Raw genomic sequence first — 56,597 nt, forward strand, 5'->3', positions numbered from 1 at the left:
ATGACCACCCCAACCTTGGTTGGGGTACGACAAACATAAAAATAAATGGCACACTATTGAGTTCTCAAACAACATTCGCACACCTGAAACACAAACCGTTTTACGGTGGTTGGTGCTCGTTGGCAGCTTGATCGACAGTACATTGTTGGCAACCAGGAGTCAAAAACTCACTGACACTCTTTACTGTCTCACCGCCTGGCAACCTCGCGGCTGCCTTGCTGGTGTGCTCATTAATTTACCCATGGTTCACCTTTCTGCCAAATCCCCAGCTAGAAGCGCTTTCCGGGCCACTTCTCCACCGCCTGCAACCCCAAGACGGGCAGAGGCGGGCGGGGGTTTCGTCGCAAAGCGCACAAAACCCCGGGAACCAATCAGGTTCCCGGGGTATACGGCTAGTGGTAGCAGGCGATCTTGCCGTGGGGGCCGTCGATCACTTGGATCTCCGTGTTGAAGATGTCGGTGAGGATGTCATCCTGCATGATCTCCTCCGGAGTTCCCTCCTTTTCGATCTGCCCATGCTTGACCGCCACGATGTAATCGGCGTAGCGGGCGGCGAAGTTGATGTCGTGCAGCACCACGATGATGGTGCGGCCGAATTCCCCGGCGGCGTTTCGCAGGTGCTTCATCATCTCCACCGAGTGCGCGATGTCGAGGTTGTTCAGCGGCTCATCAAGGAGGACATAGTCAGTCTCCTGGCAGAGCACCATCGCCACGTAGGCGCGCTGGCGCTGACCGCCGGAGAGCTGATCCAGGTAACGGTCCTCCAGCTCGGTGAGGTTGAGGAAGTCGATATAGCGGGAGATGATCACCTCATCCTCCTCGGTCAGCCGGCCCTTGGAGTACGGGAAGCGTCCGAAACCGACGAGCTGACGCACGGTCAGCTTGGTCACGAAGTGGTTCTCCTGGCGCAGGATCGAGATGATCTTGGCCAGATCCTTCGAGGCGGTGGAGGACACGTCGTACTGCGCGACGCGGATGTCACCCTCATCAATGCCGAGGAGACGACCGACCATGGTCAGCAGCGTCGACTTGCCGGCGCCGTTGGGGCCGACGAGCGCGGTGATGCCGCCGGCTGGGATTTCGAGGTTGACCGGTCCGATGGCAACTGCATCGGAATACTGCTTCCGGACGTTGGTTAACGTGATCACAGTCTGCCCTTTCTGAGGATGACGATGAGGAATACGGTGCCACCGACCAGCTCGATGATGATCGAGACCACGCCCTGCGCGCGGAACACGTGGTTCATGATGAAGTACGCACCGGTGAGAACGAGGTAACCGATGAGGGTGGCCATCGGGAAGATATAACGGTGGTCGTAGGTGTCGGCGAACTGGTAGGCCAGGGTGGCCACGAGGAACCCGAGGAAGGTCATCGGTCCGACCAACGCGGTGGACACCGCCATGAGGACCGAGACGAGGATGAGGGTGTAGATCGAGGCCGCGCGGTGGTTGATGCCCAGGTTGGTGGCCGCATCCCTGCCGAGGGCGACCACGTTGAGCTTCCGGGAGAACCCGACCAAGAGGACAGCCGCCACGACGATCAGGGGAACCGCGATCGGGAAGTACTCGGTCTCGGCGTTGTTGACTGATCCGAAGAGCCGCGCAGACAGGATGTCGAATTCGGATGGGGTGAGCATGCGCTGCATGAACGTGGACACCGAGCCCAGGCCACCACCGATGACGATGCCGACCAACAGCATGGCGTGCATATTGCCCCGCTTGCCGGTGAGCAACCAGGTGTAGAGGACCAGCGTCAGCAGGATCATCACCACCAGCTGGCCCACGAACATCTCCAGGTTCCGGGTTGCCAGCAGCGCGGTGGTGCCGAAGAGGAACACTGTGGCGGTGTGGATCACGGTGTAGAGGGACTCAAAGCCCATGATCGACGGGGTGATGATGCGGTTGTTGGTCACCGTCTGGAAGGCCACGGTGGCCAGGGCGTGACACACCGCCACGATGAGCATGACAAATACGCTCTCCATGCGTCGTTCGGCGATGACCGTAAACGACGGGTGCCCGACCGGCATGGGGTTCTTGTACCAGATCAGACCCCAGGTGAATGCCAGCGCGGCGATGAGCAGCGCGGCCATGATGATCCAGTATTTGCGCCTGGCCATTGCGGTCTGGAAGGTCCCGGAGGTGCGGCTGGCCCCCACGGGGTTCGCCAGGTTGGTGTCCACATGCCCCTCGACATCCGCGGATTCATGCAGTGTCTCCAGGCGGGCGAGGTGGGTTGGTTCGGTTCCGATGTGCCTATCCACGGTTACGCTTCCTCACAATCAGGTACACGAAGACGACGGCACCGATGATGCCGAGGACAACCGACACGGGGATCTCGAACGGCGCGATGATGGTGCGACTGATCAGATCACAGATGGTCACCACGGCCACGCCGACGAGGCAGACCCACGGCAGGTTCGACCGCAGATCATCGCCGCGGAACATGGAGACGATATTCGGCACGATCAGGCCCAGGAACGGCAGGCTGCCCACCACCACGGTGACCACACCGGTGGCCACCGCGATGAGTCCGGTTCCGATGAGGATCATGCGGTTGTAGTTGAGGCCGACGTTGGTGGCGATCTCCTCACCCAGGCCGGCGACGGTGAGGCGGTCGGCGAAGAAGAACACCGCGATGACGATGAACACGATGATCCACAGCACCTCATACTGTCCGCGGTACACCGTATTGAAGGAGCCGGCGAACCAGATGCCCAACTGCTGGAGCATGTCGGTCTGCAGGGCGAAGAAGGTGGAGACGGAACTGACCACGGCACCGAGCATGATGCCGATGATCGGCACGATCAGGGAGGACCGCAGCGTCACCCGCTTGAGGAACATGAAGAACACCATGGTGCCGATGAAGGAGAACAGCACGGCACCGACCATGCGGTCGAGAATGGTGGCCGCCGGGATGAAGTACATGACGGCCAGCAAGCCCAGACCGGCCCATTCGGTGGTTCCCGTGGTGGTGGGTTCCACGAATTTGTTCTGGGTGAGCAGCTGCATCACCAGACCCGACATGGCCATGGCGGCACCGGCGAGCACGAGGGAGACGGTACGTGGAATGCGGACCGCCTCGAACATGAGCGTGCCGTCGTCACCGCCGAAGATGTCGTACTGGCCGGTGAACAGCGACAGCACCACCAGCGCACTGACGGCGATGAAACCGAGGAGCAGTTTCCAGTCGAAGAGTTTGGCGCGGGTGCGTTTCCTGCGCCCGTCGGTGCGTGGTGTCCCGGTGGTAGCGGATGAGGATGTGTTGATGGCACTGGACATCAGTGTCGTCCTCTCCTTCCGCGTTGTGCACTGGCTGGTGCGTTCAACATGGGTGGTTACCTGATTTCTAGCGGGGTCTGGTGTACAGCTCAAACTCTCCGGGAAGACAACAAGGGTGGGTGCCGGGGTCTTCCATCAAATCCGAACCGGTATATATGGGCGGTTAATAGGGATAAAGGCTGCCCTGTTTCTACAAGACAGCCTGTCATATTCAAGGCTAACCTAAGAAATCCATTCCCGGTTTCTCCCCCGGGTTCCTGATTCCGGTTCCAGGCTGGGGTTTGTGGTGCGGATTTCCGGTTACCTCCTGTGCGGTGGGGGTGGCGTCTGGCACGTGTCCGGGGGCTGATGCCCCACGCTTGTCGACGCCTCCCTCACCCACCTGTGGTGCGAGCCTCCCCCTACTTCTGGGCGGCTTCCTCAAAGAGATCGGCCATGCCGTTGAGGATCTCGGTGTAGGTGATGATGTTTTCGTTGGTGTAGGTGTCAGCCGGTGCGATGAAGACCTTGCCGTCCTTGATGGCGGTGACGTTGGCCATGACCTCGCTGTTGGTGATGACCTGCTCAGCCGGGGTGAAGTCAGCCTCGTTGCGGGTTTCGGTGCCGGCATCGCGGTCCATCACCAGGATGATGTCCGGGTTCGCCTGGGCAATTGCCTCGACGTTGATGTCATCGCCCTCGTGATCGTTGGAGGCGTTTGCCACCTCGAGTGCCGGGGTCATGCCGACCAGGTCGAAGATCGGGCCGAAGGTACGACCGACGGATGGGGCGATGTAGCCGATGTTGCCACCGGAGACGTTGACAGCCATGACGCTCTGATCGGAGATTTCGGCATAGGCGGTCTTGGCGCGCTCGAGGGCCTTGTTGAAGTCCTCCACCAGGGTGGCTGCATCCTCTTCCTCACCGAAGATCTGGCCGAGGGTCTCCGCCTGACGGATCAGTTCCTGGTCGAGTGGCTCGCCGTCACGTGGGTCGAGCTCGACCACGGTGGCGTCCGGTGCCAGCGAGACGATGTCGTCGTAGTACTGGGCGAAGCGCTGTCCGTTGATCACCAGGTCAGGCTGGGCTGCGGCGAGTGCCTCGAGATTCGGTTCGCGGTGGGTTCCCAGGTCCGCGATCTCGGGGTTCTCCTTGTAGTTGGTCACGGTGAACGGAACCAGGGCGACCGGTGCGGCAGCCAGCTCCACACCCCAGCGGTCAAGCAGTTCGAATGCGCGGTTATCGGTGGCAACGACGGTCTCGGTGGAGGCGATCTCCTGGGTGCCGTGGTTATCCTCGATGGTGATGACCTCAGCGGCGGCGGCCGCGGTGGTCTCCCCGGTGGTCTCCTCAGCGGAGGAGGAACAGCCAACCAGTGCCAGTGCTGCGACGGTGGCGATGGAGACGAGCTTGAAACGAGAGTTGACCATGACGTCCTTTTCGGGTTTTACATGCGCGGGCCATCAGTTCGATGACCTGAACGGTGTGAAGTAAAGGGCCGGTTGAGGCCCGCAGTTTGTTATAGGCATTCCCCTGACATGCCACCCCGGGCTCCCACCGCACCGCGGAACACTCCACGGAACAATAGGCTGCCCTTAGTGAGGTTAGGGTACCTAAAGAAGAAAGCTAACATAGCTATTTAACTTAGCCAAACCTTTGCGAAATACATCACACCAACACTTTAAAATGAGCACGTCACACCCCTGGCGGGGCACACCCGCCCCCACGGTGTGACCCACACTGCTGCTTTCCCGGTCATTGTTTCCGCCGTAAGCTTGCTTGCTGATAAAACGTCGCCATGTGGCTGTGACATTGCCCCTACCCCACCGCCACACCGACCCGGGGGCCTAAACTGATCCTCCGAAAGCTCGCATCACCGGATGGCGACAGAAGTTTCCCCGAACCTTTCCTGTCCCCGTCTTTTCATCACGTCGGAAGGTCCCCATCCGTGTCCACACCAGCGCCCGTCGCCGAGTCCGCCACCGAAACTCGTGAGAGCCAGTTACCCAAGCCCCCCACATGGCTGGGCTGGGTGCTGCTGATCGGTGGCATCATCGGCCTGATCTGCTCGGTGATCATCATGGCGGAGAAGCTCACCCTGCTGGAAAACCCCAACTATGTCACCAGCTGTGACATCAATGAGGTCATCTCCTGCGGCAGCGTGATGAAGTCAGGTCAGGCCTCCGCCTTCGGCATCCCGAACCCGTTGTTCGGCATCGCCGGTTTCGCCGCGGTGGCCGCCATCGGGGCCGGCATCCTGGCCGGTGCCCGTTTCCGTGGCTGGTTCTGGTTCCTCGCCGAGATCGGCCTGCTCCTGGCCACCCTGTTCGTCCACTGGCTCGCATACCAGTCCATGTTCGTTATCCGCGCACTGTGCCCGTACTGCATGGTGGTCTGGGCCGTCACCATCATCATGTTCGTCACCGTGACCGCGTGGAATGTGAAAACCTACAGCGGTTATGACAACGGCGCGGTCCGCGGCCTCTACAAATCCCAGGCCGCCATCGCCGTGGGTTGGCTGCTGGTCATCGCCGCCATCGCCGCCTGGCAGTTCCGCTTCTACTTCTAGGCGCTTATCGACGCCCCACCCCTCCCCCACTCCCCGTCACCAGCGGGCCTCACGGCCCCCGGGTGGCGGGGAGCTCGTGTTATGAGGCTTTCGGGCGGGGACGGCTAAGGTGGTTCGGGACGCCGTCGCCAAGCCTGCCTGGCGACGTGTTCGATGAAGGAAGAGGAAACCATGACCAACCAACTGCTCACCCCCGCGGAATATGCCGCCGGTGATGTATTCCCCATTGAGGGCATCAACTGGGATCACATCCCCGACCAGGTCGACATGGACATCTGGAACCGCCTGACCACCAACTTCTGGCTCCCGGAGAAGATCCCGGTGTCCAATGACATTCAGAAGTGGAACAGCATGTCCGAGGCGGAGCACCTGGCCACCCTGCGGGTGTTCACCGGCCTGACCCTCCTGGACACCATCCAGGGAACCGTCGGTGCGGTCTCCATGATCCCGGATGCCACCACCCACCATGAGGAGGCGGTGCTGACCAACATCTCCTTCATGGAGTCGGTCCACGCCAAGTCCTACTCCAATATCTTCATGACCCTGGCCTCCACCCCGGAGATCAACGAGGCCTTCCGGTGGTCCAGGCACAACGAGCACCTGCAGTACAAGGCCAAGCGGATCCTCGACTACTACCAGCAGAATTCCACCCCGGCGCGCAAGAAGATCGCCAGCGTCATGTTGGAATCACTGCTGTTCTACAGTGGTTTCTACCTGCCGCTGCGCATGGCGTCGATCGGCAAACTCACCAACACCGCCGATGTCATCCGTCTGATCATCCGCGATGAGGCGATCCACGGTTACTACATCGGGTACAAGTACCAGAAGCACATCGCCACCCTCTCCCCCGAGGAGCAGGCCACCAACCACGATGAGGCGGTGGAACTGCTGCTGGACCTGTACGACAACGAGCTGGAGTACACCCGCCACGTCTACGATGACCTGGGCTGGAGCGAGGACGTCTCCGCGTTCCTGCGCTACAACGCCAACAAGGCCATGCAGAACCTCGGGTATGAATCCATCTTCCCGGTCGACCAGTGCAAGTTCGACCCGGGTGTCATGACCTCCCTCGACCCCTCCAGCAATGAGAACCACGACTTCTTCAGTGGTTCCGGCTCCTCCTACGTCATCGGTGACGTGGAGGCGACCAGCGACGAGGACTGGGACTTCTAACCTCCCACAGCTAGACAACACCCCCGACTGCGTCCTCCTTCATGGGAAGGCTGCGGTCGGGGGTGTTTGCTCTTTTCGTGGATCTTATGGTCAGCGCTGGATGGTCTCCCACAGCCCGCGCACTCGCTCATCGACCTCGTCAACAATGGCACGCACCCGCTCAGGGGTTTCATCCTTGGGGTCAGCCAGGTCCCAGTCCAGGTAGTGCTTACCGGGGTAGATGGGACATACGTCCCCGCAGCCCATGGTGATGACGTAATCCGCGCCGCGGACCACATCATCGGTCAGTGGTTTGGGGAAGGCACCGGCGAGATCAATGCCTCGTTCGGCGAGGACATCGACCACAACATCTGGAATCTCGGAGCTGGGCAGGGAGCCTGCGGAACGGACCTCAACCGCATCACCGGCATAGGACGACAGCAGAGCCGCGGCGATCTGAGATCGTCCGGCGTTGTGGACACACACGAAGAGGACCTGGGGAGCCGGGGTGGCGATCTTCCCCTCGGCCAGCGCCAGTGCCCGGAGTCGGTCCTTGGCGAAACGTTCCGCCAGCACCGGGAGGTAATCATGCACCTTCGCGGTACGTGCCAGGCTGGTGTAGGACTCGAAGATATAGCGTTCGATGGTCTCCGGGGAGAACACCCCCTGGTAGGTCTGGGCGAGTTCGCCGGAGATGCGCTTCAGGAGGTTGGTGTGCAGGGGTGGGGTCTGGGTTGTCATGACGGGGCGTTCCTTTCGGGGAATGCAGAAACCGGATCGTAGGGGGATCAGGAAGGGAGGAGCTCGTCGACAAGCACGGTGATCCGGTGCTTGATGTCGTCGCGGATGCGGCGGACGTCGTCGATGCCCTTCCCCGCCGGATCCTCTAGCTCCCAGTCCTCATAGCGCTTGCCGGGGAAGATCGGGCAGGTGTCCCCGCAGCCCATGGTGATCACCACGTCGGAAGCCTGGACCGCCTCGGTGGTGAGGATCTTCGGGGTGGCGGAGGTCATGTCGATGCCCTCCTCTGCCATGGCCGCCACGGCGACGGGGTTGAGCTGATCGCGGGGCTCCGATCCTGCTGAACGGACGGTGATACGTCCGCCGGAGAGTTCAGTGAGGTAGGCGGCGGCCATCTGGGAGCGGCCTGCGTTGTGGACGCAGACGAACAACACGCTGGGCTGGGTGTCAGAAGAGGTGGTCATGATGTCGAATGCCTATGAGTGGGTCAGTTCGTCGACAAGCTTCTGCACGCGGGCATCGATGTCGTCGCGCACCAGGCGCATGCGCTCGACACCTTCGATGCCGCGTTCCGACGGTTCGTCGGTGACCCACCGCTCGAGGGAGCCGCGGGCGTCGTCGGGCATCTCCAGCTCGGCGTCGGCGCCGAGGATCACGACGCGGTCCACCTCGCGCAGCAGCTGCGGGTCGATGCCCTTGGGGTGGCCCTTCGACATGTCGGCACCCACCTCGGCGATCGCCTCGACGGACTGCACGTTGAGTTTGCTGCCCGGCTTGGTGCCGGCGGAATGGATGGTGAGCTGGTCACCAGCATGCTTCTCGGCGAGCGCTGCGGCCATCTGGGACTTGCCGCCGTTGCCGACGCAGACAAATAGGACGGAAGGGGTGGTGCTCATGATTGGATGGTCTCCTTGTCAGATGCGAGGTGCTGAGTGGTGGGGCGGGTGGTGGCGGGCAGGGTCGGATCACCGGGGAAGAGCTTCGGGCCCAGCCACAGCATGGTGTAGACCAGGCCGACCAGCACGGGGATCTCGATCATCGGTCCGATGGTGCCGGCCAGCGCCTGGGCGGAGGTCGCACCGAAGGTACCGATCGAGACGGCGATGGCCAGTTCGAAGTTGTTGCCCGCGGCGGTGAATGACACGGCTGCGGACTGTGCGTAGTTCATACCGGATGCCTTGGAGGCGGCCAGGGAGATGAAGAACATACCGATGAAGTAGATCAGCAGCGGCACGGCCATGCGGGCGACGGTCAGCGGCTGTGAGGTGATCGCCTCGCCCTGCAGGGAGAACAGCAGGACGATGGTGTACAGCAGACCGATCAGCGCCAGCGGGGAGATGGCGGGGATGAACTTGTTCTCATACCACTCGCGGCCCTTGACCTTCTCGCCGATGATCCGGGATGCCGCACCGGCCAGCAGTGGGATGCCGAGGAAGACGAGCACGGAGCTGACGATCGCCCAGAAGGAGAACTCAGCGGAGGTGGTCTCCAGACCCAGCCAGGACGGGAGAACCTGCAGGTAGAACCAGCCGAGGACACCGAACATGAAGACCTGGAAGATCGAGTTGATGGCCACGAGCACGGCGGTGGCCTCGCGGTCGGCGCAGGACATATCCGACCAGACCAGCACCATGGCGATACAACGCGCCAGGCCGACGATGATCAAACCGGTACGCAGTTCCGGCTGGTCGGGCAGGAAGATCCAGGCCAGGGCGAACATGAACGCCGGCCCGACCACCCAGTTGAGGAGCAGGGAGACCGTCATGAGGCGTTTGTCGGCGGCGATCTCCTTGGTCTTGTCATAACGGACCTTGGCCAGCGGTGGGTACATCATCACCAACAGGCCGAGGGCGATCGGCAGGGATATCCCGCCGACCTCAAGGGAGTTAAGGAAGGGTGCCAGCCCGGGCAGGGACCTGCCCAGGATCAGGCCGGCGACCATGGCCAGGATGATCCAGATGGGGAGGAATCGGTCGAGGAAGGAGATCCGGGCGGGTACGGCCCGGGTCTGGGTGGGTGCAGTCATGCGTCACCTTCGCGTCGTATTGATTGTTATCGATATTGACGGTACTTTCAATATTGATGACTGTCAATATAGGATGGGACACATGACCGCCGCGCAGATACTCCCCCTCACCGACCTCTCCGACTGCTGTTCACTGGGCACCGGTCCGCTCGATGACGACGAGGCCGACCGCTACGCCACCCTGTTCAAGGTGCTGGCCGAACCGATGCGCCTGCGGATCCTCTCCCAGCTGGCCGCCGGGGGCTGCGGGCCAGTCAGCGTCAACGAGCTCACCGAGATGATGGGTCTGAGCCAGCCGACCATCTCTCACCACCTGAAGAAGATGACCGAGGCCGGCCTGCTGGAACGCACCCGTGAGGGACGCAGTGTCATCCACCGCGTCAAACCGGAACTGTTCGCCGAGCTGCGTACCGTCCTGCAGATCGGTTAGGCAACCGGCATGATGGAGGAAACGATGGGAGAAGGTATGAGCAGCGACCACGAGGCGATCATCATCGGCGGTTGCCAGTCCGGACTGGCCACCGCCTACTACCTGCTCAGGGCAAGTGTGGACACGCTGGTCCTCGATGATCAGCCAGCCCCCGGCGGCGCCTGGCTGCACGTCTGGCCCTCGATGACGCTGTTCTCCACCGCGGAATTCTCCAACCTTCCAGGTTGGCCCATGCCGCTTTCCGACGGTTTCCCCCCAGCCCAACACGTGGTGGATTACCTCACCGCCTACGAGCAGCGCTACAAGATCCCGGTGGAACGCCCCGTCCGGGTGGATCGCATCGAGCACGCGGAGGGGATCTTCCGCGTCCGCGCGGGTGAGAAGGTCTGGTCAACCCCGAATGTGGTTGCTGCGACCGGCACCTGGTCTGCCCCCTTCGTCCCGAACTACCCGGGCACCTTCCGCGGTACCCACTGGCATTCGGCCAACTATCCGGGCATCGAAACCTTCCGGGGCACACGCGTCGCGGTGGTCGGCGGTGCGAACTCCGGTGCCCAGATCGCTGCGGAACTCACCAACGTTGCCGAGGTCACCTGGTACACCCGCCGACCCCCACGCTGGATGCCGGATGAAGTGGATGGCCGCGTGCTGTTCCGACGCAACCGCCTGCGCGCCCTTGCGATCCAACGTGGGGAACCCGACCCCGGCGCGGACTCCGACCTGGGCGATATCGTCGTGCTCCCCGAAGTGCGCGCTGCCCGCGACACCGGACGCCTGCAGGCCACACCGATGTTCACCTCACTTGATGAAGTCGATGCCGATCACCTGATCTGGTGCACCGGGTTCCGCCCGGCCCTGGGCCCGGTGCGCCGGCTTCTCGACGGCACCACCCCCCGCTATTCAGCCCTCCACCTGGTTGGTTACGGCGACTGGACAGGCCCCGGCGCGGCCACCATCACCGGAGTGGGCCCCTACGCCAAGCAGGCTGCCCGGGAGATCGCGGAGTCGGTGGGCAAGGTGGTGAAATAACTTCTCGAATCCTGGTCACTCACGGATGGAAAATGCCACGGGTTTCTCATGGGCAATCCACTTCAGGGAGCGCTCTGCAGGAACTGTGACCTGCCAGAAGCCCCTTTACTAGTCCTGCGATAGCTGTCCTCGTTTTCGGTTGTCCATAAAAGGTTTCCAGGCAAGGAACACCCCCGAGAGAATAAGCAGAAGATTGGAGACGATTCCGAGGGTGGAGGTTACTCCCAGAATGAGTCGCAGCACCAGGAGCAGGGATCCTGCCAGGACGATGAACACCCCGAATTTGAACAATCCCGAACTGAAACTGCCGGTTTTCCCAGGTTCATCCCTTTTATCCATAGGCTTTACCGTACCTCTGGAGTCCAAGAACTGCTACCGGGAAATCTGCGAAGAACAGCAGTATAGGCTGCGGTTCCGCCAATCTCCCCCGCGGTATCGAACCCTAGAATTCGGGATTGGTAGGGACAAGGAGAAACCCCTTCACCTGCCGTAACAGGTGAAGGGGTTCTTGGTGGAGCTGCCGGGAATTGAACCCGGGTCCTACGCTACTTTGCCAGGGCTTCTCCGTGCGCAGTTCGTGCAGCGATCTCTGCTTGGCCCTCCGGCTAGGACGAACACATCCGGATGATGGGCCCAGTCAGCGGTAGAAGTCCCATCCAACCCCGCTGACGCGGTTGGATAGCAAGTCCCTTAGTCGATGCCAGCATCCGGGGCAGGGACATCCCCGGGCTGACAGACACGCGGTCGCTACTTAGGCAGCGAGGGCGTAGTCGCGCTGAGTCTTCTCGGCGCTTATTGGTTTGCTGCGACGCTCACGGTGGTCTCCAGCCTTCACCGGCACGCTTCCCCTGGCTCAATCAACGTAGTCGAAACCATGTCAGCCCCGTTGGTTGCCTGCGGTGGGCTCGTGCGAGTCCCGCAGGAAGGTCCACTCTACTGCACACTCCCCTATTTTGGCAAGCATGTTTCAATAAGCCAGTCACGTAGAACCACGGCGTGGTTGTGTTGCCGGTCTTTGGCGGCGTAGAGGAGGGTGATGGGGCCGGGGGTTGCTGCGTCGATAAGCTTATCGACGCGCGCCCCGCCCAGCTCAGCCCGGTAGCGGCGCGCGAACTCGTCAAAACGCGCTGGGTCGTGGCCGAACCACCGCCGCAGCTCGGTCGACGGAGCCACCTCCTTCAGCCAGAGATCGGGCTGGAGGTCGTCTTTGCTCACACCGCGGGGCCACAACCGGTCCACCAGGACCGTTGTGCCGTGGGTCTGCTCCCCTACCAGCACGTCGTGGACCTTCGCGATGTGGATGTCCATCAGGCGTTGATGCCCTTGATGCGGCGGCCGAGTTCGCGGGTGACCTCGCGTTCCTCGGTGCGGCGCTTGATGTCCTGGCGCTTGTCGTAGTCCTGCTTACCCTGCGCCAGCCCCAGTTCCAGCTTGACCCGGCCGTTGACCAGGTACAGCTTCAGCGGCACGAGGGTGCGGTTGCCGTCGCGGACCTTGCCCATCAGGGAGTCGATCTCCCGGCGGTGCAGGAGGAGTTTGCGGGTGCGCTTGGGACTGTGGTTGGTCCAACTGCCCATCGAATAGGTCGGGATGTGCAGGTTGTGGAGCCAGACTTCACCATTGTCGATGATGGCGAAGGCATCCACCAGGGATGCCTTGCCCTCACGCAGGGATTTGATCTCGGTGCCCAGCAGCACCACGCCCGCCTCCCAGGTATCGAGGATCTGGTAGTCATGGCGGGCCTTGCGGTTAGTTGCGAGAACCTGGTTGTTCTCATCAACTTTCTTCTTTTTCTTGGCCATAGCCTTATCAGTGTACGGCAGGGCCAAGCGACGGGGTTATTTACGTACGTAGAACCGCAGCGTCAGCTGCGCGATCAGGCCGGCCACCACCACACCGATGACAGAGACAAACGGTGCCACCGTCCAGATATCGGCATTGGTGATCGGGGCGATCAGCTGGGATTCATAGAGTCCGCGCAGCGCCTTGTCGATGACCAGCTCCTTGCCCAGGAACAATCCGACGACCGCCAGCACCGCACCGATCAGCGTGGACAGCACCGCCTCCAGGACAAACGGCGCCTCGGAGTACCAGCGGGAAGCACCGACGATACGCATGATCTCGGTTTCCTCCCGCCGGGAATAGGCCGCGATCTGCACCATGTTGGCGATGAGGAAGATGGAGGCGAGGATCTGCACCGCGGCGATGAGGAAGGTGGCATTGCGGATGGAATCCAGGTTCTCGGTAGCACCGCGGAGATCATCGACCTGGTCGATCACAGCCGCGACCTGCGGGAGTTCACGGATCGGATCGAGGATGTCCACGGCCAGGGGATCAGCCAGTCGCACATGGAAGGCCGCCGGCAGGGCATCCGGTGAGGTTTCAGCCACCAACACCGGGTCGGTGTACTCGAAGACCTCCACAAAGCGCTCATAGGACTGTTCCCGGGAGCGGTAGGTGATGGAATCCACACCGTCGATGGCCTCCAGTTCCGAGCGGACCTCGGCGCAGGCCTCCTCCACGCAGTCGGGATCATTGGCGGAGGTGTCCTCATCCAGCTGGATCATCACCTCCACGCGGTCGAGGTAGATGTCCTTGGTGCGCTCGGTCATGTTCGCCACCAGGAAACCGGTGGCCAACAGGGCCAGGGAGATGGAGGTGGTGATCACCAGCGCGAGCGTCATGGTGAGGTTGCGGGCCATTCCGCGCAGGGATTCGCGGAGAACATAGGTAACAGACATGGTGTGCTTACTCCCCTAGCGCATCTCGCCGTAGACGCCGTGGGCATCATCGCGGACCAGTTTGCCCAGCCGCAGCTCCACCACGCGCCGGCGCATGTCATCAACGGTGCGGGCATTGTGGGTGGACATGACCACGGTGGTGCCCAGACGGTTGATCCGGTTGAGCAGGATCATCACCTCATCTGAGGTGTCGGGGTCGAGGTTGCCGGTGGGTTCGTCGGCAAGCAGCACCAGCGGCCGGTTGACGAACGCGCGCGCGATGGCCACCCGCTGCTGCTCACCACCGGAGAGTTCATTGGGCATGCGGTTGGCTTTGCCTGCCAGCCCGACCATCTCCAGTGTCTCCGGCACCAGTTCGGAGATCTTGTCCTTCTTCTTGCCGATCACCTCGAGCGCGAAGGCGACATTGTCATAGACATTCTTGTTCTTCAGCAGGCGGAAATCCTGGAAGACGTACCCGATGCGCTGGCGCAGTTTATTCACCTGCGCACCTTTGAGTGTGTTCACGTGGAAATCAGAGAGGTGGATGTTACCGGATGTGACGTTCTCCTCCCGGGTCAGCAGCCGCAGGAACGTGGACTTGCCGGAACCGGAGGGGCCGATGAGGAAGACGAACTCACCCTTGTCGATGGTCAGGGACACATCATCGAGCGCGGGGCGGGTCGAGGTCTTATAACTCTTGGTGACATTCTCAAACGTGATCACCCGTCACACTCTAGCCAACCCCGCATGCCGGGTGAAACGACTCCGACCACTCCAACCATATTGGCCGGGTATTGGTAGGAACCTGTAGTTAGCTCTCCTGCTGCTGCGCCATCCGCCAGCGGATGCCGGCCTCCAGCAGGCCGTCGATATCACCGTCGAGCACCTTGGAGGGATCGTTGACCTCGTAGTTGGTGCGCAGATCCTTGACCATCTGGTACGGGTGCAGGACATAGGAGCGCATCTGGTTACCCCAGGAGGCGTTGCCGCCGGCACCCAGGGCGTCCATCTCGGCGCGTTCCTCCTGGCGCTTTTTCTCCAGCAGTTTCGCCTGGAGCACACGCATGGCCGAGGCCTTGTTCTGGATCTGGGATTTCTCATTCTGACAGGTCACGACGATGCCGGTCGGGATGTGGGTCAGGCGCACCGCGGAGTCGGTGGTGTTCACCGACTGGCCACCCGGGCCGGAGGACCGGTAGACATCCACGCGGACCTCCGAATCGGGGATGTCGATGGAGTCGACCTGTTCCACCACCGGCAGCACCTCCACCTCGGCGAACGAGGTCTGGCGACGTCCCTGGTTGTCGAAGGGACTGATGCGCACCAGGCGGTGGGCGCCCTGCTCCACGGAGAGCTGACCATACATATAGTCACCGTGGACCACGAAGGTCGCGGATTTGATGCCGGCCTCCTCGGCGTAGGAGATGTCATAGACATCCACCTTGTGCCCGTGCTTCTCCGCCCAGCGGACGTACATGCGCATGAGCATCTCGGCCCAGTCGGCGGCGTCCACACCACCGGCACCGGAGCGGATGTTGATCACGGCCTCGCGCGCATCGTATTCACCGGAGAGCATGGTCTTGACCTCCAGTGCCTCGATGCCGGCGCGCAGGTCCGCCAGTTCCTCATCCACCAGGGAGGTGTCATCGCCCTCCTCCTCTGACAGTTCATACATGATCGGCAGATCATCCAGGCGCTGGCGCAGTTCGGTGACCTTGCGCAGTTCCGCCTGCACGTGGGAGAGCTCGGAGGTGACCTGCTGGGCGTGATCGGGGTTGTCCCACAGCCCCGGGTCGGCGGCCTGGGCCTCCAGCTCGCGAACACGGTCGGACAGCTCCTCCGGATTGAGAATCTTCTCAATGGTGGTGAGGGTGCTGTCGAGCTCGGAAAGTTCTGCAGAGATTTCGGGACGCATGGTGAACTATGTTACCTGGTGCTGCACGCACCCAAAGTCAGCAACCCGGGCAGCCACCATGCACAATGGAGCACATGAGTAATACTGAGCAGTCGCATCCCGCCGCCACAATCGATGACATGATCGCCACGATCACCAAGACCTTCGTCATCGCCCACGACCAGGACTCCGACGAGCACCTGGCGCAGGCCCTGGTCTACAACGCCGGCCGTCTGGCCTGGCGCATGCGTGAGAACGGTCTGAGCACCGATTACAAGACCTCGGTGTCCGATGTGGTCACCGACGCCGACCATGCCGCGGAGGCGTTTGTCGCAGGTGCGTTGGAGGCGCTGCGCCCCGAGGACGGTGTCGTGGGCGAGGAGGGTGCCAACCGGGCGTCGCAAAGCGGTCGTTTCTGGGTGGTCGACCCGGTCGACGGGACCTACAACTTCACCCGCGGCTCGGATTACTGGTGCAGCGCGCTCGCGCTGGTCGAGGGGGATCCGTCCAACCCGGAGCGGCTGCGGTTCGGCGCGGTGCACCGCCCCGCGATGGGCTACACGTGGTTCGGCGGGCCCGGGATCCGCACCACCCGCGACGGGGTTGAGCTGCCCATGCTTGTCGACGAACCCCTCTCCCGCACCGCCCTGGCCACCTATATCCACCCCACCTGGCTGGCGAACCCGCAGGTCAGCAAGGCCTGGCAGACCGTGGCCACCCGCGCGGCTGCCCTGCGCATGCTCGGCGCCGGCTCCGTTGATCTCGGTGGCGTGGCCGACGGCACCAGTGGGGTGTGGATGCAGCACACCGTCGCCGACTGGGACTGGCTGCCCGGCCGCGCACTCGTCGAGGGTGTCGGTGGCGCGGCGATCAAGGTGGAGGCCGGCGGCGTCGAATGGTGCGTGGCGGGCAACGTTCAGTCGGTATCCGAGGTCGCCGATCTGCTCGGCGAACTAGGATAGGTTCCCATGAGCAACTACGCAGACGATTTAGCCCTCGCCCTCGAACTGGCGGAACTGGCCGACGCCATCACCCTCGACCGTTTCGAGGCCACCGATTTAGATGTCTCCTCCAAGCCGGACATGACCCCGGTCAGCGACGCCGACCTGGCCGTGGAAACCGCGCTGCGCGAGAAACTCGCCACCGCGCGCCCCTCCGATGCCATCCTCGGTGAGGAATTCGGCGGCGAGACGGAATTAACCGGACGCCAGTGGGTCATCGACCCCATCGACGGCACCAAGAACTTCGTCCGCGGCGTGCCCGTGTGGGCCACCCTCATCGCCCTGCTTGACGACGGCCGCCCCGTCGCCGGTGTCATCTCCGCCCCGGCCCTCGTCCGTCGCTGGTGGGCCTCAGAAGGGTCCGGTGCCTGGAGAACCTTCAACGGCAGCTCCCCCCGCAAACTGTGTGTGTCCTCCGTGACCGAGCTTGCGGATGCGTCAGTGTCCTTCTCCTCCCTGGAGGGCTGGAAGGCGCGTGACCTGCGCAAGAACTTCGTCAAACTGACCGACGACACCTGGCGACTGCGCGGCTACGGCGATTTCTTCTCCTACTGCCTGGTCGCAGAGGGTGCCGTGGACATCGCCGCCGAACCCGAGGTGTCCCTCTGGGACCTCGCCCCCCTGTCCATCCTGGTCACCGAGGCCGGCGGACGTTTCAGCTCCCTGGCCGGTGAGGATGGCCCCCACGGCGGCGACGCTGTGGCCACCAACGGAGTCCTCCACGATGAGGTGCTGAAGCGCCTGCGGGGCTAACAGCACTCCCCCCACCCCATTAACCCAGAGATCCTGTTCCCAGAAAGCACCCTGCTTAACCCAGAGACCACTGTTGCTTTCTGGAGACAGGATCTCTGGGTTAACTCATGGTTGCCGTCGGTTACTGCCCGGCGAGGGTGAATCCGCGACCCGGACCACCACTGGCATCCATCTCCGCCACGATGCGATCCATGTTCACCGACAGCGACGGCATATGCAGCGGCCCCTGGATCGGGGTGCGGCATGACAGGTCGTGATTCGCGATGAGACCACCGGAGATCAATCCCACAACCCGGCCGTTGGCGATCACCGGCGCACCGGAATCACCCTGCATGGCACACAGCTGAGACATGGTCAGACGCTCGTCCGCGGTCCACACCAGCCCACAGGTGAATCCGGTGGCCACACCGGTCTTGCACACCTCCTGCAGGTTGGTGGTCCGCCCGCCGATACCGTTGACCGTCACCCCGTTGTAGGAGTTGGAGATCTCCGCATTCGACCCGAACTCGATGACGGAGTAATCGTCATTGGATCCGTCGGCGACGATCGTGCCGGCCTCCCCCACCCAGAAGGAATCGGCGGATCGCACAGCATCGCCGACGTCACCACAGTGGCCGGCGGTAATGCCGATCTTGCGCCCCTCGGCATCCACACCGGTGACCGCGAGGGTGCACATCGAGTCCTGGCCCAGGTAGATGGGCGTGCCGGGTCCGAAGAGGGACTTGCCCTGGTCCTCTGTCACCTGGGATTCCACCGGGACGGCCGGCTGGTTGAACCAGGATCCGGGCACGCGGTGCAGCACCTCACCCGGGGTCAGGGCCATAACCTGCGCGGGGAGGTCCGTGCGCATCGTGTAGTTGGGCAGCGGTGGGCGGACGTGTGTTCCCGCCGGTGCCAGCAGGGGTGTCTCGACGATGACGGCCTGGGGTGCCTGCGCTGTCTGGTCCGCGGTGGTGGCGTACGGGGTGGTGGCCTGGGGGATCCGGGCGTCGACAGGCAGGACACCGGCCGTGATTCCGGCGGTGATACCCGCATCGATGTGCGCATTCGCGGTGGCATCGAACTGCTCCGCCGCCGTGCGGTCCAGGGTGATCCCCAGGGGTGAAAGTGTGGCATTGGCCTGATCCACTGCGCCTGCGGTGTCCACCCACCGGGGGGCCACGGTGGTCTGGGTGGTCACCGGTTCGGTGACGGGTGGTGCCGGTGTTGCCTGCGCTGACGGCGCCAGTAGGGTCACCCCGGCTGCCAGAATGGAGGTTGTTACAACTGTACGGCGTGAAACCGGGAGGCGCATGTGTATCTTGAGTTCACTTTCACAACGAAAAACGGGCGATGGCATATATATTGCCACGCCCGTGATGTTTTTCGGCGGGTAAACGCGAAGTGTGGCCCAATCGTTGATGGGCGCGCGGACTAATCGATCTCGATGAGCGACTGACCGCCCTGGACAGCCTCCCCCTCCTTGACGTTGATGGCCCCGACGACACCTGCGGATGGCGCGGTGATCTCGGTTTCCATCTTCATCGCCTCCAGGACGAGGAGCACCTGACCTGCTTCGATGGTGTCCCCCTCCGCCACGAGGATCTTGAACACCGAACCGGCCAGGGGTGCGACCACCGCGTTGGCGGCGACACCCTGGATGGAGGCGGTGGTGGGGGCAGCGGGGGTGTTTGTGCGTGCCGAGCCGATGATGATCGGGCCGAGCTGCCTCTGCTCCTCCTCCACCTCGACTTCGACGTTGTAGGAGATTCCGTTGACGGTTACGTTGAGTTTCATTGTTTCTTCACGGCCCTTTACAAATGTTTGGAGTGGTCCTGGACGCGCTGCCTGCCCTGCGCCGCCCACGTGCGGTGGCGGCTGAGGCGAACGGCCTTGACCTTGCCGCGGTTGCCCAGATATGCGGACACCGCCGCGGAGATCGCCATGAGGGTGTCCTCCGGGATGTCAGCATCGGAGCGGGCGCGGAGTTCCTGCAGCTCGGCCTCCACGGCGTCGAGACGCTGCGATAGCTTGTCGACGAGTTCTTCCAACTGATGTTGTTCCATATCGACCTGTCCTTATGCCGGTCCCAGACCGTGTTTCTTATTCGGCCGGTGGGTTCGTTTGTTGGCCAGCACCATGAGGGCGTCAGCGATCTGGAGGCGGGTCTCCGCCGGGTCGATGATGTCATCCACCAGGCCGCGGGAGGCGGCCATGAACGGTGAGGAGAAGGTGTCCTTGTACTCCTGGATCAGTTCCTCACGACGGGTCTCCTGGTCCTCGGCCTCGGCGATCTCGCGGCGGAAGACGACGTTGACGGCACCGTCGGCACCCATGACGGCGATCTCCGCGGTCGGCCAGGCGAACACGCGGTCGGCGCCGAGATCCTTCGAGCACATCGCCAGGTGCGCGCCGCCGTAGGACTTGCGCAGCACCACGGTGATCTTCGGGACGGTTGCCGCGGAGTAGGCGTAGAGCATCTTCGCACCGTGGCGGATGATACCGCCGTGTTCCTGCGCCACACCCGGCATGAAGCCCGGCACGTCCACGAGGGTGACCAGTGGGATGTTGAAGGCGTTGCAGAAACGGATGAAGGAGCTGGCCTTGTCGGAGGAGTTGATGTCCAGGACACCGGACATCACCTGTGGCTGGTTGGCCACGAAGCCGACGGTGTGACCGACCACGCGGCCGAAACCGATGACGATGTTGCGGGCGAACCCCTCCTGGACCTCCAGGAAGTCGGCATTGTCGACGATGCGGGCGATGATCTCGCGCACGTCGTAACCCTTCTTGCCGTCCACCGGCACGATGTCGCGCAGGGTCGGGTCGGGTTCCACCACCGGGTCGGGATTGACCACCGGTGGTTCCTCGGTGTTGTTCTGGGGCAGGAAGCTCAGCAGCTTCTGCGCGATGAGGATGGCCTGCTCATCATTGTCAGCCTCGAAGTGGATGTTGCCGGCCTTGGCCATGTGCGCATCCACGCCACCGAGCTGCTCGGCGGTGACATCCTCGCCAGTGACGGATTTGATCACGCCGGGGCCGGTGATGAACATCTGGGCACCGCGGACCTGGATGATGAAGTCGGTCAGCGCCGGGGAGTAGGCGGCACCTCCGGCGCAGGGGCCGGCGATGATGGAGACCTGCGGCACCAGACCCGAGAGCAGCACATTGTGGTAGAACACCTTGCCGTAACCGGAGAGGGAATCGATACCCTCCTGGACACGGGCACCACCGGAATCGTTGATGAACACGAACGGGGTGCCGGTGGTGGCGGAGGCGGCCATCGTGGCCGCAACCTTCTCGGACTGTGTCTCACCGGCGGATCCACCCATGACGGTGAAGTCCTGGCTGGCGATGTGCACGGGGCGTGAGAAGACAGCACCGGTGCCGGTGACCACACCGTCGGCCGGGGCGTCGGCCTTGTCCATGCCGAAGTGGGTGGTGCGGTGGGTGGCGAACATCCCGGTCTCCCGGAAGGTGCCCTCATCCACCAGGCGTGCCACGCGCTCGCGGGCGGTCAGCCGACCCTTGTCATGCTGCTTGTCGATCTTGGCCTGTCCCCCACCGAGGCTGACCCGTTCGCGTTCCGCAGCCAGCACCTCAAGGCGCTCCTGCATGCTTTTTTCCTTGCTAGCCATGTGTTTCTATTCTCCCGGCTCTACCTTGACGGTCTGGCTGCGGCCACCGACGGTGACCTTGTATGTGATCGGCTCGCGCAGGGCGTTTGCCTGCCCCTTTGCTGCGGCCTTTTCCTTCTTCAGCTGCTCGGCGGTCTTACCCACGTTCTTCGGTCCCTCATGGCGGGTGGCAAAGAATCCCGGCGCGACACCGGGGAACAGTGCGTTGGTGAGTACGTCCTCATCGGATCCGTCGAAGCCCTCGAGCCCCTCGGCCTGGGTGCGCAGGTCGTCCCATTCCGGTTCCAGCAGGTCTGCCGGGCGGACTGTGATCGGTTCCTTCTTCGCCTGCTGCTGCGCGATCTGGATCAGCTCGGGGTTGCGTTCGCCGATGCATTCGCCGTAGTAGCCGAGCATGAGGTCGGCGAATTCTGCCGTCATGACCTTGTAGCGGCCCATGAGGACGTTGAACACGGCCTGGGTGCCCACGATCTGGGAGGACGGGGTGACCAGCGGTGGGTAGCCGGCATCCTTGCGCACCAGCGGCACCTCCAGCATGACCTCCTCCATCCGGTCCTCCGCGCCCTGGGCGCGCAGCTGACCCTCCATGTTGGAGAGCATGCCGCCGGGGATCTGGGACTGGAAGATGTTGGTGTTGATCAGGGTCTTGGACTCGAACTCGGCGTACTTCGGGCGTACCGCCTTGAAGTGATCACGGATGTTGAGCAGGCGGTCCATGTCCAGGCCGGTGTCATAATCGGTGCCCTCGAGCATCTCGACGAGTGCCTCGGTCGGGTTGTGTCCCGGCCCCAGGGACATTGAGGAGATCGCGGTGTCAACCACATCGGCACCGGCTTCGATGGCCTTCTGGAGGGTGACCATGGTGACGCCGGTGGTGGAGTGTGCGTGGACGTTGATCTGGGTGTCCTCGCCGTAGGTCTCCTTGATACCCCGGATGATGTCGAAGGCAGGCTGGGGTTTGAGCAGGGCTGCCATGTCCTTCAGGGCGATGGAATCAGCACCCATGTCCAGCAGGCGGCCGGCCTGTTTGATGTACCCGTCCACGTCATGCAGTGGTGAGGTGGTGTAACAGATGGTGCCCTGGGCATGTCCGTTCACCTTCTTCACCGCCTTCATGGCGTGTTCGAGGTTGCGGGGATCATTGAGGGCATCGAAGACACGGAAGATGTCCATGCCGTTCTCCTTGGACTTCTCCACGAACTTGTCCACCACCATGTCCTCGTAGTGGCGGTAGCCGAGGAGGTTCTGTCCGCGCAGCAGCATCTGCAGCTGGGAGTTCGGCATCAGCTTGCGGAAGGTGCGCAGACGCTCCCAGGGATCCTCGTTGAGGAATCGGATGCAGGCGTCGAACGTGGCCCCACCCCAGCACTCCACACTCCAGAAGCCGGCATTGTCAATGTCCTCGCATGCGCCGACCATGTCCTCCATGGCCATGCGGGTTGCCATCAGACTCTGGTGCGCATCACGCAGAGCAACTTCGGTTACACCAATTTTTCGTGGGCTCATAAGCTCAAATGTAGAGGTGTAACCTACTTCCCGCCACATATCTATGAGTGTTATTAGTCATATCTAATTTCGCCCGCACCGCGGACCCCCGCCGTCCACACGTATCACCCACCGCGGAAGATTCCGCCCGGTGATTACACTGGAGAAAAGGATATCTTCGTCACAACCGAAGGATACTGACATGACCACCCCAGGTTCCCCCAAAAGACGCATACCGAGCGCACTGGAGAAAGCAACCCGCGGTGAACGGTCCATCCACCCGGCACTCGTGCCCGGCATCAACGTCGCGGACACCGGGGCGAAATTCCCCACCAACAAGATCGTCTTCGCTGTGGCGCTGACGTTCTCCCTGGCCGTCTTCATCTGGGCGGTCGTCTCCCCCACCGGCATCAACGAGGTGGGAACCACCATGCAGGGATGGGTGGTGGAAAACTTCGCGTGGTTCTTCGGCGCCCTGGTCGTGGCCATCGCGATCTTCATGTTCGTCATCGGCCTGGCCCCCACCGGCCGGATCCCGCTGGGCCCGGATGACAGCGAACCCGACTACTCCACCACGTCCTGGATCTCCATGCTCTTCGCGGCGGGCCTGGGCATCGGTCTCATCTTCTACGACCCCATGGAGCCACTGATCCACTACATCACCCCGCCACCCGGTTCGAGCCTGGAGGCGGAATCCAGCGGGCTGGTCACCCAGGCCATCGCCCAGGCCATCCTGCACCAGGCCTCCCTCGCGTGGCCCATCTACGCCCTGGTGGGTGGCTCCATCGCGTATGCCTCCTACCGTCGTGGACGGCTGCCCCTCATCTCATCGCTGTTCGAACCGGTCTTCCCCGGTGGCAACAACCGCGTCCCGGGTCGGATCATCGATACCTTCGCGGTCCTGGTCACCCTCTTCGGCACGGCCACCTCACTGGGCATCGGTGCACTCCAGATCCAGACGGGAACCTCCATCGTCACGGGACGCGATGTCAGCGGAGACACCTTCCTCATCATCGCCATCACCATCCTGACCGTGATCTTCATCTTTTCCGCGGTGTCAGGTGTGAAGAAGGGCATCCGCATGTTGTCCAACGCGAATATGGTTCTCGTGGTGGGCCTGACGGTGTTCGCCCTCCTTGCGGGACCCACGGTGTTCCTCCTCGATCTCGTTCCGGCCACCCTGTTGACCTTCTTCGACGGTCTGCCCGCCATGTTGACGGTGTACCCGAGTGAGGGTGAGGCGGAGAAGGTGTTCCTCCAGAGTTGGACCACGCTGCTGTGGGCGTGGTGGATCTCCTGGTCGCCGTTCGTCGGCATGTTCATCGCCAAGATCTCGCGCGGTCGTACCATCCGGGAATTCGTCATCGTGGTGGCGCTGGTGCCGTCCGGGATCTCGATGATCTGGTTCATCATCTTCGGTGGTTCCACCATCTGGCAGCATCGTTACGGCGAGGGCCTGGAGATCCGTGCGCCGGTGAGAACGTGATGTTCGATCTCATGGGCAACCTGCCACTGTCCACGATCACCTCCATTGTCGTGCTGGTGGCCATTGTCATCTTCTTCGTCACCGCCGCTGACTCCGCCACCAATGTCATGGGGTCGATGTCCCAGTCCGGCCGTCCGGTGCCCTCCAAGCCGGTCACCATCATCTGGGGCTCGATGCTCGGACTGATCGCGATGTCCCTGCTGCTCGCCGGCGGTCAGAACGCCCTGTCCGGGTTGCAGTCGATCATGGTCACCTGCGCCCTGCCCTTCGCGGTCATCCTCGTCGGCGTGATGATCTCCTGGGGCATCGAGCTGAAGAATGATCCGTTGATGATCCGCCGGAAATATGCACTGGCCGCCATCCGCAAGGGCGTGGTCCATGGCATCGATGAACACGGTGATGATTTCATCTTCGGTGTCACGCACGTGAAGAAGGACGAGGGTGCCGGCGCCGACTTCGACAGCGACGACCCCTCCCTGACCACCTGGTACACCGATCCCAACGGCGAGGATCCCGGGGAACCCGACATCGTGATCAAGCGCAAACCGATCTGAGACGCTTATCGACGAAAAACTCCCCTCATCATCATGATGAGGGGAGTTTTGATTAGTAGCGGGGGCAGGATTCGAACCTACGACCTCTGGGTTATGAGCCCAGCGAGCTACCGAGCTGCTCCACCCCGCGACGCGGTGCCATCTATCTGCACCTTCGCCGGTCATTGTGCGTTCCGGCTACGAGTCACCACTATACACGAAATGGCGATGATTTCCAATTATGGGTCCCCACCAGACGTCTCAGGCCACCGAAACCGAGACAGTTTAGCAATGTTGCTGTTATGATTCTCGCGTTCAGACCCACCAGAAAAGCTTCCCTACACCGCTTCCCCGAAAGGAATCCCCTTCATGGATTTCACCGCCGCCCAGGAGATAGCCGCCACCATTACCGCGGACATCCTCGCGTTCCCGATGCTGCTTGAAACGGTCATCGGCGTCGTTGCCCTCGCCCCCTTTGTCGCCGCCACCTTCACCACCCTGGGCCTGTCCTCCTGAGGATGACACCCTGACACACCCGTCCACCACCCCAGATCCCCTCAGGAGTCCCCGTGCACTACTTTGATACCTTCGCCAACTTCTACTCCCAGCTGCCGATCATCGGCAGCAGCCTCGGCCTCGTCTTCGGCGCGATCCGAGGCCTGTTGTCCTTTTAAGTCAAGATACGAAAAAATCCTCCGGAACTGTGTAGTTCCGGAGGATTTTTCATTAGTAGCGGGGGCAGGATTCGAACCTACGACCTCTGGGTTATGAGCCCAGCGAGCTACCGAGCTGCTCCACCCCGCGACGCGGTGTTATTAAATTTCACCTTGTTGACAGTCTGGGGAATCTCTTCCCGTGTTCCTGGCAACATCGATAAACTATACAGCCCGACCCGGATACGACCAAATCGCCTGGTCCCGGCCCCGGACGGGCCTGTGGCCCCGACGCTGTCTCCAGCGCCGAGGCCACAGGCATCAACTACAAGGTCTGACCGGGATTACTCCGCGGTAGCAGCACCCTGGTAGCTCTCGACTGCACGGTCCAGAGCGTCAAGCGCACGGCCGTACTCCTCGAAGGAACCATCGCGTGCGGTCTCCAGGTTACGGAGAGCCTCATTGATGGCCTCGATACCTTCAGCCTCGGAACCTGCCGGTGCTGCTGGTGCCTCGTCCTCATCAGGGGTGGCGGCGTCGGTGTCCTCGGTGGCACCAACCTCCGGAACGGTGACGGTGCCGTCCTCCTCGACGACCTCGATGTCCTGGGCTGCGGCCGGGTCGATGCCGACCTGGGACAGCGCCTCAGCGATGGTCGGCGCGTAACCGACCTGGCCCTTGTAGAAGACCAGCATGCGCAGCAGCTTCGGGAAGGCCGATTCCTGGTCCCTACGCTGGGAGTAGATCGGTTCGACGTAGAGGATCTCTCCCCCACCGACGGGCAGGGTCAGCAGGTTACCGTTGAACAGGTCGTTGGAACCACGCCACAGGGTCTGGTCCTGGGCGACCTGGTCGGAGGACATCATGGCATCCTGGGCCTGCTTCGGACCCTGGGTCACCGCGCCGGTCGGCAGAACACGGACGGTGATCTTGCCGAAGTTGTCCGGATCGGAGGATGCGGCCATGTGGGCGGAGAGGAACTCACGCTGCAGACCACGGAACGGGGTGATCAGCTGGAAGCTGGACTCGCCGGTGTCGGGGTCAGCGGCCACGACGTAGTACGGCGGCTGCTTCATCTCCTGGCGACCCTCAGGTGCGGTCGGGTCGTTCGGGACGGACCAGAACGCATCGTTGGTGAAGAAGGTGCCGGCATCCTCAACGTGGTAGCGGGAGAGCATCTCACGCTGAACCTTGAACATGTCCTCCGGGTAACGCAGGTGGTCGCGCAGCTCATCGGAGATCGCGCTCTCCGGCTGCACGACATCGGGGAACACGCCACGCCAGGCTTTGAGCACCGGGTCCTCAGAGTCGAATTCGTAGAGCTCCACGGTGCCGTCATAGGCGTCGACAACAGCCTTGACGGAGTTACGGATGTAGCCAACCTCCTCGGTCAGCAGTGGCTGCTGGAAGTTGTCCACCACCACTGAATCCAGGGTGGCCTCGGTCAGTGAGGTCCGGGTGGCGTACGGGAGGGTGGAGAGGGTGGTGTAGCCGTCCACGATCCACTTGATGCTGCCGTCGATGACAGCCGGGTAGGACTTCGAATCGGTGGTCAGCCACGGAGCGACCTTCTCCACGCGGGTGCGGGGATCACGCTCGAAGAGGATCTTGGAGTCGTCGCCGACACGATCCGACAGGATCATGTTCATCTCCTGGTACCGGAGGGCGAAGGCTGCACGGTTAACGAGGTTGCCGACGTCGACGCCGCCCTCACCGTCGTAGGTGTAGCTGGTGGAGTCGGTGTCGTACTCGACCGGGCCGTCACCGGTGTCACCGACGATGGCGTAATCCTTGCCGTCTGTTGCGGACGCGATCAGTGGTCCGTAGTAGATGCGGGGCTGTTCAACCATGATGCCGAGTTGCTCCGCGTCTTCGCTCTCCGCAGCACGGGCGTTGGTCTGCAGATCGGAGACGGTGTAGACCGGGTAACCACCACGGGTGGATCCGACATCGCGGGCAACCTCATCGACCTGGTTGGCCTGGGCTGCGATGAAACCGTTGCCGTGGGTGTACACGGTGTGGCGGTTGATCCAGTCCTGCTGGTTCTGCTGCAGGGAGTTCGGGTCCAGCTCACGGGCGGCCACCACGAAGTCACGGAGTTCACCGTCGACCTCATAGCGGTCCATGGCCAGCTGCTCGGGGAAACCGTAGAAGTTCCTCAGCTGCTGCTGCTGGGTGAAGGTGGGGGACAGGATCTGTGGATCCAGCAGACGGATGTTGGAGATGGTTGCCTCGTCGGCGGCCACCTCGGCGTTGCTGGCGCCACCGGCACCCCAGTCCTCGATGTAGGTGACCTCGTCATCGGTGATGCCGTAGGCGAACCGTGTCGATTCGATATTGCGCGAGATGTACTCGGATTCCTTCTCGGCACGGTTGGGCTGAACGGAGAAACGCTCAAGCATCAGTGGCCAGACGGCACCGACCACAACGGAGCTGAGCACCAGCAGCACCACGGCCAGTCCCGGGATACGCAGATCCTTGAGGAAGATGGCGGAGAAGAACGCGACCGCAACGATGATGGAGATGATCATCAGGATGATCTTCGCGGGCAGGTGCGCGTTGATGTCGGTGTAACCCGCACCGGTGAAGGTGGCGTTCTCCCTGGTCAGCAGGTCATAGCGTTCCAGCCAGTAGGTGGCGACGCGAACCAGCATCCACAGACCTGCGGTGACGGCCAGCTGTGCGCGTGCACCACGGGAGATGAAGGCCTTCTGGCCGGTCATCTGGTTACCGGGGCGGATGCCACCGAGCAGGTAGTGACCCACCAGGGCGATGATGAAGGCGACCACCAGCAGCGTCGACAGGGAGCTGGTGATCAGACGCAGCATCGGCAGGCTGAAGGCGTAGAAGCCGTAGTCCATACCGAACTGCTGGTCCTCCACACCGAAGGACTCGCGGTTGAGGAAGAGCTGGACGGTCTGCCAGGACCGCTGTCCGACCAGTCCACCCAGCAGTCCGACGAAGATCGGCACCACGATAAGGATGCGACGCAGGCTGTTCTCGATCATCTGCCGGTACTGGAAGACGGGCGACTCCGCATCAAATGCGGTCAGGTCATCCGGACGCAGTTTGATGGTGAAGTATCCGGCCAACCAGGTGACAAAACCTGCCAGAAGGGCGAAGACGATGAACAAGATGATGCGGGTGACAATGACCGTGCTGAACACGCCACGGTAATCCACTTCGCCGAACCAGAGCCAGTCCGTGTAGAAACCGACGGTGAGCGGGGTGACCAGAACCAGCAGCGCGATGATACCGAAGATCCAGGTAACAACTTTTGGCGGTCGTTTGATCGGTTGGGGTGGAGGGGTGAGACCAGTCGCCAAGACAATATCCTTATGTGAATGCGTGTTTCTTCGTTTCTCCCCTACTCTACGGTTTAATCGCAATTAAAGACCAACGGGCCATTTTATTAAGGAAAAAATAATGAACGCTGATGTTTTCAGTCCGCAGGCACTCAACAAGGCGATGCGGGAGGCGGTTGACTTCATCCACGCCGAGGGATGGGACCAGGGCCCCACTCTGTTCGCGCTGGTGCCCACGGACCTGCTCGTGGACAATCTGGACACCGATGACGCGGCTGATTCCCCCCTCACCCTCGTGGTTCAGGACAACATCCCCGACAACCTCCTCCCCGGTTCCGAGGCCCTGGGTGACTACATCTCCCGCCTGGCATGGCCGTCCGAGGTCGCCGGTGTGGTTCTCGCCCAGGAGATCATGTTCACCGACTCCTCCGTCCCGGGTTCCGCCGCCCGCCCGGCGCGCCTGTTCTCCGGCGTGCTGCGTGGCGACGCCGAACTGACACTGCTGCAGCTCCGCCCCACGGAGGAGGAACTGGCCGAGCGGGGTCCCTTCGCCGAGGACGAGGTCGAACTGCGGGGTGGCCCGGGGGTTGCCCCCGGTGTGATCACGGCCCTGCGCTACACCCTGGAAGCAGAGCCCGAGGACTTCTAACCTCCCGCCCATCCGGCCCGGATGGTTAGAATAAAAAGGTCAATCCCCTTCACCTGGGGCAGCACAACATGAGGAGAACCTGACTGTGGCGTCCACCCCGCGTACCCGCATCCGTCTTGGCCTGGGACTGGTGGCGCTCATTCCGGTGCTCGTCGCCTGCTCCCCCGACGGGGGCACAGACCCGGAGACGACCACAGCCCAGACCACCACCCCAACCTCCACTCAGACCACCACAACAACCACCTCAGAGGCTCCCTCCCCCACCACCACCGGTTCGCCCTCGGAGGAGACGGTGACCACCGAGGAGGTCGAGGCGTCGACAAGCGCACGGGAGGTGAGGCTCTCCCGGGATGTGGAGAAGGTCTACGAGGTGTTCCAGTCGCTGGCGCCGCGGTCCCTGTTCGAGGAACTGGACAGTTGTGATCCCAGTGGGCTGGAGAATTCCTGGGCGTGCACCGGTTCCGAGGTGGGGCAGTTCCAGTTCTTCGCCAACAACGCCAAGGCCGCCTCCACCACCCAGCTGCTGACCGAGCTGCGCAGCTCACGTGTGGTGGAGGACACCGGTTCGCGGATCGTGGGGTGGACGACGATGGGCACCACCTCGATTGTCACCGTCGTGGACAATGACGGGGGTCTGGTGCTGCAGCAGATGGTCTCCTCCGACCGGATCGACCCGGAGGACCGCATCTATGAGCTCGGCCTGGTCGAGCCCCCGGCAGACTGGGAGCCGTCACCGACTGTTGTCCCGGAGACCACCACAGACGGATAGCCACCGGGGATCCTAGTTACAGGTCTGGTAATCCCCGCCGGAGGTGTAGGCATCCAGCTGCTCAATCGCGTGGTCCAGGGTGTCCACCTGCAGGATGGTCATGTCGCCGTAGTCGGCGGTGAGCGCCTCGGCGCAGTTGTCGGTGGGCGCCAGGAGGATCTCCGCCCCCGCCTCCTTCGCCGCACGGACCTTGTGGGCGATACCCCCGATCGGCCCGACGGAACCGTCCTCGGCGATGGTGCCGGAACCCGCCACGAACTTGCCCCCGTTCAGGGGCCCCGGGGAGAGCTTATCCACCACGGCGAGCGAGAACATCAGACCTGCGCTGGGGCCGCCGATGTCCTCGAGGTTGTAGGTCACCTCGGTGTCGGAAACCGGAACCGAGGTCATGGAGATACCCAGCAGTGGCACGGAATCGTCCTGCGGATGCGCACCGAGGGGAACCGTGGCGGTCTTCTCCTCCCCACCTCGGCGGTAGGTGATGGTCACCTCATCGCCCGGTGACATACCCCGGATCAGCTCCTGGACCTCACCCGGGGTGGTCACGGCGGTGCCATTGACGGTGCTCACCGCATCACCCGGTTCGAGGGTGCCCGCGGCGGCGCTGTCCTCCACCACGTCATAGACCTCGATCTCCACCGGCAGGTTGAGGAAGTTCATCGCCGCGATCGTGGCGGAGGCCTCCGAGGCGGCGAACGCCATGGTGTTGGATTCCCGGATCTCCTCGGGAGTGCGCCCCGGTGGGAAGATCTGCTCGATGGGCACGATGGTGTCATCGGTGAACAACCACCGGGACAGCACCTGCGACAGGGTCATGCCGGTGCGCACCGACACGGTGGTCATGTTGAGGTTGCCCTCCACATCATCGGTCTCGGTGCCGGTGATCTCCACGACCTCCACGCCGTCAACCTCCCCGAGGGTGTTGAACGTCGGACCGGGGCCCTCCGCCGCATAGGGGACGGTGAGGCTGATGTCGGTACCCGGGATGTGGTCGATGCTGACGAGTGAGGCCAGCGCCACGAGCGGGATGGCTCCCAAGGCGAGGGTCTTGATTCTGCGGTTCACGCATACCAACCCTACAACCTGTGTTCGCTGACAGCGTTGTCCGGTTCATGGCGTTCGGGTTTGACCACCTTGTAGATTGGTAACCATGAATTCCAATGGCTTCGGTTTCTCCTTCGGGAATAATGACGACGACGATAACGACAGGGACCGTAACAACAACGATCCCTTCGGTTTCTTCGGCGGCACCGGCGGGTTCGGTGGCGGCGGACTGGGTGATCTGCTCAACCAGTTCGGCCAGATGCTCTCGGGCATGGGTGATTCCATGAATAACCCCGAGGCCGGCGGCCCGGTCAATTATGAATTAGCCACCCGGATCGCCCGCCAGCAGATCGGACGCGTGGCACCGACGAAACAGTCCGACAAGGATGCCGTCGCCGAGTCCATCCGGCTCGCCGAACTGTGGCTGGATGACGCCACGGAACTACCCACCTCCGGCCACCGCGCCGAGGCGTGGAACGCCGAGGAGTGGCTGGAACACACCCTGCCCATGTGGAAGCGTCTGGTCTCCCCCGTCGCCGAGCATATGAACCAGGCCCAGCTGGAAAACCTCCCCGAGGAGGCCAAGGAGATGATGGGCCCGATGTCATCGATGATGAACCAGATGTCCTCGATGAACTTCGGCATGCAGCTGGGCAACGCCCTCGGTGACCTGGCCAAGCAGACCCTGTCCGGTTCCGATTTCGGCCTGCCCGTTGCCCCCGCCGGTGTCGCGGCGATCCTGCCCGTCAACCTCGCCGAGGCCTCCAAGGGTCTCAACGTGCCGGCGCAGGAGATGCTCGTCTACATCTGCGCCCGCGAGGCCGCCCGCCAGCGCCTGTTCAAGCACGTGCCGTGGCTGCTGGAGCGTCTGGTGTCCTCCGTCGAGGAATACGCCACCGGCCTGGAGATCGACACCTCCCACATCCAGGACGCGCTGGGTCAGTTCCAGATGGACACCCCCGACCCGCAGCGCCTCCAGGAGATGATGAGCGAACTGCAGGGCATGGACCTCTCCCCGCGCATCGGTTCCCGCAACGCCGCCGCCGTCTCCCGCCTGGAGACCCTCCTCGCCCTCGTCGAGGGCTGGGTGGATCTGGTGGTCACCCAGGCGATGTCCGAGCGCATCCCGTCGACCGGCGCGATCAACGAGGCGTGGCGACGCCGCCGTGCCACCGGAGGCTCCGCCGAGCAGGCCTTCGCCAAGGTGGTCGGCATCGAGTTCAACGCCCCGAAGGTCGCCGAGGCCACCGAACTGTGGCGTCGCATCGAGGTGGCGGTGGGTGTCCAGCGTCGTGACGCGGTCTGGGACCACCCCGACTTCCTGCCGGTTGCCGAGGACCTGGACAACCCCGCCCAGTTCATCGACGGTCTCCTCGATCAGGGTGGGTCCGATGACTTCGACCCGATCGCCGAGATCAGCAAGCTGGAGAAGTTCCTCGCCGAGGAGGCCGACAAGAAGGACGGATCGGCCGAGACCGGGGATGACACCGACGGTGACACCACCGACGAGTCCGGCGACGACACCGCTAAATAAGCACCCAGCGATCAGCCCCAGCGCTGGTACGCCTCAAGATAGCCCCTGGCCCGCTCAGCCAGGGGCGTTTTGTCTGCCCAGGACCAGAACTCCGGTGAATGATCCGGGATGAACGTGTGCGTGAGTTCATGCACCAGCACCGCATCCAGGACATAGTCCGGCACCTGGCGCAACCGGTCGGAGATCCGGATATCCGCGGTGGCGACGCTGCACGAACCCCACCGCGAATTCTGATTACCCACCCACCGCACCGACCCCACCCGGGCGTGCCCCTCCAGCACCGTGCGGTTGAGGCGGTGCGCGCGTTCCACCAGGTCGGCATCGCTCGTCGCGGTGGAGGTGGTGCGCTTCTTCAGCTTTGCGACGATCTCCCCCACCGCCTTCTCCTCCTCCGCAGCCGTCATCGCCGCCGGGATCCGCACCTCGATCCTGCCGTCGACGATCCTCGCCTGCACCGTCCTGGTCCGCCTGGCCGAACGGATCACCTCAATCTCCTGCATGACACATCAGTGTAACTGTGGTGGAATGGAGGCATTCGGGGGTGTGTGGAAGCCTGGGGGTTGTCCATGACACACATCATGCTCTCGCCGTCCGCCCAGATCCTCATCCGTCCGGGCCCAGCGATCCAGTTCGGCGTGGATGCCACGCGCGCCGGGATTCTCGAGCTCGAATCCCCGGAGTTGGCTGCACGGATCGTGCCGGTGTTGCTCGCCCTGCGGGCCGGGCAGGGGGTGGAGGGGGTCGTCGACAAGCTCACCTCCGCGGGTCTGGGACGAGGGGCGGCCACCAGCCTGCTCGAGGACCTGCTCGCCTACCGGGTGCTGCGGGAATGCGCGCCCGGGGAGGTGTTACTACTGGGCAACGGGACGCTTCTCGACGCCACCGCCTCCCTCATCGAGGCACTGGGTCTGGTGCCCCGCATCGCCTTGCGTGGCGATAATCCCGCCCAGTTCCTCACCCGGCCGGCACTCCAGGTGGTGGTGCTCAACCGTCTCGCCCACACCCGGTACCTGGCTCCCCTGCTAGCCAGGCGGGTACCCACCTATCTGATGGCATCGCTCATCGACAACCGCGGGCTCATCGGCCCCGGTCGTCGGCGTCTGGTCGGCCCGTGCCTGATGTGCGTGGACCTGCACCGCAGTGACATCGATCCGCACTGGCACGCTCTGGCCACCCAGCAACCCAACGGCCCGACCAGCCCCGATCCCGTCACGGAGGCCGCCACCGCCGCCCGGGTGGCCGCTCTCGTACACACCGATGACTGGCGGGCGGGCGAGGTGGAGGAGATCGACCCCTATGCGGGCACCTCGATCAAAAGCACCCTCCCGGTGCATCCCGGGTGTCCAGTGTGTTTCGCGGCCGGGACATAGCGACCTGGTGAATAAAGCGCCACCCGGTGTCCGCACCCGCGCTACCCTTCTTTTATCAACTGTCTGAAAGGAACCCCGCCGGATCCCATGAAACCACCACGTGCGTACCGGAGTCTCATACTCCTCCTTGCAGCAGCCGTCCTCCTCACCGGGTGTGCAGACTCGACGGCCGAGGATGAACGGCCCACCCTCACCACCACCATCACCCAACAACCGGAGGACACTGTCGCATCTTCTGGTAACGATATCGGTGAGCCCCGGGCCGACACCGGGGATGATTCTGCGTCCTCTGTGGCCCAGGCCAGGACCGCCTACCACGAGGTACTCAACTCACCGGGACAGTTCCCCTTCACCGGTGGTGCCGACTACGCCCTGACCGGTAACTACGACTACGCACTGGTGGAGATGACCGGCGATTCCACCCCGGAGCTGCTACTCCGGGCCACCACGGTTGAACACCTCGACCCCATCCGTGTCTTCAGCGTGGGTACCTCCGGCTCGCTGATCGCCCCACCCGACACGCTGCTCAGCGGGGCCGCCGGGGCCGGAGGTTACCGCGCCGGTATCAATGCAACTGCGTCCCGGGATCAGATACTCCAGGCGGAGTGGCACTCACTCAGACCGGAGATCACGGTGCGGCCCTTCGTCCTTGACGGGGAGCGGTTATCCGCCACCGGATCGGAGTGGAAGGATTCCATGAGCGCCCCATCCGGGGCCCTGTTGCCGATCACATTCCACAGCATCAATGACCGCACCCCCCTGGAAGCAATGACACCCACGGTGGGGGAGGTTTACACACCCCACACCACACGGCCGGTCCCAGCCCCGCAACCTTCCACACGACCGGACGGGGGCCTCACCCTGTCAGGGCAGGTACAAGTGATGACAGCACCGGAACTCGCCCGTCACCAGGGTCATTCCAGTACACCGAATGGTGAGGATGACAGCCACCGTTTCGCGGTGTTCATCCTGGATAATCCCACCATCTTCTACGCACACAAGGCAAGCGATCCGAATGGTCTGGTGCAGCAGGAAGCCACCATGGTTCAACTCGGGCAGGTGACCCCCTACAATTCCGACCCCACCGGGTTCAACCTCGAGGGCCAGCGGCTCACCATCACCTTTGATCCAGAGCAGTGCGGATTCCCCACCGATGCCTCACTGCCACTGGGCCAGCCCCGGTGTGGCGGATACACCATCAACTAGCGCGCGTCAGCCGCGGAGAATCTCCAGGATCTCATCACCGTATTTCTCCGCCTTCATCGGCCCGATGCCGGGCACGTTGAGCAGCTCATTGTCACTGGTGGGCATGAGCTCCGCGAGAGCCATGAGCGTGGCGTTGGAGAACACGATATAGGCGGGGACGTTCTCCTTCTGCGCGGTGGTGTTCCGCCAGGTGCGCAGTCGTTCAAAGACCTGCTCATCGGCCTGCGGCGGGCAGGCGTTGCACCGGCCGACGACCCGTTCCGCCGGGGTGTCCAGCGGGTTGCCGCACACCCGGCAGTTGCGTGGCCGGTTGCCCCGCGGCGTGCCGGACTCCGGGGTGGGGTCGATGACGATGCCGTCGAGGAAGCGGGTGCGTTTGCGGGATTTACGCCCGCCCTCCTGCCGGGACAGGGCCCAGGAGCAGAAGAGGTGTTCGCGGGCGCGGGTGACACCGACGTAGAACAGGCGCCGTTCCTCCTCGATGGCCTCATCGCCGGCCTTGATGGCATGACTGATGGGCAGGGTGGAATCCACCAGACCCACCAGGAACACCGCATCCCACTCCAGGCCCTTGGCGGCGTGCAGTGAGGCGAGGGTGACACCCTCGACGGTGGGTGGGTGCTTGGCCTCCTGGCGTTCGTGGAGTTTGCGCAGCAGACCCTGGAAATCCAGGTCCGGAGTGGCGGTGAGCAGCTCCTCGACGAGGTCAACCAGGGCGTTGAGGGACTGCCAGCGTTCGCGTTCCTGGGCGCCTTCGGGTTCCTGCGTCGACAAGCCCAGTGGCACGAGGGTGCGGCGCACCAGTCGCACCAGGTCCGTCTCGTCGACGTCGCGCTGTGCCGCGCGCACCAGCTGAGACAGGGCCTGCCGGATCTCGGCGCGGGTGAAGAACCCCTCGCCGCCACGCACCTGGTAGACGATCCCGGCATCCGACAGCGCCTGTTCGAACACCGCGGACTGCGCATTGATGCGGTAGAGCACGGCGATCTCGGAGGCGGCCACCCCCTGGTCGAGCAGGGTGAGGATCCTGCCTGCGACCTCGCGGGCCTCGGTCGGTTCATCATCATAGGAGGTGAACTCGGGCTCCGGACCGGGATCACGCATGCCCTGCAACTCCAGGCGGGTGCCGGCCACCCGGCCCCGGGCCTGGGCGATGACGGTGTTGGCCAGGTCGGTCACCTGCGGGGTGGAGCGGTAGTCGCGCTGGAGCTTGACGACGGTCGCATTCTCATACGTCCGGGAGAAGTTGAGCAGATAGTGCGGGGTGGCCCCGGTGAAGGAGTAGATCGTCTGGTTGGCATCCCCGACCACGGTCAGATCATCACGGTCCCCCAGCCAGGCCTCCAACACCCGCTGCTGCAGCGGGGTGACATCCTGGTACTCATCGACGACAAAGCTGCGGTACTGCTGGCGGAACTCCTCTGCCACCGCCGGGGAATTCTCTAGGGCGCCGGCGGTGTGCAGAAGCAGGTCATCGAAATCCAGGAGCAGTCCCTCACCGGTGGTTTTCATCTGCTCATAGCGGGCGTAGACATCGGCGACCTTCTCCGCGGGCACCGGCGGGGTGCGGGGGCCGAGCTTCTCCGGATACTGCTCCGGTGAGATCAGCGATGCCTTCGCCCACTCGATCTCCCCAAGGATGTCACGGACCTTCTCGGTGGAGGATTCCAGACGCGCACCACGCACGGCACGGCCGACGAGGGGGAATTTGTTGTCCAGCAGTTTCCACTTCAGATCACCGGCGACCTGCGGCCAGAAATACATCAGCTGTTTACGCGCCGCCGCGTGGAAGGTCCTGGCCTGCACACCGCCGATCCCCATGAGGTTGAGTCGGTGGCGCATCTCCCCTGCGGCCCGGGAGGTGAACGTCACCGCGAGCACCCGGTTCGGGCTGACAAAGCCCTGGTCGATCAGGTGGGCGATCCGGTAGGTGATGGTGCGGGTCTTACCCGTTCCGGCACCCGCCAGGATGCACACCGGTCCACGTGGTGCGGTGGCGGCGATACGCTGGTCCTCGTCGAGGTCCTGCAGGTTGATCACAAATACCCCTTCACTTCTTGAGAAAACTACTGGTTCTTCCCGGCGGCCCACGCCAGGATCATGTCATGGGCAATGGAACCGGGTGGGGCGATGGGGATCCGGCGGTCCCGGATATCGCGGGCGCTGACCCAGAGCACCTCGATGAGCTCACCATCGGTGTCGGCCTGGGGATGCTCATCCGCGGTGGTTCCGCGCATCCCCACCATGAGCGATCCCGACACCGGCCACGGCTGACTGCCCACATAGGTGATGCCACCGACCCGGCGTCCGGTCTCCTCCCACACCTCACGGGCAAACGCCTCCTCGAGGCTCTCACCATGGGAGACATACCCGGCCACCAGGGAGAAGTACTTGCGACGCTGGGCGTTCATGCCCAGCAGGAGCCGGTCAGCGCCTGCGAGTTCCACCAGGCCGATGACCGCGGGATCCAGTCGGGGATAGAGGGGGCGACCACTCGCGCCGTACGCCACTCCCCCATCGCCGTAGCGCAGTTCACTGCCGTCGGAGGGGTCGAACCGGACCCGCTCCCGGTTGCGCAGGAGGCTGACGGAGGCGTCGACAAGCCGGTCGTTCAGGTCGCGTGGCGCGACGGGTCGGCCGAGGTCGCGGACCTCCCCGCTGCTGACCCGGACCGCGAAATACTCCGGCGCCACGGACACCGGTTCCCCGGGATGGTCGGTGAGGAAGACGGGGCGGCCGTCACGGACGGGGATCTCATCGCGGGGTCCCACGGGCAGGATCTGCATCAGTTCTTCACATCCTCACTGAACACCCGGCGGATATAGAGCAGACGATCCCCCGGTTCCACGGTCTCCGCCTCGGGTGAGTCAATGCGGTAGAGCTCACCGGAACGCACCACACCCAGGACGATGTCGGCGAGGTGACGTGGGTTGGAGCCCACCTCATCCTCGGCGACAGGACGTTCCGCCACGGAGAAACCCTCATCGGGTGAGAGCAGATCCTCCATCATCTCCACCACCGACGGGGTTACGGTGGCCAGACCCAGCATGCGACCGGCGGTCTCGGAGGAGATCACCACCGAATCCGCACCGGACTGTTCCAACAGGTGCTGGTTCTCCGATTCCCGTACCGACGCCACGATCATCGCCCGGGGCGCGATCTCCCGCACCGACAGGGTGACCAGCACGGCGGTGTCATCGAGGTTGGGGGCGACCACCACCGCGCGGGCACGCTGCACACCGGCGATCCGGAGCACATCGGCCTTGGTGGCGGTGCCCCGGACGGTGACCAGCCCGTCATTGCTGGCGGCATCGAGGGCGGCCTGGTCGGTGTCGATGACCACGATCTGGTTCGCCGGCACCCCATCGGCCTTGAGCGCCGCCACGGCGGAGCGTCCCTTGGTGCCGTAACCGACCACGACGGTGTGATTGCGCATTCGTCTCCTCCAACGCTGGATCTGCAGGGCCCGGCGCGATTCCTCGGTGAGCACGGACAGGGTGGTACCGACCAGCAACACGAGGAACGCGATGCGGAACGGCGTGATGACCAGGACGTTGAGCAGGCGCGCCTCCTGGGTCACGGGCGTGATATCGCCGTAACCCACGGTGGTCAAGGACACCGTGGAATAGTACAGCGCATCGATGAAGGTGAGTTCCTCCGAGTACCCGCCGCGGTCGAAGTAGACGATGAGGGTGACCGTGAGCGTCAGGATGAGGGCGTACCCCACCCGCCGGAGCATGAGCCACCACGGGCTGATCTTGGCGGCCTCCGGGATACGGATGATGCTCAGCAGTGCATGATCGGGCAACCCCGACAGCTCAGCGTCCCGCCTGGAACTTCGTCCCATCTCCCACGTCCTTTCATTCCCCTAGATCATAGGCCCTGCGCCCCATCCAGAAGTAGCGCGAGTTCACCGGCATCGGGCAGGTGGTCGGGTTCAAAGGTGTGGTTGTGCGCGACGTAGTGGAACGCACCCCGCACCTGCTGCGGATCGATCCCGCGCAGGCTCGCCCAGGCGATGCGGTAGACCGCCAGCTGGATGATCGCGGCGTCCATGTCCGCGCCCCGCGGTGTCTGGCCGGTCTTCCAGTCCACGACCAGCCAGGTGTCATCCGGTTCGTGGAACACAGCATCCATGCGGCCGCGGATGACGTGCCCGCCGATGACCACCTCGAAGGGATGCTCGACGTAGTTCGGCGTGCGGTCCGCCCACCGCGATTCCAGGAAGGCGGCGCGGAGTTCCTCGAAGGTCTGCTCCGAGAGTTCCTCATCCATGCCGGGCAGCTGGTCCTCGTCGAGCAGGGCGCTGGCGCCGAAACGGTCCTCCAGCCACTGGTGGAACTGGGTGCCGCGTTTGGCGTAGGTATTCGGTTTGAAGGGGACGGGTCGGCGCAGTCGGCGGGCGAACTGTTCCGGGTTGTTCTTGAGGTTGACCAGGTCGGTGGCGGTCAGTTCGCGGGAGATCTCCACATCGAGGGTGGGCGATTGGAGGCGGCGGTGTTCGTCGATAAGCACCGTCACCTCGCGTTCCCACAGCTCCTCGATACCGCCATCGAGGGACGCGTCCGACGGGGTGGCGCGCACCAGCTCCGCGCCCTCCGCCACCCCGGGTGGGATCGTCACCGCCGGGTACATCGCCTCCTCGGCGGGGAGCTTCCCGACGTCCGCCTCCTCCCCCTCCCACCAGGCAACCACCGCATCCGGTGCCGTGGCCTTGAGGATCTCCAGGTGGGCATAGGGCACCTTGGCCTTCGTGGTGGTGCCGTCGATCGCCGAGCCGGTCACCATCAGGGCGCGTTCACTGCGGGTGATGCCCACATAGAACAGACGTGAGTTCTCCTCCGCCAGACTGCTTCTGACCTCGGCGGTGTACTCCTTCTCCGCGGCCTGGAGGTCCCTGCGGTTCTCCACCCCGGAGGTGTCCAGTTCGGGAGAGCCCTCGCCGGCATCACCCCGGAGACTGGAGGGGATGTGCTTGACGTTCTTCAACCAGGTGAAGGCTTTGGCATCATAAGTGTTGGCGTCGGCGTGCAGGACGGAGACGATATCCCATTCCAGGCCCTTGGCCTTGTGCACGGTGAGGATCTGCACGCGGTCGCTGCGCACCGTCACCTCACCGGGTTCCAGGCCGTCCTCCTGGTCGCGGGCCAGCTGGAAGTAGTCGAGCAGCTCCGGCAGGCTGACACTGGAATGGGCCGCGACCTCATCGGCGAACCGGTCCAGATGCACGGTACCGGTCGCCCCGTCGGCGCGGGGATTCTCGCGGGCAAGCACCTCGGTGCGGATGCCGAAGACCTCCTCGATGTCGGCGAAGATATCAGCCACGGAATGCCCCAGGCTGGTGGTGCGCAGATGACGCAGCTGGGCCGAGAGACGACGCAACCGGCGCAGTCCCTCCAGGCTGAAGTTGGTGGCCTCACCCAGGTCGGAGACCGCATCGGTCAGACCGACGATCTCCTCCGGTTCCGTGGGCACGGTCTCCGCGATCTGGGCGGCCAACCGTTCCATAGGTTCCTCCGGCAGGGGTTCCTTCTCCTTGGGGTTGCCGGGACGCACACGTCCGGCGAGGTTGGCCGCCCGGCGCTGCAGCACCTGGATGTCCGCGATCCCCAGACCCACGTGAGGTCCGCCGAGAATGCGCAGCGCCGCCCGGTTGTCCTGGGGGCGCACCAGCATCGTGGCAATCGCCACCATGTCGGCGATCTCCGGCACATCGAGCAGGCCGGACAATCCAACGATCTCCACGGGGATGCCCCGGGCGCGGAGTTCGGCGGCCATCGGTTCGGAGTGGCGGCGTTTGCGCACCAGCACCGCGGCGGTGAATTTCTCACTGCGGGCATCCCAGTACTTCTTCAGCTCATCGGCGACGAAGGCACGTTCCTCCTGGGCGGTGGCGAACCACCCGATCTGCACCTCACCGGTGGGGGCGCCCGGGCGTGGTTCCAGCGGTTGGACCGTCCTGGTGGGGGCATCGGCGGGGCCGAGCACCTCACGGGAGACGGCGTTGGCCAGCTCCAACACCTCCGGCGGGTTGCGCCAACTGGTGGTGAGCTCGCGCTTCGGGGCGTTGGTGCGGGCATCGAGGGAGATCACCGGGAAGTCACCGACGAAGTTCTCCAGGTTCGCCGCGGTGGCACCACGCCAACCGTAGATGGCCTGCATCGGATCACCCACGGCCGTGACCGTCAGCCCCGGGTCGGTGCCACCGAACAGGCTGCGCAGCAGGACCCGCTGTGAATGGCTGGTGTCCTGGTACTCATCGAGCATGACCACCCGGAAGCGGCGCCGTTGGGAATATCCCACCTGCGGGTGCCGGGAGGCCAGGCGTGCCGCCTTGCTCATCTGTTCCCCGAAGGTGATCACCGCACGGTTGTGGAGTTCCTGTTTGAGCTGCTCCACCAGCGGCAGGTACTGCAGGCGGGTGATCTGGGTGTCCCGCCACTTCGCCATCTCCCCTGGCAGGGGTGTGTCCTTGCCGTTGTGGGTGGGCAGTTCCTCGAAGAGGTTGATAAACGGTTGGGATTCCTCCCTGATCTCATCCGGGGACACCATGTGGTTGTCCATCTCCGAAACCAGATCCAGGAGGTATTCAGTCACGGTGGCCGGTGACACGGTGGCGGTGAGCTCACCGCGGTAGTTGTCCACCACCTGCCGGGCGATGTGATAGAGCTCGGTCTGGGTGATCAGCCGCGCCGAGGGTTCCACCGGCAGCAGCAGCCCGTATTCACGGATGAGGTTTCCGGCGTAGGAGTCATAGGTGGAGACCGTGGGGGTGATCGCCTGCAGGCTGCGCGCGATACCGCCGGTGGGGTCGAGGTCACGCAGGGTGGGGATACCGGCGAGGGTCTCCAGGCGCTGGCGGATACGCTGCGAGAGCTGCTGCGCGGCCTTCCTGGTGAAGGTCAGTCCCAGCACCTGGTCGGGAGCGGCGAATCCGTTGGCCACCAGCCACACCACGCGGGCGGCCATCGTCTCGGTCTTGCCCGCGCCGGCACCGGCGACCACGAGCAGGGGCCCGGGTTCCGCGCCGATGATCGCGGCCTGCTGCGCGGTGGGGGCGTGTTCCTGGCCGAGCATCCGAGACAGAAGCACCGGGGAAACTCGGGTTGATGTCCTAACCATGGATGAGGCGTCCTTCCGGTTGTACTGGGCACAGGCTCTTGACGGGGCAGTTGCTGCAGGTCGGGTTGACCCTGGCCAACAGGTTGGGGCCACGCCGCAGGTGGGCGAGTTCGGGCAGCAGGGCCGCCAGCTCATCCAGTTCCTCCGGTGTCTTGGCGGCCTGGTCACGGGTGGTGATGCCCTTGGCATCATGCGCGGGGTACACCAGCACGCCACCACCGACGGGTTCGGGTGTCTCACCCGGATCCGGGTCCTCCACGCGGTCGCCGTGGAGCACGCCGCGGGACAGGGCGAGCTGATAGGAGGCCAGCTGGGCGTGATCGCCCATGTTCTTCTGGACGGCGGCCTGCCGTCCGGTCTTAAGGTCAACGATGACGAGCTCGCCGGCGTCGTTACGCTCCAGGCGGTCCATCCGGCCCCGGATGCCCACCTCCGGGGAGATGCCGACCTCCACCTCCATCTCGGTGCCCACCAGGTCAAAGGTGGCGCGGGAGGTCTGCAGCCAGGTGTGGGTCCGGGTGATGGTGCGTCGGAAGTCCTGTTCGGTGGTCTCCTGGGACCAGCTGGGCACATTCGCCAGGTCCATGTACGCCTCGGTGACCATGTCGCCTGCGCGCTCCGGATCAGCGCCACGGGCGACGGCCTCGGCGAAGGCGTGGACGAGGGTGCCGCGCAGCATCGCGACGGGTGTTTCCTCCTCACTGTCCAGGCGGTCGAGGGAAGCCCGCAATGGGCAGTTCATCAGGGCCTCGATGCGTGACGGGGACAGCCACACCCGCCCCTCGGGGATGAGTTCCGCGGTGGTGGAGGGTTCACGCAGGGCCAGCCAGGCGTCCGGGTCCGCGCCGGGGATACCGGCACCGGCCAGTCGGTTGAGCTGCCGGGCTGCCTGTCGGCGTCGGGAGCCCAGTTCCCCGGGATCGGTGACCACCCGGCGCAGCTCGGCGACCAGTGCCGGGACCGACAACAGCCGGTGCCCGAGCACCTCCGGTTCGGCCAGCGGGGTCTCCCCCGTGCCTTCGATATGGGTGATCCCGATGCCGTGTGTGGCGGCGAGCTCCTCGATGAACCGGGAGGGTTCCCGCACCTCATCGGAATCCGGGGTGTTCACGGCGGTGACCAGCAACTGGTCGCAGGCGCTGGAGGTGGCCATGTGGAACAGTCGACGTTCCTCCGCCAGACGGTCCACCGACCGGGAGATGATGATGTCGGGGTCGATGTCCTCATCGATCAGGTCGATCAGTTCCTCCTGACCGAGCAGGGTGCCGGTCTCCCCCAGCGACGGCCAACTGCCCTCCTGGACCTCCGCGACGATGACATGCCGCCATTCCCGGCCCGTGGTGGCATGCGCGGTGGTGACGGTGACCGCCTCGGGCGACACACCCCGGCGTTCGCGCACACCGGTGGGCAGTTCCTGCTCCGAGATGTGCACGATGAAGGACCGGATACCCGCGGTGGGATAGCGCTCCACATAGTCACCGGCGGCGTCGAACAGCGCCATGATCGCATCCAGATCGCGGTCCGCCTGGGAACCGGCCGCCCCACCGCGGAGGCTGACCGCCGACAGGTGGCTGGACAGACCTGTGGCCTCCCACACCGCCCACAGGATCTCCTCGATGCTGCCCTCGGCCATGGCCTCACGCCCGGCGCGCAGCACGGAACGCACCCGTTCCAGCAGTTCGAGTTCACGGTCGGTGAGGAAGGCGAGCAGCTCCTCATCGGCGTCGCTGTTCAACAGCCCGCGCAGCACCTCGATGGCGCGGCGGTGGCCGTCGGCACGCATCTCGGCCTGCCGCAGACCACGCAGAAGTCGACGCAGCGTCACCGGATCGGCACCACCGATCGGACCGAGCAGCAGGTCCTCCAGTTCCAGGGGCGTGAGTTCCTCGGTCAGGGCGCGCAGGCCCAGGACCATCGCCGCGACGATGCGCTGTTCCGAGAGCACGACATCAGTCGGGCTGATGTGCACCGGCACACCGGCAGCCAACAGCACGCGCCGCACCGGGGCGATCATGCCGGCGGAGCGCACGATCACGGCAATATCCGACCAGTCCACCCCGTCGAGCAGGTGCGCCCGGCGCACGGTGTCGGCGAGCAGGTCATTGTGGGCGGAGGCGGTCTCGGTGACCGCGATGCTTATCGACGGCGTCCTCCGCCCCTCCCCCAGATGGATCGAGTGCTTCGCCTCGAAGTCGAGGAGGAAATCCGGGTTGGCGCCACGGAAGTGGAACACCGACTGCTCCGGGTCGCCCGCAATGACGGCGAGCTCGGCCGAGGGGATGAACCGGGTGATCAGTTCCGCGGATTTCGGGTCGAGATGCTGGGCATCATCGACGAACACCCCGCGGTAGGTGGTGCGGGGATCACCGCAGGCCAGCGCACCGGTGACCAGTTCGGAGGCGGAGTAGCTGTGGGAGCCGGCCAGACGCATGATCTGCTGATACTCCCGCAGGAATTCACCGGCTGAGACCCAGGCGGGGCGGTTGTACTGCTGGCCGTAGCGCACCAGTTCATCGGGCCCCACCCCGCGTTCCACGGCGCGCAGCAGGAAATCGCGCAGCTGCCGGGCGAACCCGACCATGCGCAACCCCTCGCGCTGTTCGGCGGGCCAGACCCCACGGTCATCGTCGGCGTGTCCGCGGAGCAGTTCACGGACCACCGCGTCCTGTTCCGCACCGGTGATCAGGCGGACATCCTCATCGGAGGAATCGCGGAGGAGGGCGAAGGCCAGGGAGTGGACGGAGCGCACCATCGGACCATCGGAGACATAGTCCATCCCGTCCATCCCGGCGACCAGCTCCGACAACTCCCGGCGCAGCCGTGAGGCCGCCTCCTTCGAGGCGGCCACGATGAGGATGGAGGAGGGATCCCATCCCTGGCGGATGCGTTCGACGACGGTGTCGATCACCAGCGAGCTGACACCTGATCCGGCCACGCCTGTGACCCGCCAGGTGGATGTCCCTGCGTCGATAAGCTCCTGCGACGGCCCGGACCACGTGCGGGGCGCCACGCGGGGGCGCGCCGGCACCAGACGGACGCGGGGATCCTGTGGAATGAAAGGTTGATACTCCGACATACCCTAGAGTGTGTCAGATAGATAGGACACGAGGGCGGTTTCCACCCTGTCCAGATTCGAAAGTACGTTCTGATCCGTGGTTCCGGACAGCTCCTGCACATTGCGGCGGTAGAGGAACGCACGCAGCAGCAGCTGGTCAATATCCGGCAGGTGGGAGAACCGGCGGAGGATGCCCTCGTCGACAGCACCCAGCAGCAACCCATCGATGATGACCAGCGCCGCGGTGAACCCATGCGGCCGGACCAGGGGTACGACATCGGTGACCACCGGGGGCTGCGCCGCCGAGTACAGGGTGGTCGCCAGCATGTCCGCGTGGCACACCTGCACCGGCTGATCGATGGGACGCAGCAGGGACCCGATACGACCGGCCTGGTCATCCCAGGCACGGGTATCCGCGCGGGCAAACAGGTTCAAGGGTTCCAGTTCCGGCTTCGGGGCGTTGACCAGAGCATCAGCCAGGCGCAGGGCAGCCACGACGGTTTCATCCACCCGGTGACTGACCTCGCCGGTGGAATACACCGAGGCGCGCCACCCGGAAACGACGAAACGCCCATCGGTGGAACGGATCGGACGCACCACCCGCACCCCCTCCGGACGCAGACCCTCCCGGACCTTGGAGGACCAGGAGGAGATCTCGGGGTTGGTCACCCGGGAGAACACGGTGTTACCCACGCGGAAACCATGGTCCCATGCCCCACCGAGGCCCTCGGCGGGACCGATACCCACCTGGAAGGCATCGCGGATGTGATCGGGGAGCTGGTTGGACATGGGTTTTCCTCACATTCTGGGAACTACAGGCCCCGCGGGTACGGCCACGGATTGTATACGCAGGTCGCGTCATCATCCGGGTACACCTCATCCGGATCGATGCGGTACAGCTCGGAGTTGTTCAGACTGAGTGTCTGCTGCATCATGATCGGCGCGAGTTCGCCGTCGGCGGCGCAGTAATCATGGGCCGCGTAGCCCAGCCCGTGGCCGACCTCATGGTTGATCAGATACTGGCGGTACGACCCGAGATCCCCGTCAAAGGGCAGGGCACCACGGATCCACCGCGACTCATTGATGAGGACACGGTTGCCGTCCGAATAGAAACAGCTGGTCTCCATCTCGATGTCATTGCCGCACAGGGCATGCGTGGTGGCCAGCGAACTCAGCTGGATCCGCAGATCGGGGTCCTCGCCGGGGCGCACATGCTGGAAGGCGTAATCCTGATTGGCGATCCACCCCTTGGGATTGGCCAGGGTGGCATCGACCACGGAGACAAAGCCGTCATCGCCCCCATAGGCGGCGGTGTTGATGCCGTTTTCCACCTCGACGACATATGTGTAGACACGCCCCTCACCGACCGGGGGCAGCGGATTGCCCACCACCCGGAAACTCCCCTCACCCTCCTGGGTGAACGGGCCACCGGGGGGCAGTTCCGTCGGAGGAATCGACAGGGGTTCCGCGTCTGCCGGATCCGGGCCGGGCCTCGGGGCGGGTTCCGGGGAGCGGGTGGTCGCCGTCGTGCTTGTCGACGCCGTCACCTCCCCCTCGGTAGCGCCACTGCTGGAGAAAACGTCCACCAGCACCCAGACCGTGATCACGGCCAGGACCGGGATGGCATAGGCACGCCAGCCGAGTTCACGGGCCAGACGGACCCACAACGGTTCCTGTTTCACTTACTCCAACGACCCCGTTTATGCGCCGGCGAAACCGACGGTGCGCGGGGTGGTGGTGCCGACCTCTACATAGGCGATGCGGTTGTTGCGGACCAGGAAGCGACGACCTTTGTCATCGGTCACGTCGAAGACGCCCGAGTCGTCGGACAGAGCCTCGGAGACCTTCGCCGCCACCTCATCCTGGCTCTGGTTGGACGAAATAATGAGTTCACGTGCGGAATCAGCGAAACCGATCTTGATATCCATGCTTCTCCTAAAAGACTCGTTTGAGTGGAATGACCCTATTGTATCCGTGCAACGATAGTATCTAAGTTGTGTCTTCTGAAAGCCCTCGCCCCACGTTCACGGAGCTCGGTGTCGCGGTGGAAATCACCGACGCACTCGAAGCCCTCGGTATCCGCCACACCTTCGCGATCCAGGAGTACACCCTTCCCATCGCGCTCGACGGCCACGACCTCATCGGACAGGCCCGCACCGGCATGGGTAAGACCTACGGTTTCGGTGTCCCACTGCTGGACCGGGTCTTCGACTCCGCCGACGTCGAGGAAATCGACGGCACCCCCCGCGCCCTGGTGATCGTGCCCACCCGCGAGCTGGCCGTCCAGGTCGGCGAGGATCTCCAACGCGCCGCGGTCAACCTCCCACTGAAGGTGTTCACCTTCTACGGTGGCACCCCATACGAGGAGCAGATCGACGCCCTGGAGACCGGTGTTGATGTCGTGGTGGGCACCCCCGGGCGTCTGCTCGACCTCTCCCAGCGGGGTGCGCTGCGCCTGGACAAGGTGGCCATCCTCGTGCTCGATGAGGCCGATGAGATGCTGGACCTGGGTTTCCTCCCCGACATCGAGAAGATCATGAGGGCCCTGACCCACAAGCACCAGACGATGCTGTTCTCCGCCACCATGCCGGGCCCCATCCTCACCCTGGCCCGCAGCTTCCTGGACAAACCGGTGCACATCCGCGCGGAATCCGCCGACTCCGCCGCCACCCACGCCACGACCCGCCAGATCGTCTTCCAGGCCCACCGCATGGACAAGGAGGCGGTGACCGCCCGCATCCTCCAGGCCCGCGGACGCGGCAAGACCATCATCTTCGCCCGCACCAAACGCACCGCCGCCCAGGTCGCCGAGGATCTCGCCGCCCGTGGCTTCACCGTCGGATCCGTCCACGGTGATATGGGCCAGCCCGCCCGCGAGCGTTCCCTCAACGCGTTCCGCAGCGGCAAGATCGACATCCTCGTGGCCACCGACGTGGCCGCCCGCGGCATCGACATCGATGATGTCACCCACGTGATCAACTACCAGACCCCCGATGATCCCATGACGTATGTCCACCGCATCGGCCGCACGGGTCGCGCGGGACATACCGGCACCGCGGTCACCCTCGTTGGTTATGATGAGCTGCTGAAATGGACGGCCATCAACACTGAGCTCAACCTCGGTCAGCCCAATCCGCCACAGTGGTTCTCCACCTCACCGGAGCTCTATGAGACCCTCGACATCCCCGAGGGGGCCAGTGACCGCGTCGGTCCCGCCACCAAGGTCCTCGGTGGCGGAGTCACCGCCCGTGCGCCCCGCCGCAGGAGATAATGCATGTCGGAGAAACCACTTCGCCGCACCCGGAACGATCTGATCATCACGGGAGTCCTGACCGCGGTGGCGCTCATCGCGGTGGCCACCGCCTGGGCAACAGCCCCCATCCGCGGATCCGAACTCACCCCGGCACCTGAGCCCTTCGTGGCTGCCACAGCCCTGACCAGCGTGCCCGAGAACCTGGATGAGATCTGGCGGGTTGCCGACACCACCCCGGGTGCACACCTGCCGGTCACCTCCGCCGGGGTCATCATCGCCTCCGAGGGCAGTACCCTGCGCGCCCACAGCCCTGATGGTCAGGTGCTCTGGACCTATGACCGCGATGTGGACCTGTGCTCGGTGTCAGCCGCTTTCGACGCAGCCGTGGCCACCTACCGCACCGGTGTGGGATGCGGCGATGTCGTGGCCATCAACGCCGCCGACGGTAAATACAAGGCGACCCGCAGCAGCAGCGCCGATGAGGAGGTCGCCCCCATCGCCTCCAATGACCACGTGGGCACCGTGGGGCCCGAACGCGTGGAACTCTGGCGATCCGACATGGTGAGAACCGTGGAATACGGTGAGGTCGAGGCGGAGCAGGAAGCCAACCAGCAACCATTCCCCGAATGCTCCATCACCTCCGCACTCACCCGCAAGGAACTGCTCGCAGTCACTGAGACCTGCCCCGACGGGGGCACCTTCCTCCGCCTGCAGCACACCACGCCGGAGGACGCACGCATGCCCGATGTCACCCAGAACATCGAGCTCCAGTCCGCAGATGCCCGCCTCGTCGCCATCGGCACCGACAGCGCCGCCGTCTACGTCGAGAACCCCACGCCAACGATCGTCTCCTATGACAACAATGGCGTGGCCGTCCACGAACAACCCGTGAACGACGTCAACTTCCCCGCTCCCCCGTTCCCGCAGGCCACCGCGGATCTCCCCCACCACATGTCCTGGTTCAACGGCGGACAGCTCCTGCTCTTCTCCCCCGATGCGCTGGCCCTGACCCTGACACTTGACGACGCACTCGGAACCGGCATCGCCGTCGACGGCACGCTGCTCTACCCCGTCGCCGATGGCATCGCCGTGACGAACTGGGACACCGGCGAGGTCTCCCGCATCATCCCCGTGGACCGCGGCGGTTATGAAGGTCCGGTTTTCCTGGGGCTGGCGGGTGAAACGATCGTCGAAAAGCGCGGGTCCGACCTGGTGGGGCTGGCCTGAGAGGTGACCGCGATCAGTACTGGTTGGCCATCCAGTGCACTGATCGTGCGTTGAACAGCATCGCCAGACACGCAGCAGCGGAGAGTGCGACGATCGCCGCCCACAGATACCGCCCCTCGCTGAACATGTAGTACGCGACCGGGAAGAAGATGATGTTGAGCATGATGATGGGGCCCCGGCCCCATCGTCGGCCACTCATCATGCTCAGTGCACCGGCGAAGACGGTGCCGAAGATGATGATGAAGAACACCGCGGTACCGAACCCCACCCAGGTGTTCGCCTCCGCTGATTCATAGACGATGCTCGGGTCGTCTTGCCCCGTGAACTCCCTATAGATGAGGAAGAAGGCATAGGCGAGACCGATTCCGGACTGGATAAGGGCGATGATTCCACCCCAGCGGATGGTGGGCGGCACGATTGAGGATGTCACGTGGACAGAGTCTAGCTGTTAACTTCCCCGTCACCCATCCGAAGAGGTATCGAGGTAGATTTCTGAGAATCTTTCCGCCTGCGCCGCGACCCGTACCGGGGTGGAAAAAAGTTAAGGAAAAAGCGTTATACGTCGTTAGTTTCTTTGTTAAGTGATTGCGAACTTGACACTGTGAGATCTGACTCTTTTCCTGCCCGAAATGAGAAACCACTGGTAGATGCAGTATTCACCCTTAATAGGCAACCTAAATAATGTGATTCATCCCACGCAAACCGTGCCTATCAATGCCATTTTGACTATAAATTGGGTGACTTTGCCCACAAAATGGGGTTAGGGTCTAGCCAACGGGCGGTGCACATGACATGATTTCCAAGTACCAACAAGAACGCAGAAACAACTGGTTCTTAACTTCGGTGCAGCGCAACATGAACCCCAGGTAAACAACAAGACGCTAGAATGCGTCTTTATCTCCATGCCGGGGACTTTCCAGTTAAACGAACCTTTCCCAGGTTCCATGTAGCGCGCCCGAAAACCGTTGACAAAGAGTTTTACTGAAAAGGAGTTATCGAAATGGATTGGCGTCACGAAGCAGTATGCCGCGAAGAAGACCCTGAGCTGTTCTTCCCTGTCGGCAACTCCGGCCCGGCACTTGCTCAGATTGCCTCTGCAAAGATGGTCTGCAACCGTTGCCCCGTCACCACCCAGTGCCTCGCATGGGCACTGGAGACCGGTCAGGATGCAGGCGTCTGGGGTGGCATGAGCGAGGACGAGCGTCGCGCACTCAAGCGTCGCAAGAACCGCGGTCGCGGCCGTGCCCGCATCGCAGTCTAGGACAATCATCACACCGTTCTGATCAGTCAGAGCACCCCGGTTCAACCGCCGGATCTCATAATAGAATATAGGCACCGGTGAATCTGCTGGCCTCAGCTTTGTTCCCTGATGGGCACCGACTAAAGTGTTGTAGGTTGATCAACATTCAGACAGAAGGAGGACCTCATGAGCAAGCGAGGACGTAAGCGCAAGGATCGCCGCAAGAAGGGCGCCAACCACGGTAAGCGCCCCAATTCCTAAATAAGTTAAACCACCCGGAAGAGAACCTCTCTTCCGGGTGGTTTTTTCTTGGCCCATACAAACGCGCTGATGCCCGGCGGAAGGATCATCTTCCGCCGGGCATCAGCGCTGTCATGATGTTAGTTAACCCTGCCGGTATTCCACCCGGAGCTGGTAGGAGATACGCTGTCGCAGTTCAACGGGGGCCGGCGGGCAGCAGCACTTCCGTAGGAGAGCCCGGAACTCCGCCTCTGCATTGAGCAGCTGGGCACAGTTGGGACATTCTTCCGCGTGGGCGCGGAGTCTGCTGCATTCCTCAGCGGTCAGCTGGTCGTCGAGAAGCAGGTACATGGTCTCGTGGAATTCGGAGCAGCCGCAATTATCGTGTGGACAGCCGCATCCGCAATTGCTGTCTGTCATTTCTTCGCCTCCGAGGTCTTCTGCATGTCGGGATGGCCTAAACCGATCCCCTGTTCTTGCGCTACTTCCTTCAACATCCCACGTAGCTGTTTTCTTCCACGGTGGAGGCGGGACATGACTGTTCCGAGCGGAACATCCATGATTTCGGCTATCTCCTTGTAGGCAAGCCCCTCCACATCGGCATAATAGACCACCATCCGGAACTCCGGACTGAGTTCGTTCATCGCATCGCCGATCTGCCCATCGGGGAGGTTCTTCAGCGCCTCAACCTCCGCGGACTCAAGGCCGGTGGAGGTGTGCGAGAAGGTGTCCACCAGCTGGTAGTCGGTGATTTCCTCGGTGGGGGTCTGGGCCGGCTGCCGCTGTTTCTTCCGGTACATGTTGATGTAGGTGTTCGTCATGATGCGGTACAGCCAGGCCTTGAGGTTGGTTCCGGGCCGGAAACTGGCGAACGCCTGGAAGGCCTTGATGTAGGTGTCCTGCACCAGGTCCTCGGCGTCGGCCGGGTTGCGGGTCATCCGGAGGGCACCACCATAGAGCTGGTCAAGGAGGGGTAGGGCCTCCTCCTCGAAGCGGATGGCCAGCTCTTCATTGTCGGCTGTGCCGGTTCGGTTCTCAGCCATGGGGCCCCTTTCAAAACGCGTGTCAACCATTCTACGTTGAGCGCTGCCCAGACCCCACGGGGGTGGTCGATTAAGGGCCTGAGCAGCGCATCCGCTGAACGGGGTCCCCCTGGTGTCCGGTCCATGGTTTAGAACATACGTACAAGGAAAACCGTGAACAGGAGTCGAGCATGAACGAGTTGTTCTTCTACGCAGTCACCAATCCCGACGATGCCCTCAGCCAACAGATCATTGATAAAAACCGCCGGGATCTGGACTTCTGGCGCAACCAGCTACCCGATGATGACGCCGATCTGGCCACCACCATCCTCCGGATCAACCTTCGAACCGGCCTGCCCCGCAAATTCATCGCCGCGTCGCTGTTCACGGTGAGGTTCCTCCGCGATCTCCCGGCGGTGCGTACCCTCGTCGACAAGCTCGGGCACCTCGACCTCCCGCGGCTGAACACGATCACCCGCGCCCTGGCGAAGGTCCCCTCCCGGTTCCTGACGCTTTTCGACGAGCACGTCGCCTCCTACCTGACCCCCACCCGGCAGCACCAGGTGCTGCCACAACCCGGGTCCATCGCAGCGATGCTGCGCCGGCTGCGGGAACGTCTCCTGCCGGAGGAGAAGAAACCACCGGGGGAACGACCAGCCGGGGTCTTCTTCCACTGTCGCCCGGATGGGGTCCGGGTTTCCGTGTCGGTGTCGCAGGATCACGCGGCCCTGCTCAATACGGCGATCAACACGCTGGTTCGTGAACAGGGCCTCACCCCGGTTGATGCCTTCACAGCCCTGGTCCTGGGCAGTATCCGTGCGGAGGTGACCATGCACGCCTACGGCACGCAGGACACCCCGGAATTCCTGGCGGACGGGGGTTGGTTGTCGCCGGAACAGATCGAGTTCTGGAAGACCAAGGTGACCAGTCAACGTGACATGGATCCGATCGCCTTCGCTGAAACCACCGACTACACCCCCACCCTGGAGATGAAGATGTATGTGCGCGGCCGGGACGCCACATGTCGGGTCCCCGGATGCGGTGTGGCGGCGGTCCACTGCCAGATCGACCACATCCTGCCCTTCAACCAGGGCGGACCCACCACCCCCTGGAACCTCCAGTGCCTGTGCATCTTCCACCACAACATGAAAACCGATGGCCGCCTGGAGGCGGTACCCCTCCCCGACGGTGATGTCCTCTTCGTCCTCGACGGTCTGCCCTTCCGCTCCACACCGGAGGGCCCGCTATCCAGATCCGGACGGACATGGGGAACCACCTTCGGGGACTATATGGACAGGAAGGTGGCCGCCTAGTCCAACAGGCCGGCGTGATCGTTGCGCACGTTCCCCACATCCCGGGAGACCTCCCGCACGCTCAACCGCTCCACCCAGTCCGTGGAGGTGGGATGCAACAGCTCCCGGGCCTCATCGGGTGTGCCCGTCAACCACGGTGTGATCTCATCCTCGGTGAGGAAACGGGGCAGACGATTGTGCAACCAGGCAACCGGCTCCACCGAATCGGTGGTCACCATCGTCGCCGACAACTGGTCCAACCCTGTGGCCCACAACCCCGCCGCCCACATCAACCCATCACCCAATGACACAAAGTGGGGTTTCTTCTCATGCCACTCGTAGTACCCGTCCATCGGAATCACACACCGCTGCCCCTTGAAGGCATGCCGGAACGATGGTTTCTCCGCGACGGTCTCGGCCCGGGCATTGAACAGGGGTGGTCCCGAGTCATCCTTCTTCCACTCCGGCAGCAGACCCCACCTCGCCGGATCCAGTTGTGCCGTGTCGCCGAGACGCACGATCGGTACAATCTGGGTGGGCGCGACATTATATCTGGGTCCCGGTGTTCCCTGCGGGGCTTCAACCTGTCTCCCAACGATCCGGGTGGCAGCATCGATCAGGGCCTCACCGGTGGTGAACAAAACGAATCTTCCGCACATACCTCTATTATGGACTCTGTGACTGAAACGCCTCTTTCTCTGCCTGTATGGGATGCTCCACGAGCTACCACCCCGATTGTCTGGACCCAGGTCATCCCTGGCTCCAAATCCATCACCAACCGCGCCCTCATCCTCGCCGCCCTCGCTGCGGGACCCTCCACCATCCACGGTGTCCTGCGCAGCCGGGACACCGACCTCATGGCGGATGCCCTGCGCAGCATGGGCGTCACCATCACCGAGGAGACCCCCGACCGCTACCACGTGGAACCGCCCGCCGAGCTGTCCTCCGGCTCCATCGACTGCGGTCTCGCCGGCACCGTGATGCGTTTTGTCCCCCCGGTGGCCGCCTTCGCCAACGGGCCCGTCCACTTCGATGGTGATGAGCAGGCCCGCATCCGCCCGATGACCAGCATCCTCGATGCACTGCGCACACTGGGTGTAAAGGTGGAAAACAACACTCTCCCCTTCACCGTCACCTCAGACGGCATCCCCGAGGGTGGCGTGGTCGAGATCGACGCATCCGCATCCTCCCAGTTTGTCTCCGGCCTGCTCCTCTCCGCACCCCGTTTCACCAACGGTGTCACCGTCCGACACATCGGTGGCAGGCTCCCCAGCATGCCCCACATCGAGATGACAGTGGCCATGCTCCGGGAGGTGGGCATCCAGGTGGATGTCACCCCCAACCAGTGGACCGTCCACCCGGGTGAGATCCGCGGCCATACCTGGCGCATCGAACCGGATCTGTCCAACGCCACCCCGTTCCTGGCGGCAGCCGCGGTCACACGCGGTACTGTCACCGTCAGGAATTGGCCCCGTGCCACCACCCAACCCGGTGACTCGATCCGGAGCATCCTCGAGGAGATGGGATGCACGGTGGAGTTCATCTCCAACGAAGCGGCCTTCGATCTGCAGGTCACCGGCCCCACGGAGTTGAAGGGCATCCACTTGGACATGTCGGATATCGGTGAGCTCACCCCCACCGTCGCCGCCCTCGCGGCGTTGGCCACCACCGAGTCCAGGCTCACGGGCATCGCCCATCTGCGTGGGCATGAGACCAACCGCCTGGAGGCACTGACCACCGAGATCAACCGACTCGGCGGTCACTGCACGGAACTGGACGATGGTCTCCACATCACCCCTGCACCGCTCCATGGCGGTGTGTGGCACTCCTACGCCGATCACCGGATGGCCACCGCAGGTGCCATCATTGGCCTGGTGGTCAAGGATCTCGGCGTCGAGGACATCCAGACCACATCGAAGACCTTCCCCGGTTTTGAGACCCTCTGGGAGGAAATGGTTGGCTAGGCGGCAGTGGGACGAATCCGATGTGCGGATCCGCCCGGGGAGGGGAACCCGACCACGAACCAAGGACCGTCCCTCCCATGAGGACGCCCTGGTGGGCATGGTCGTGACGAAGGACCGCGGACGCTGGGGGGTGGTGCTGGACGGCCGCACCGATGCGATCATCACCATGCGGGCCCGCGAACTGGGACGCACCGCCATCGAGGTCGGTGACCGCGTCGCTGTTGTCGGGGATACCTCGGGGCAACCGGGCACCCTCGCCCGCATCGTCCGTCTTGAGGAACGCACCAGCGTGCTGCGACGCACCGCCGATGACACGGATCCCTATGAGAGGATCGTCGTCGCCAATGCCGATCAGCTGCTGATCGTCTCGGCGGTGGCTGATCCCCCACCGAGGGCCGGTTTCGTCGAGCGCGCGCTGATCGCGGCGTTCGTGGGGAATATCCAGCCGATTCTCTGCCTGACCAAATCGGATCTGGCGGACCCCAGTGAGTTCGCCGCGGAGTTCGAGGCCCTCGAGGTGCCCGTGGTGGTGTGTGGCATCGATGATCCCCTGGACGATGTGCTGGAGGTCGTCGAAGGCCACATCACCGCGTTCATCGGTCATTCCGGTGTGGGTAAGTCAACGCTGGTTAACCGCCTGGTGCCGGATGCCCACCGTGAAACGGGGATTGTCTCCGGTGTGGGCAAGGGTCGGCACACCTCAACGCAGTCGGTGGCGTTGCCAGTGGAGAACGGATGGATCATCGACACCCCGGGTATCCGGTCCTTCGGGCTCGCGCATGTCGATGCTGACACCGTGGTCGGTGTGTTCGAGGATCTGGCGGCTGCTGCGGAGGACTGCCCGCGTGGTTGCACCCACATGGGACCTCCGGCCGATCCGGAGTGTGCCCTGGATCAGCTGGAGGGTGCGTCGGCACGGCGGGTGGAGGCTGTGCGCACGCTCCTGGAGGCGCTGC

At 63.6% G+C, this 56,597-nt stretch carries 55 protein-coding genes, 2 tRNA genes and 1 other RNA gene (1 of these 58 running past the window's edge); 21 read left to right on the plus strand and 37 right to left on the minus strand.

Annotated features, from left to right (window positions below; genetic code table 11):
- Positions 1–392: 392 nt before the first annotated feature.
- The 4 genes from H9627_RS02540 to H9627_RS02555 form a co-directional block, all read right to left on the minus strand.
- Positions 393–1,148, minus strand: coding sequence for an iron ABC transporter ATP-binding protein (locus tag H9627_RS02540; protein ID WP_191732480.1), 756 nt, complete (start codon positions 1,146–1,148; stop codon positions 393–395).
- Positions 1,145–2,260 (minus strand): iron chelate uptake ABC transporter family permease subunit, encoded by a 1,116-nt coding sequence (locus tag H9627_RS02545; RefSeq protein ID WP_191732481.1) that lies wholly within the window; start codon positions 2,258–2,260, stop codon positions 1,145–1,147. The genes H9627_RS02540 and H9627_RS02545 overlap by 4 nt, the downstream gene beginning before the upstream one ends.
- A complete protein-coding gene (locus H9627_RS02550; RefSeq protein ID WP_225213424.1) occupies positions 2,253–3,278 on the minus strand; it encodes an ABC transporter permease in 1,026 nt (341 codons plus the stop codon). Before H9627_RS02550 ends, H9627_RS02545 begins: the two co-directional genes overlap by 8 nt.
- 401 nt (positions 3,279–3,679) lie before the next feature.
- On the minus strand, positions 3,680–4,687 hold the full coding sequence (locus H9627_RS02555) for a siderophore ABC transporter substrate-binding protein (RefSeq protein ID WP_191732482.1): 1,008 nt from the start codon (positions 4,685–4,687) through the stop codon (positions 3,680–3,682).
- A gap of 518 nt (positions 4,688–5,205) precedes the next feature.
- Here H9627_RS02555 and H9627_RS02560 point away from each other — a divergent pair.
- Both H9627_RS02560 and nrdF read left to right on the plus strand, forming a co-directional pair.
- Positions 5,206–5,826 carry a vitamin K epoxide reductase family protein gene (locus H9627_RS02560; RefSeq protein ID WP_318247746.1) on the plus strand — a complete coding sequence of 207 codons (621 nt, stop codon included), beginning with the start codon at positions 5,206–5,208 and terminating at the stop codon, positions 5,824–5,826.
- Between the two features lie 171 nt (positions 5,827–5,997).
- Positions 5,998–6,999 (plus strand): class 1b ribonucleoside-diphosphate reductase subunit beta, encoded by a 1,002-nt coding sequence (gene nrdF, locus H9627_RS02565; protein WP_191732483.1) that lies wholly within the window; start codon positions 5,998–6,000, stop codon positions 6,997–6,999.
- Positions 7,000–7,089: 90 nt separating this feature from the next.
- Here the strand turns inward: nrdF and H9627_RS02570 are convergent, their stop codons facing one another.
- The 4 genes from H9627_RS02570 to arsB are packed head-to-tail and all read right to left on the minus strand — an operon-like array spanning position 7,090 to position 9,745.
- Positions 7,090–7,719, minus strand: coding sequence for an arsenate reductase/protein-tyrosine-phosphatase family protein (locus H9627_RS02570; protein ID WP_191732484.1), 630 nt, complete (start codon positions 7,717–7,719; stop codon positions 7,090–7,092).
- A gap of 47 nt (positions 7,720–7,766) precedes the next feature.
- Positions 7,767–8,183 carry an arsenate reductase ArsC gene (locus H9627_RS02575; RefSeq protein WP_191732485.1) on the minus strand — a complete coding sequence of 139 codons (417 nt, stop codon included), beginning with the start codon at positions 8,181–8,183 and terminating at the stop codon, positions 7,767–7,769.
- A gap of 12 nt (positions 8,184–8,195) precedes the next feature.
- Positions 8,196–8,615 (minus strand): arsenate-mycothiol transferase ArsC, encoded by a 420-nt coding sequence (locus H9627_RS02580; RefSeq protein ID WP_191732486.1) that lies wholly within the window; start codon positions 8,613–8,615, stop codon positions 8,196–8,198.
- Positions 8,612–9,745 (minus strand): ACR3 family arsenite efflux transporter, encoded by a 1,134-nt coding sequence (arsB, locus tag H9627_RS02585; RefSeq protein WP_191732487.1) that lies wholly within the window; start codon positions 9,743–9,745, stop codon positions 8,612–8,614. Before arsB ends, H9627_RS02580 begins: the two co-directional genes overlap by 4 nt.
- Before the next feature lie 82 nt (positions 9,746–9,827).
- Here arsB and H9627_RS02590 point away from each other — a divergent pair, with 82 nt between their 5' ends.
- On the plus strand, positions 9,828–10,175 hold the full coding sequence (locus tag H9627_RS02590; RefSeq protein WP_191732488.1) for an ArsR/SmtB family transcription factor: 348 nt from the start codon (positions 9,828–9,830) through the stop codon (positions 10,173–10,175).
- Between the two features lie 36 nt (positions 10,176–10,211).
- A complete protein-coding gene (locus H9627_RS02595) occupies positions 10,212–11,204 on the plus strand; it encodes an ArsO family NAD(P)H-dependent flavin-containing monooxygenase (protein WP_191732489.1) in 993 nt (330 codons plus the stop codon).
- A 108-nt stretch (positions 11,205–11,312) separates the two neighbouring features.
- On the opposite strand, the gene H9627_RS02600 is transcribed toward H9627_RS02595, so the two are convergent.
- From H9627_RS02600 to prfB, 7 genes are all read right to left on the minus strand, one after another.
- Positions 11,313–11,543 (minus strand): hypothetical protein, encoded by a 231-nt coding sequence (locus tag H9627_RS02600; protein WP_006769438.1) that lies wholly within the window; start codon positions 11,541–11,543, stop codon positions 11,313–11,315.
- 170 nt (positions 11,544–11,713) lie between these two features.
- Positions 11,714–12,089: a transfer-messenger RNA gene (gene ssrA / locus H9627_RS02605) on the minus strand.
- 63 nt (positions 12,090–12,152) lie between these two features.
- Positions 12,153–12,512 (minus strand): DUF488 domain-containing protein, encoded by a 360-nt coding sequence (locus tag H9627_RS02610; protein ID WP_191732490.1) that lies wholly within the window; start codon positions 12,510–12,512, stop codon positions 12,153–12,155.
- Positions 12,512–13,006: an SsrA-binding protein SmpB gene (gene smpB / locus H9627_RS02615; RefSeq protein WP_191732491.1), complete on the minus strand. Its 495-nt coding sequence runs from the start codon at positions 13,004–13,006 to the stop codon at positions 12,512–12,514. Before smpB ends, H9627_RS02610 begins: the two co-directional genes overlap by 1 nt.
- Positions 13,007–13,042: 36 nt before the next feature.
- Positions 13,043–13,945 carry a permease-like cell division protein FtsX gene (ftsX, locus tag H9627_RS02620; RefSeq protein ID WP_191732492.1) on the minus strand — a complete coding sequence of 301 codons (903 nt, stop codon included), beginning with the start codon at positions 13,943–13,945 and terminating at the stop codon, positions 13,043–13,045.
- A gap of 15 nt (positions 13,946–13,960) precedes the next feature.
- Positions 13,961–14,650 (minus strand): cell division ATP-binding protein FtsE, encoded by a 690-nt coding sequence (gene ftsE, locus H9627_RS02625; protein WP_191732493.1) that lies wholly within the window; start codon positions 14,648–14,650, stop codon positions 13,961–13,963.
- Positions 14,651–14,738: 88 nt separating this feature from the next.
- The gene (gene prfB, locus H9627_RS02630; RefSeq protein WP_191732494.1) at positions 14,739–15,842 is read right to left on the minus strand and encodes a peptide chain release factor 2; all 1,104 of its coding nucleotides are present in this window, start codon (positions 15,840–15,842) and stop codon (positions 14,739–14,741) included.
- Positions 15,843–15,916: 74 nt separating this feature from the next.
- Between prfB and H9627_RS02635 the strand changes: the two genes are divergently transcribed.
- Positions 15,917–16,783 carry an inositol monophosphatase family protein gene (locus tag H9627_RS02635; protein WP_404826189.1) on the plus strand — a complete coding sequence of 289 codons (867 nt, stop codon included), beginning with the start codon at positions 15,917–15,919 and terminating at the stop codon, positions 16,781–16,783.
- A gap of 6 nt (positions 16,784–16,789) precedes the next feature.
- On the plus strand, positions 16,790–17,575 hold the full coding sequence (gene hisN, locus H9627_RS02640) for a histidinol-phosphatase (RefSeq protein WP_191732496.1): 786 nt from the start codon (positions 16,790–16,792) through the stop codon (positions 17,573–17,575).
- A 121-nt stretch (positions 17,576–17,696) separates the two neighbouring features.
- Here hisN and H9627_RS02645 read toward each other — a convergent pair whose 3' ends face one another.
- The 5 genes from H9627_RS02645 to H9627_RS02665 form a co-directional block, all read right to left on the minus strand.
- Positions 17,697–18,812, minus strand: coding sequence for a S1 family peptidase (locus H9627_RS02645; protein WP_318247747.1), 1,116 nt, complete (start codon positions 18,810–18,812; stop codon positions 17,697–17,699).
- Between the two features lie 176 nt (positions 18,813–18,988).
- Positions 18,989–19,351: a biotin/lipoyl-containing protein gene (locus H9627_RS02650; RefSeq protein ID WP_191732498.1), complete on the minus strand. Its 363-nt coding sequence runs from the start codon at positions 19,349–19,351 to the stop codon at positions 18,989–18,991.
- A 17-nt stretch (positions 19,352–19,368) separates the two neighbouring features.
- Entirely contained in the window at positions 19,369–19,620 is a 252-nt protein-coding gene (locus H9627_RS02655) for a hypothetical protein (RefSeq protein WP_191732499.1), read from the minus strand.
- A gap of 12 nt (positions 19,621–19,632) precedes the next feature.
- Entirely contained in the window at positions 19,633–21,192 is a 1,560-nt protein-coding gene (locus H9627_RS02660; RefSeq protein WP_191732500.1) for an acyl-CoA carboxylase subunit beta, read from the minus strand.
- A 6-nt stretch (positions 21,193–21,198) separates the two neighbouring features.
- Positions 21,199–22,698 carry a methylmalonyl-CoA carboxytransferase subunit 5S gene (locus H9627_RS02665; RefSeq protein ID WP_191732501.1) on the minus strand — a complete coding sequence of 500 codons (1,500 nt, stop codon included), beginning with the start codon at positions 22,696–22,698 and terminating at the stop codon, positions 21,199–21,201.
- A 181-nt stretch (positions 22,699–22,879) separates the two neighbouring features.
- Here H9627_RS02665 and H9627_RS02670 point away from each other — a divergent pair, with 181 nt between their 5' ends.
- Together H9627_RS02670 and H9627_RS14305 are read left to right on the plus strand one after the other, a co-directional pair.
- On the plus strand, positions 22,880–24,163 hold the full coding sequence (locus H9627_RS02670; protein ID WP_263599057.1) for a BCCT family transporter: 1,284 nt from the start codon (positions 22,880–22,882) through the stop codon (positions 24,161–24,163).
- Positions 24,163–24,717, plus strand: coding sequence for a BCCT family transporter (locus H9627_RS14305; RefSeq protein WP_263599058.1), 555 nt, complete (start codon positions 24,163–24,165; stop codon positions 24,715–24,717). The genes H9627_RS02670 and H9627_RS14305 overlap by 1 nt, the downstream gene beginning before the upstream one ends.
- A 56-nt stretch (positions 24,718–24,773) precedes the next feature.
- On the opposite strand, the gene H9627_RS02675 is transcribed toward H9627_RS14305, so the two are convergent.
- Positions 24,774–24,847 (minus strand) — tRNA-Met (locus H9627_RS02675).
- A gap of 218 nt (positions 24,848–25,065) precedes the next feature.
- On the opposite strand from H9627_RS02675, the gene H9627_RS02680 reads away from it, so the two are divergent.
- The gene (locus tag H9627_RS02680; RefSeq protein WP_191732502.1) at positions 25,066–25,212 is read left to right on the plus strand and encodes a hypothetical protein; all 147 of its coding nucleotides are present in this window, start codon (positions 25,066–25,068) and stop codon (positions 25,210–25,212) included.
- Positions 25,213–25,426: 214 nt separating this feature from the next.
- On the opposite strand, the gene H9627_RS02685 is transcribed toward H9627_RS02680, so the two are convergent.
- Positions 25,427–25,500 (minus strand) — tRNA-Met (locus H9627_RS02685).
- 193 nt (positions 25,501–25,693) lie between these two features.
- Positions 25,694–28,675, minus strand: a complete 2,982-nt coding sequence (locus H9627_RS02690; protein ID WP_191732503.1) for a UPF0182 family protein — start codon at positions 28,673–28,675, stop codon at positions 25,694–25,696.
- 100 nt (positions 28,676–28,775) lie between these two features.
- Here H9627_RS02690 and H9627_RS02695 point away from each other — a divergent pair, with 100 nt between their 5' ends.
- Positions 28,776–29,303, plus strand: coding sequence for a PPA1309 family protein (locus tag H9627_RS02695; RefSeq protein ID WP_191732504.1), 528 nt, complete (start codon positions 28,776–28,778; stop codon positions 29,301–29,303).
- An 85-nt stretch (positions 29,304–29,388) separates the two neighbouring features.
- Positions 29,389–30,072 (plus strand): hypothetical protein, encoded by a 684-nt coding sequence (locus H9627_RS02700; protein ID WP_318247748.1) that lies wholly within the window; start codon positions 29,389–29,391, stop codon positions 30,070–30,072.
- 12 nt (positions 30,073–30,084) lie between these two features.
- On the opposite strand, the gene H9627_RS02705 is transcribed toward H9627_RS02700, so the two are convergent.
- Positions 30,085–31,137, minus strand: a complete 1,053-nt coding sequence (locus tag H9627_RS02705) for a YlbL family protein (protein ID WP_191732505.1) — start codon at positions 31,135–31,137, stop codon at positions 30,085–30,087.
- An 85-nt stretch (positions 31,138–31,222) separates the two neighbouring features.
- Between H9627_RS02705 and H9627_RS02710 the strand changes: the two genes are divergently transcribed.
- Positions 31,223–32,650 (plus strand): zinc-dependent metalloprotease, encoded by a 1,428-nt coding sequence (locus H9627_RS02710; RefSeq protein WP_191732506.1) that lies wholly within the window; start codon positions 31,223–31,225, stop codon positions 32,648–32,650.
- An 11-nt stretch (positions 32,651–32,661) separates the two neighbouring features.
- On the opposite strand, the gene H9627_RS02715 is transcribed toward H9627_RS02710, so the two are convergent.
- Positions 32,662–33,150, minus strand: coding sequence for a M48 metallopeptidase family protein (locus tag H9627_RS02715; RefSeq protein WP_191732507.1), 489 nt, complete (start codon positions 33,148–33,150; stop codon positions 32,662–32,664).
- Between the two features lie 66 nt (positions 33,151–33,216).
- Between H9627_RS02715 and H9627_RS02720 the strand changes: the two genes are divergently transcribed.
- Both H9627_RS02720 and H9627_RS02725 read left to right on the plus strand, forming a co-directional pair.
- A complete protein-coding gene (locus tag H9627_RS02720; RefSeq protein WP_191732508.1) occupies positions 33,217–34,020 on the plus strand; it encodes a hypothetical protein in 804 nt (267 codons plus the stop codon).
- A gap of 87 nt (positions 34,021–34,107) precedes the next feature.
- Positions 34,108–35,226 (plus strand): hypothetical protein, encoded by a 1,119-nt coding sequence (locus H9627_RS02725; protein ID WP_191732509.1) that lies wholly within the window; start codon positions 34,108–34,110, stop codon positions 35,224–35,226.
- Positions 35,227–35,232: 6 nt separating this feature from the next.
- Here the strand turns inward: H9627_RS02725 and H9627_RS02730 are convergent, their stop codons facing one another.
- From H9627_RS02730 to H9627_RS02765, 8 genes are read right to left on the minus strand one after another with little or no spacing between them, the layout of a single operon-like run.
- Positions 35,233–37,266, minus strand: a complete 2,034-nt coding sequence (locus H9627_RS02730) for an ATP-dependent DNA helicase UvrD2 (RefSeq protein ID WP_191732510.1) — start codon at positions 37,264–37,266, stop codon at positions 35,233–35,235.
- A 26-nt stretch (positions 37,267–37,292) separates the two neighbouring features.
- Entirely contained in the window at positions 37,293–38,012 is a 720-nt protein-coding gene (locus tag H9627_RS02735; protein ID WP_191732511.1) for an NAD(+) diphosphatase, read from the minus strand.
- Positions 38,012–39,073, minus strand: a complete 1,062-nt coding sequence (locus tag H9627_RS02740; RefSeq protein ID WP_191732512.1) for a potassium channel family protein — start codon at positions 39,071–39,073, stop codon at positions 38,012–38,014. Before H9627_RS02740 ends, H9627_RS02735 begins: the two co-directional genes overlap by 1 nt.
- Positions 39,074–39,099: 26 nt before the next feature.
- The gene (locus H9627_RS02745) at positions 39,100–42,348 is read right to left on the minus strand and encodes an ATP-dependent helicase (RefSeq protein ID WP_191732513.1); all 3,249 of its coding nucleotides are present in this window, start codon (positions 42,346–42,348) and stop codon (positions 39,100–39,102) included.
- On the minus strand, positions 42,341–45,424 hold the full coding sequence (locus tag H9627_RS02750) for a PD-(D/E)XK nuclease family protein (RefSeq protein ID WP_191732514.1): 3,084 nt from the start codon (positions 45,422–45,424) through the stop codon (positions 42,341–42,343). The genes H9627_RS02745 and H9627_RS02750 overlap by 8 nt, the downstream gene beginning before the upstream one ends.
- Positions 45,425–45,427: 3 nt before the next feature.
- On the minus strand, positions 45,428–46,192 hold the full coding sequence (locus H9627_RS02755; protein WP_191732515.1) for a TIGR02569 family protein: 765 nt from the start codon (positions 46,190–46,192) through the stop codon (positions 45,428–45,430).
- A 23-nt stretch (positions 46,193–46,215) separates the two neighbouring features.
- Positions 46,216–47,085: a DUF3152 domain-containing protein gene (locus tag H9627_RS02760; RefSeq protein WP_191732516.1), complete on the minus strand. Its 870-nt coding sequence runs from the start codon at positions 47,083–47,085 to the stop codon at positions 46,216–46,218.
- An 18-nt stretch (positions 47,086–47,103) separates the two neighbouring features.
- Complete coding sequence (locus H9627_RS02765; RefSeq protein WP_191732517.1) at positions 47,104–47,331, minus strand: DUF3107 domain-containing protein; 228 nt, start codon at positions 47,329–47,331, stop codon at positions 47,104–47,106.
- Between the two features lie 68 nt (positions 47,332–47,399).
- On the opposite strand from H9627_RS02765, the gene H9627_RS02770 reads away from it, so the two are divergent.
- Both H9627_RS02770 and H9627_RS02775 read left to right on the plus strand, forming a co-directional pair.
- Positions 47,400–48,674 carry a DEAD/DEAH box helicase gene (locus H9627_RS02770; protein WP_191732518.1) on the plus strand — a complete coding sequence of 425 codons (1,275 nt, stop codon included), beginning with the start codon at positions 47,400–47,402 and terminating at the stop codon, positions 48,672–48,674.
- A 3-nt stretch (positions 48,675–48,677) separates the two neighbouring features.
- Positions 48,678–49,883, plus strand: coding sequence for an Rv3212 family protein (locus H9627_RS02775; RefSeq protein WP_191732519.1), 1,206 nt, complete (start codon positions 48,678–48,680; stop codon positions 49,881–49,883).
- A 13-nt stretch (positions 49,884–49,896) separates the two neighbouring features.
- Here H9627_RS02775 and H9627_RS02780 read toward each other — a convergent pair whose 3' ends face one another.
- Positions 49,897–50,313 carry a hypothetical protein gene (locus H9627_RS02780; protein ID WP_318247749.1) on the minus strand — a complete coding sequence of 139 codons (417 nt, stop codon included), beginning with the start codon at positions 50,311–50,313 and terminating at the stop codon, positions 49,897–49,899.
- A gap of 570 nt (positions 50,314–50,883) precedes the next feature.
- On the opposite strand from H9627_RS02780, the gene whcE reads away from it, so the two are divergent.
- Together whcE and H9627_RS14360 are read left to right on the plus strand one after the other, a co-directional pair.
- Positions 50,884–51,144 carry a WhiB family transcriptional regulator WhcE gene (gene whcE / locus H9627_RS02785; protein ID WP_006769534.1) on the plus strand — a complete coding sequence of 87 codons (261 nt, stop codon included), beginning with the start codon at positions 50,884–50,886 and terminating at the stop codon, positions 51,142–51,144.
- Positions 51,145–51,309: 165 nt separating this feature from the next.
- The gene (locus H9627_RS14360; protein ID WP_096877815.1) at positions 51,310–51,384 is read left to right on the plus strand and encodes a 50S ribosomal protein bL37; all 75 of its coding nucleotides are present in this window, start codon (positions 51,310–51,312) and stop codon (positions 51,382–51,384) included.
- Between the two features lie 123 nt (positions 51,385–51,507).
- Here the strand turns inward: H9627_RS14360 and rsrA are convergent, their stop codons facing one another.
- Together rsrA and H9627_RS02795 are read right to left on the minus strand one after the other, a co-directional pair.
- Positions 51,508–51,783 carry a mycothiol system anti-sigma-R factor gene (gene rsrA / locus H9627_RS02790; RefSeq protein ID WP_191732520.1) on the minus strand — a complete coding sequence of 92 codons (276 nt, stop codon included), beginning with the start codon at positions 51,781–51,783 and terminating at the stop codon, positions 51,508–51,510.
- The gene (locus H9627_RS02795; protein WP_191732521.1) at positions 51,780–52,406 is read right to left on the minus strand and encodes a sigma-70 family RNA polymerase sigma factor; all 627 of its coding nucleotides are present in this window, start codon (positions 52,404–52,406) and stop codon (positions 51,780–51,782) included. Before H9627_RS02795 ends, rsrA begins: the two co-directional genes overlap by 4 nt.
- A 170-nt stretch (positions 52,407–52,576) precedes the next feature.
- Between H9627_RS02795 and H9627_RS02800 the strand changes: the two genes are divergently transcribed.
- On the plus strand, positions 52,577–53,698 hold the full coding sequence (locus H9627_RS02800) for an HNH endonuclease signature motif containing protein (protein WP_191732522.1): 1,122 nt from the start codon (positions 52,577–52,579) through the stop codon (positions 53,696–53,698).
- On the opposite strand, the gene H9627_RS02805 is transcribed toward H9627_RS02800, so the two are convergent.
- Positions 53,695–54,336 (minus strand): SOS response-associated peptidase, encoded by a 642-nt coding sequence (locus H9627_RS02805; RefSeq protein WP_191732523.1) that lies wholly within the window; start codon positions 54,334–54,336, stop codon positions 53,695–53,697. The two genes, H9627_RS02800 and H9627_RS02805, sit on opposite strands and share 4 nt — an antisense overlap.
- 9 nt (positions 54,337–54,345) lie before the next feature.
- Between H9627_RS02805 and aroA the strand changes: the two genes are divergently transcribed.
- Both aroA and rsgA read left to right on the plus strand, forming a co-directional pair.
- The gene (gene aroA / locus H9627_RS02810) at positions 54,346–55,641 is read left to right on the plus strand and encodes a 3-phosphoshikimate 1-carboxyvinyltransferase (RefSeq protein ID WP_191732524.1); all 1,296 of its coding nucleotides are present in this window, start codon (positions 54,346–54,348) and stop codon (positions 55,639–55,641) included.
- Positions 55,634–56,597: the 5' portion of a ribosome small subunit-dependent GTPase A gene (gene rsgA, locus H9627_RS02815; RefSeq protein ID WP_191732525.1), read on the plus strand. The gene runs 26 nt beyond the window's last position; only the first 964 of its 990 coding nucleotides appear in the window; the start codon lies at positions 55,634–55,636; the stop codon falls past the right edge of the window. Before aroA ends, rsgA begins: the two co-directional genes overlap by 8 nt.

The organism is Corynebacterium gallinarum, from assembly GCF_014837045.1.
In the GTDB taxonomy this organism is placed as follows: domain Bacteria; phylum Actinomycetota; class Actinomycetes; order Mycobacteriales; family Mycobacteriaceae; genus Corynebacterium; species Corynebacterium gallinarum.

Excerpts from the sequence above, each read along its gene's own strand:
- H9627_RS02655 (WP_191732499.1), bottom strand. The coding sequence starts at position 19,620 with ATGGAACAACATCAGTTGGAAGAACTCGTCGACAAGCTATCGCAGCGT.
- H9627_RS02735 (WP_191732511.1), bottom strand. The coding sequence starts at position 38,012 with ATGCAGATCCTGCCCGTGGGACCCCGCGATGAGATCCCCGTCCGTGAC.
- H9627_RS02550 (WP_225213424.1), bottom strand. The coding sequence starts at position 3,278 with ATGTCCAGTGCCATCAACACATCCTCATCCGCTACCACCGGGACACCA.
- H9627_RS02725 (WP_191732509.1), top strand. The coding sequence starts at position 34,108 with ATGAAACCACCACGTGCGTACCGGAGTCTCATACTCCTCCTTGCAGCA.
- H9627_RS02795 (WP_191732521.1), bottom strand. The coding sequence starts at position 52,406 with ATGGCTGAGAACCGAACCGGCACAGCCGACAATGAAGAGCTGGCCATC.
- H9627_RS02680 (WP_191732502.1), top strand. The coding sequence starts at position 25,066 with ATGGATTTCACCGCCGCCCAGGAGATAGCCGCCACCATTACCGCGGAC.
- prfB (WP_191732494.1), bottom strand. The coding sequence starts at position 15,842 with ATGCGTCCCGAAATCTCTGCAGAACTTTCCGAGCTCGACAGCACCCTC.
- H9627_RS02590 (WP_191732488.1), top strand. The coding sequence starts at position 9,828 with ATGACCGCCGCGCAGATACTCCCCCTCACCGACCTCTCCGACTGCTGT.
- H9627_RS02715 (WP_191732507.1), bottom strand. The coding sequence starts at position 33,150 with ATGCAGGAGATTGAGGTGATCCGTTCGGCCAGGCGGACCAGGACGGTG.
- H9627_RS02710 (WP_191732506.1), top strand. The coding sequence starts at position 31,223 with ATGAATTCCAATGGCTTCGGTTTCTCCTTCGGGAATAATGACGACGAC.
- H9627_RS14305 (WP_263599058.1), top strand. The coding sequence starts at position 24,163 with ATGTTCGATCTCATGGGCAACCTGCCACTGTCCACGATCACCTCCATT.
- H9627_RS02740 (WP_191732512.1), bottom strand. The coding sequence starts at position 39,073 with ATGGGACGAAGTTCCAGGCGGGACGCTGAGCTGTCGGGGTTGCCCGAT.
- H9627_RS02595 (WP_191732489.1), top strand. The coding sequence starts at position 10,212 with ATGAGCAGCGACCACGAGGCGATCATCATCGGCGGTTGCCAGTCCGGA.
- H9627_RS02580 (WP_191732486.1), bottom strand. The coding sequence starts at position 8,615 with ATGAGCACCACCCCTTCCGTCCTATTTGTCTGCGTCGGCAACGGCGGC.
- H9627_RS02635 (WP_404826189.1), top strand. The coding sequence starts at position 15,917 with ATGAGTAATACTGAGCAGTCGCATCCCGCCGCCACAATCGATGACATG.
- H9627_RS02600 (WP_006769438.1), bottom strand. The coding sequence starts at position 11,543 with ATGGATAAAAGGGATGAACCTGGGAAAACCGGCAGTTTCAGTTCGGGA.
- smpB (WP_191732491.1), bottom strand. The coding sequence starts at position 13,006 with ATGGCCAAGAAAAAGAAGAAAGTTGATGAGAACAACCAGGTTCTCGCA.
- H9627_RS02555 (WP_191732482.1), bottom strand. The coding sequence starts at position 4,687 with ATGGTCAACTCTCGTTTCAAGCTCGTCTCCATCGCCACCGTCGCAGCA.
- H9627_RS02805 (WP_191732523.1), bottom strand. The coding sequence starts at position 54,336 with ATGTGCGGAAGATTCGTTTTGTTCACCACCGGTGAGGCCCTGATCGAT.
- H9627_RS02800 (WP_191732522.1), top strand. The coding sequence starts at position 52,577 with ATGAACGAGTTGTTCTTCTACGCAGTCACCAATCCCGACGATGCCCTC.
- ftsX (WP_191732492.1), bottom strand. The coding sequence starts at position 13,945 with ATGTCTGTTACCTATGTTCTCCGCGAATCCCTGCGCGGAATGGCCCGC.
- hisN (WP_191732496.1), top strand. The coding sequence starts at position 16,790 with ATGAGCAACTACGCAGACGATTTAGCCCTCGCCCTCGAACTGGCGGAA.
- H9627_RS02660 (WP_191732500.1), bottom strand. The coding sequence starts at position 21,192 with ATGGCTAGCAAGGAAAAAAGCATGCAGGAGCGCCTTGAGGTGCTGGCT.
- H9627_RS02650 (WP_191732498.1), bottom strand. The coding sequence starts at position 19,351 with ATGAAACTCAACGTAACCGTCAACGGAATCTCCTACAACGTCGAAGTC.
- H9627_RS02750 (WP_191732514.1), bottom strand. The coding sequence starts at position 45,424 with ATGTCGGAGTATCAACCTTTCATTCCACAGGATCCCCGCGTCCGTCTG.
- nrdF (WP_191732483.1), top strand. The coding sequence starts at position 5,998 with ATGACCAACCAACTGCTCACCCCCGCGGAATATGCCGCCGGTGATGTA.
- H9627_RS02570 (WP_191732484.1), bottom strand. The coding sequence starts at position 7,719 with ATGACAACCCAGACCCCACCCCTGCACACCAACCTCCTGAAGCGCATC.
- H9627_RS02765 (WP_191732517.1), bottom strand. The coding sequence starts at position 47,331 with ATGGATATCAAGATCGGTTTCGCTGATTCCGCACGTGAACTCATTATT.
- H9627_RS02695 (WP_191732504.1), top strand. The coding sequence starts at position 28,776 with ATGAACGCTGATGTTTTCAGTCCGCAGGCACTCAACAAGGCGATGCGG.
- whcE (WP_006769534.1), top strand. The coding sequence starts at position 50,884 with ATGGATTGGCGTCACGAAGCAGTATGCCGCGAAGAAGACCCTGAGCTG.
- H9627_RS02665 (WP_191732501.1), bottom strand. The coding sequence starts at position 22,698 with ATGAGCCCACGAAAAATTGGTGTAACCGAAGTTGCTCTGCGTGATGCG.
- H9627_RS02755 (WP_191732515.1), bottom strand. The coding sequence starts at position 46,192 with ATGTCCAACCAGCTCCCCGATCACATCCGCGATGCCTTCCAGGTGGGT.
- H9627_RS02610 (WP_191732490.1), bottom strand. The coding sequence starts at position 12,512 with ATGGACATCCACATCGCGAAGGTCCACGACGTGCTGGTAGGGGAGCAG.
- H9627_RS02720 (WP_191732508.1), top strand. The coding sequence starts at position 33,217 with ATGACACACATCATGCTCTCGCCGTCCGCCCAGATCCTCATCCGTCCG.
- H9627_RS02575 (WP_191732485.1), bottom strand. The coding sequence starts at position 8,183 with ATGACCACCTCTTCTGACACCCAGCCCAGCGTGTTGTTCGTCTGCGTC.
- aroA (WP_191732524.1), top strand. The coding sequence starts at position 54,346 with ATGGACTCTGTGACTGAAACGCCTCTTTCTCTGCCTGTATGGGATGCT.
- arsB (WP_191732487.1), bottom strand. The coding sequence starts at position 9,745 with ATGACTGCACCCACCCAGACCCGGGCCGTACCCGCCCGGATCTCCTTC.
- rsrA (WP_191732520.1), bottom strand. The coding sequence starts at position 51,783 with ATGACAGACAGCAATTGCGGATGCGGCTGTCCACACGATAATTGCGGC.
- H9627_RS02775 (WP_191732519.1), top strand. The coding sequence starts at position 48,678 with ATGTCGGAGAAACCACTTCGCCGCACCCGGAACGATCTGATCATCACG.
- H9627_RS02670 (WP_263599057.1), top strand. The coding sequence starts at position 22,880 with ATGACCACCCCAGGTTCCCCCAAAAGACGCATACCGAGCGCACTGGAG.
- H9627_RS02745 (WP_191732513.1), bottom strand. The coding sequence starts at position 42,348 with ATGGTTAGGACATCAACCCGAGTTTCCCCGGTGCTTCTGTCTCGGATG.